The 57,671-nt window shown below is 33.3% G+C and carries 49 protein-coding genes and 1 tRNA gene (1 of these 50 running past the window's edge); 29 read left to right on the forward strand and 21 right to left on the reverse strand.

Annotated features, from left to right (window positions below; all coding sequences use genetic code 11):
- Nucleotides 1–76 precede the first annotated feature (76 nt).
- From B0A75_RS12720 to B0A75_RS12735, 4 genes are all read left to right on the forward strand, one after another.
- Nucleotides 77–3,232, forward strand: a complete 3,156-nt coding sequence (locus B0A75_RS12720) for a UvrD-helicase domain-containing protein (RefSeq protein WP_089054653.1) — start codon at nt 77–79, stop codon at nt 3,230–3,232.
- Nucleotides 3,233–3,312: 80 nt separating this feature from the next.
- Complete coding sequence (kbl, locus tag B0A75_RS12725) at nt 3,313–4,506, forward strand: glycine C-acetyltransferase (RefSeq protein WP_089054654.1); 1,194 nt, start codon at nt 3,313–3,315, stop codon at nt 4,504–4,506.
- A gap of 113 nt (nt 4,507–4,619) precedes the next feature.
- The gene (locus tag B0A75_RS12730; protein ID WP_089054655.1) at nt 4,620–6,083 is read left to right on the forward strand and encodes an OmpA family protein; all 1,464 of its coding nucleotides are present in this window, start codon (nt 4,620–4,622) and stop codon (nt 6,081–6,083) included.
- A gap of 63 nt (nt 6,084–6,146) precedes the next feature.
- The gene (locus tag B0A75_RS12735) at nt 6,147–8,912 is read left to right on the forward strand and encodes a PD-(D/E)XK nuclease family protein (RefSeq protein WP_089054656.1); all 2,766 of its coding nucleotides are present in this window, start codon (nt 6,147–6,149) and stop codon (nt 8,910–8,912) included.
- 57 nt (nt 8,913–8,969) lie between these two features.
- Here the strand turns inward: B0A75_RS12735 and B0A75_RS12740 are convergent, their stop codons facing one another.
- On the reverse strand, nt 8,970–9,746 hold the full coding sequence (locus B0A75_RS12740) for an alpha/beta fold hydrolase (protein ID WP_089054657.1): 777 nt from the start codon (nt 9,744–9,746) through the stop codon (nt 8,970–8,972).
- 28 nt (nt 9,747–9,774) lie between these two features.
- On the reverse strand, nt 9,775–10,317 hold the full coding sequence (locus B0A75_RS12745) for a sigma-70 family RNA polymerase sigma factor (protein WP_089054658.1): 543 nt from the start codon (nt 10,315–10,317) through the stop codon (nt 9,775–9,777).
- Between the two features lie 166 nt (nt 10,318–10,483).
- On the opposite strand from B0A75_RS12745, the gene B0A75_RS12750 reads away from it, so the two are divergent.
- The 3 genes from B0A75_RS12750 (at nt 10,484) to B0A75_RS12760 (ending at nt 17,029) form a co-directional block, all read left to right on the forward strand.
- Nucleotides 10,484–11,623: a FecR family protein gene (locus B0A75_RS12750; RefSeq protein WP_089054659.1), complete on the forward strand. Its 1,140-nt coding sequence runs from the start codon at nt 10,484–10,486 to the stop codon at nt 11,621–11,623.
- A 215-nt stretch (nt 11,624–11,838) separates the two neighbouring features.
- Nucleotides 11,839–15,165: a TonB-dependent receptor gene (locus tag B0A75_RS12755; protein ID WP_165765125.1), complete on the forward strand. Its 3,327-nt coding sequence runs from the start codon at nt 11,839–11,841 to the stop codon at nt 15,163–15,165.
- 4 nt (nt 15,166–15,169) lie between these two features.
- Nucleotides 15,170–17,029, forward strand: a complete 1,860-nt coding sequence (locus B0A75_RS12760; RefSeq protein WP_089054661.1) for a RagB/SusD family nutrient uptake outer membrane protein — start codon at nt 15,170–15,172, stop codon at nt 17,027–17,029.
- Nucleotides 17,030–17,125: 96 nt separating this feature from the next.
- On the opposite strand, the gene B0A75_RS12765 is transcribed toward B0A75_RS12760, so the two are convergent.
- Nucleotides 17,126–17,929 carry a TIGR00266 family protein gene (locus tag B0A75_RS12765; protein ID WP_089054662.1) on the reverse strand — a complete coding sequence of 268 codons (804 nt, stop codon included), beginning with the start codon at nt 17,927–17,929 and terminating at the stop codon, nt 17,126–17,128.
- A 180-nt stretch (nt 17,930–18,109) separates the two neighbouring features.
- On the opposite strand from B0A75_RS12765, the gene B0A75_RS12770 reads away from it, so the two are divergent.
- Together B0A75_RS12770 and B0A75_RS12775 are read left to right on the forward strand one after the other, a co-directional pair.
- A complete protein-coding gene (locus B0A75_RS12770; RefSeq protein WP_089054663.1) occupies nt 18,110–18,466 on the forward strand; it encodes a hypothetical protein in 357 nt (118 codons plus the stop codon).
- A gap of 89 nt (nt 18,467–18,555) precedes the next feature.
- On the forward strand, nt 18,556–19,074 hold the full coding sequence (locus B0A75_RS12775; RefSeq protein WP_089054664.1) for a ferritin: 519 nt from the start codon (nt 18,556–18,558) through the stop codon (nt 19,072–19,074).
- A 65-nt stretch (nt 19,075–19,139) separates the two neighbouring features.
- On the opposite strand, the gene B0A75_RS12780 is transcribed toward B0A75_RS12775, so the two are convergent.
- Nucleotides 19,140–20,432, reverse strand: coding sequence for an aminopeptidase P family protein (locus tag B0A75_RS12780; RefSeq protein ID WP_089054665.1), 1,293 nt, complete (start codon nt 20,430–20,432; stop codon nt 19,140–19,142).
- A 397-nt stretch (nt 20,433–20,829) separates the two neighbouring features.
- Here B0A75_RS12780 and B0A75_RS12785 point away from each other — a divergent pair, with 397 nt between their 5' ends.
- The 10 genes from B0A75_RS12785 to B0A75_RS12830 all read left to right on the forward strand — a co-directional run bounded on the left by B0A75_RS12785 (nt 20,830) and on the right by B0A75_RS12830 (nt 27,068).
- Complete coding sequence (locus tag B0A75_RS12785; RefSeq protein WP_244284393.1) at nt 20,830–21,468, forward strand: DUF2306 domain-containing protein; 639 nt, start codon at nt 20,830–20,832, stop codon at nt 21,466–21,468.
- A 36-nt stretch (nt 21,469–21,504) separates the two neighbouring features.
- Nucleotides 21,505–22,851: a bactofilin family protein gene (locus tag B0A75_RS12790; RefSeq protein ID WP_089054667.1), complete on the forward strand. Its 1,347-nt coding sequence runs from the start codon at nt 21,505–21,507 to the stop codon at nt 22,849–22,851.
- A 19-nt stretch (nt 22,852–22,870) separates the two neighbouring features.
- The gene (locus tag B0A75_RS12795) at nt 22,871–23,305 is read left to right on the forward strand and encodes a GNAT family N-acetyltransferase (RefSeq protein WP_244284394.1); all 435 of its coding nucleotides are present in this window, start codon (nt 22,871–22,873) and stop codon (nt 23,303–23,305) included.
- 13 nt (nt 23,306–23,318) lie between these two features.
- The gene (locus B0A75_RS12800; RefSeq protein ID WP_089054669.1) at nt 23,319–23,624 is read left to right on the forward strand and encodes a hypothetical protein; all 306 of its coding nucleotides are present in this window, start codon (nt 23,319–23,321) and stop codon (nt 23,622–23,624) included.
- A 36-nt stretch (nt 23,625–23,660) separates the two neighbouring features.
- Complete coding sequence (locus B0A75_RS12805; protein WP_089054670.1) at nt 23,661–24,110, forward strand: GNAT family N-acetyltransferase; 450 nt, start codon at nt 23,661–23,663, stop codon at nt 24,108–24,110.
- 11 nt (nt 24,111–24,121) lie between these two features.
- On the forward strand, nt 24,122–24,862 hold the full coding sequence (locus B0A75_RS12810) for a LytTR family DNA-binding domain-containing protein (protein ID WP_089054671.1): 741 nt from the start codon (nt 24,122–24,124) through the stop codon (nt 24,860–24,862).
- Between the two features lie 102 nt (nt 24,863–24,964).
- Nucleotides 24,965–25,534, forward strand: a complete 570-nt coding sequence (locus tag B0A75_RS12815; protein WP_089054672.1) for a hypothetical protein — start codon at nt 24,965–24,967, stop codon at nt 25,532–25,534.
- A gap of 36 nt (nt 25,535–25,570) precedes the next feature.
- Nucleotides 25,571–26,416: a tetratricopeptide repeat protein gene (locus B0A75_RS12820; protein WP_089054673.1), complete on the forward strand. Its 846-nt coding sequence runs from the start codon at nt 25,571–25,573 to the stop codon at nt 26,414–26,416.
- 15 nt (nt 26,417–26,431) lie between these two features.
- Complete coding sequence (locus B0A75_RS12825) at nt 26,432–26,803, forward strand: hypothetical protein (protein ID WP_123872369.1); 372 nt, start codon at nt 26,432–26,434, stop codon at nt 26,801–26,803.
- Between the two features lie 79 nt (nt 26,804–26,882).
- Nucleotides 26,883–27,068 (forward strand): hypothetical protein, encoded by a 186-nt coding sequence (locus tag B0A75_RS12830; protein WP_089054675.1) that lies wholly within the window; start codon nt 26,883–26,885, stop codon nt 27,066–27,068.
- 289 nt (nt 27,069–27,357) lie between these two features.
- On the opposite strand, the gene B0A75_RS12835 is transcribed toward B0A75_RS12830, so the two are convergent.
- Entirely contained in the window at nt 27,358–28,719 is a 1,362-nt protein-coding gene (locus B0A75_RS12835; protein ID WP_089054702.1) for a hydroxymethylglutaryl-CoA synthase family protein, read from the reverse strand.
- Nucleotides 28,720–29,078: 359 nt separating this feature from the next.
- Between B0A75_RS12835 and B0A75_RS12840 the strand changes: the two genes are divergently transcribed.
- From B0A75_RS12840 to B0A75_RS12855, 4 genes are read left to right on the forward strand one after another with little or no spacing between them, the layout of a single operon-like run.
- The gene (locus tag B0A75_RS12840; RefSeq protein WP_089054676.1) at nt 29,079–29,744 is read left to right on the forward strand and encodes a succinate dehydrogenase cytochrome b subunit; all 666 of its coding nucleotides are present in this window, start codon (nt 29,079–29,081) and stop codon (nt 29,742–29,744) included.
- An 11-nt stretch (nt 29,745–29,755) separates the two neighbouring features.
- Nucleotides 29,756–31,756: a fumarate reductase/succinate dehydrogenase flavoprotein subunit gene (locus B0A75_RS12845; RefSeq protein ID WP_089054677.1), complete on the forward strand. Its 2,001-nt coding sequence runs from the start codon at nt 29,756–29,758 to the stop codon at nt 31,754–31,756.
- A 23-nt stretch (nt 31,757–31,779) separates the two neighbouring features.
- A complete protein-coding gene (locus B0A75_RS12850; RefSeq protein ID WP_035653142.1) occupies nt 31,780–32,154 on the forward strand; it encodes a four helix bundle protein in 375 nt (124 codons plus the stop codon).
- Between the two features lie 46 nt (nt 32,155–32,200).
- Entirely contained in the window at nt 32,201–32,947 is a 747-nt protein-coding gene (locus B0A75_RS12855) for a succinate dehydrogenase/fumarate reductase iron-sulfur subunit (protein ID WP_089054678.1), read from the forward strand.
- A gap of 65 nt (nt 32,948–33,012) precedes the next feature.
- Here the strand turns inward: B0A75_RS12855 and B0A75_RS12860 are convergent, their stop codons facing one another.
- A complete protein-coding gene (locus tag B0A75_RS12860) occupies nt 33,013–35,316 on the reverse strand; it encodes a family 20 glycosylhydrolase (protein WP_089054679.1) in 2,304 nt (767 codons plus the stop codon).
- A gap of 191 nt (nt 35,317–35,507) precedes the next feature.
- Between B0A75_RS12860 and B0A75_RS12865 the strand changes: the two genes are divergently transcribed.
- Nucleotides 35,508–36,284 carry a DeoR/GlpR family DNA-binding transcription regulator gene (locus B0A75_RS12865; RefSeq protein WP_089054680.1) on the forward strand — a complete coding sequence of 259 codons (777 nt, stop codon included), beginning with the start codon at nt 35,508–35,510 and terminating at the stop codon, nt 36,282–36,284.
- Here the strand turns inward: B0A75_RS12865 and B0A75_RS12870 are convergent.
- The 8 genes from B0A75_RS12870 to B0A75_RS12905 form a co-directional block, all read right to left on the reverse strand.
- Nucleotides 36,281–37,351, reverse strand: a complete 1,071-nt coding sequence (locus B0A75_RS12870) for a dipeptidase (RefSeq protein WP_089054681.1) — start codon at nt 37,349–37,351, stop codon at nt 36,281–36,283. The genes B0A75_RS12865 and B0A75_RS12870 overlap by 4 nt on opposite strands.
- 18 nt (nt 37,352–37,369) lie before the next feature.
- Nucleotides 37,370–38,485, reverse strand: a complete 1,116-nt coding sequence (locus B0A75_RS12875) for a D-TA family PLP-dependent enzyme (RefSeq protein WP_089054682.1) — start codon at nt 38,483–38,485, stop codon at nt 37,370–37,372.
- Nucleotides 38,486–38,488: 3 nt separating this feature from the next.
- A complete protein-coding gene (locus B0A75_RS12880; RefSeq protein WP_089054683.1) occupies nt 38,489–39,136 on the reverse strand; it encodes a bifunctional 4-hydroxy-2-oxoglutarate aldolase/2-dehydro-3-deoxy-phosphogluconate aldolase in 648 nt (215 codons plus the stop codon).
- 9 nt (nt 39,137–39,145) lie between these two features.
- Nucleotides 39,146–40,177 carry a sugar kinase gene (locus B0A75_RS12885; protein WP_089054684.1) on the reverse strand — a complete coding sequence of 344 codons (1,032 nt, stop codon included), beginning with the start codon at nt 40,175–40,177 and terminating at the stop codon, nt 39,146–39,148.
- Nucleotides 40,178–40,342: 165 nt separating this feature from the next.
- Nucleotides 40,343–40,810 (reverse strand): RidA family protein, encoded by a 468-nt coding sequence (locus B0A75_RS12890; protein WP_089054685.1) that lies wholly within the window; start codon nt 40,808–40,810, stop codon nt 40,343–40,345.
- A gap of 4 nt (nt 40,811–40,814) precedes the next feature.
- On the reverse strand, nt 40,815–42,134 hold the full coding sequence (locus tag B0A75_RS12895) for a GntP family permease (protein ID WP_089054686.1): 1,320 nt from the start codon (nt 42,132–42,134) through the stop codon (nt 40,815–40,817).
- Between the two features lie 15 nt (nt 42,135–42,149).
- On the reverse strand, nt 42,150–43,679 hold the full coding sequence (locus B0A75_RS12900; protein WP_089054687.1) for a SusD/RagB family nutrient-binding outer membrane lipoprotein: 1,530 nt from the start codon (nt 43,677–43,679) through the stop codon (nt 42,150–42,152).
- Nucleotides 43,680–43,713: 34 nt separating this feature from the next.
- On the reverse strand, nt 43,714–46,869 hold the full coding sequence (locus B0A75_RS12905; RefSeq protein WP_089054688.1) for a SusC/RagA family TonB-linked outer membrane protein: 3,156 nt from the start codon (nt 46,867–46,869) through the stop codon (nt 43,714–43,716).
- A 234-nt stretch (nt 46,870–47,103) separates the two neighbouring features.
- Here B0A75_RS12905 and B0A75_RS12910 point away from each other — a divergent pair, with 234 nt between their 5' ends.
- Nucleotides 47,104–47,874, forward strand: coding sequence for a nitrilase family protein (locus B0A75_RS12910; RefSeq protein ID WP_089054689.1), 771 nt, complete (start codon nt 47,104–47,106; stop codon nt 47,872–47,874).
- A gap of 14 nt (nt 47,875–47,888) precedes the next feature.
- On the opposite strand, the gene B0A75_RS12915 is transcribed toward B0A75_RS12910, so the two are convergent.
- Together B0A75_RS12915 and B0A75_RS12920 are read right to left on the reverse strand one after the other, a co-directional pair.
- Nucleotides 47,889–48,323, reverse strand: coding sequence for a cytochrome c oxidase assembly factor Coa1 family protein (locus B0A75_RS12915; protein ID WP_089054690.1), 435 nt, complete (start codon nt 48,321–48,323; stop codon nt 47,889–47,891).
- Nucleotides 48,324–48,346: 23 nt separating this feature from the next.
- A complete protein-coding gene (locus B0A75_RS12920; RefSeq protein ID WP_089054691.1) occupies nt 48,347–50,035 on the reverse strand; it encodes an Ig-like domain-containing protein in 1,689 nt (562 codons plus the stop codon).
- 196 nt (nt 50,036–50,231) lie between these two features.
- On the opposite strand from B0A75_RS12920, the gene B0A75_RS12925 reads away from it, so the two are divergent.
- The 4 genes from B0A75_RS12925 (at nt 50,232) to B0A75_RS12940 (ending at nt 54,162) form a co-directional block, all read left to right on the forward strand.
- Nucleotides 50,232–51,212, forward strand: a complete 981-nt coding sequence (locus B0A75_RS12925; RefSeq protein WP_244284395.1) for a hypothetical protein — start codon at nt 50,232–50,234, stop codon at nt 51,210–51,212.
- Nucleotides 51,172–53,535, forward strand: a complete 2,364-nt coding sequence (locus B0A75_RS12930) for a hypothetical protein (RefSeq protein ID WP_089054693.1) — start codon at nt 51,172–51,174, stop codon at nt 53,533–53,535. The genes B0A75_RS12925 and B0A75_RS12930 overlap by 41 nt, the downstream gene beginning before the upstream one ends.
- Nucleotide 53,536: 1 nt before the next feature.
- The gene (mce, locus tag B0A75_RS12935; protein ID WP_089054694.1) at nt 53,537–53,941 is read left to right on the forward strand and encodes a methylmalonyl-CoA epimerase; all 405 of its coding nucleotides are present in this window, start codon (nt 53,537–53,539) and stop codon (nt 53,939–53,941) included.
- 147 nt (nt 53,942–54,088) lie between these two features.
- Nucleotides 54,089–54,162, forward strand: a tRNA-Ile gene (locus B0A75_RS12940).
- Nucleotides 54,163–54,299: 137 nt separating this feature from the next.
- Here the strand turns inward: B0A75_RS12940 and B0A75_RS12945 are convergent.
- The 5 genes from B0A75_RS12945 to B0A75_RS12965 all read right to left on the reverse strand — a co-directional run.
- Nucleotides 54,300–55,340: a reverse transcriptase domain-containing protein gene (locus B0A75_RS12945; RefSeq protein ID WP_089054695.1), complete on the reverse strand. Its 1,041-nt coding sequence runs from the start codon at nt 55,338–55,340 to the stop codon at nt 54,300–54,302.
- Nucleotides 55,341–55,532: 192 nt separating this feature from the next.
- Nucleotides 55,533–55,847, reverse strand: a complete 315-nt coding sequence (locus B0A75_RS12950) for a hypothetical protein (protein ID WP_089054696.1) — start codon at nt 55,845–55,847, stop codon at nt 55,533–55,535.
- Nucleotides 55,848–55,850: 3 nt separating this feature from the next.
- Nucleotides 55,851–56,684, reverse strand: coding sequence for a phosphoribosyltransferase-like protein (locus B0A75_RS12955; RefSeq protein WP_089054697.1), 834 nt, complete (start codon nt 56,682–56,684; stop codon nt 55,851–55,853).
- Nucleotides 56,685–56,776: 92 nt separating this feature from the next.
- On the reverse strand, nt 56,777–57,085 hold the full coding sequence (locus tag B0A75_RS12960; RefSeq protein WP_089054698.1) for a hypothetical protein: 309 nt from the start codon (nt 57,083–57,085) through the stop codon (nt 56,777–56,779).
- A gap of 11 nt (nt 57,086–57,096) precedes the next feature.
- Nucleotides 57,097–57,671, reverse strand: the 3' portion of a protein-coding gene (locus tag B0A75_RS12965) for a rolling circle replication-associated protein (RefSeq protein ID WP_089054699.1). Its footprint extends 280 nt past the window's final position; the window shows 575 of its 855 coding nt (coding positions 281–855); the start codon falls outside the window, past its right edge — the gene reads right to left on this strand; the stop codon is at nt 57,097–57,099.

The raw sequence follows: 57,671 nt of genomic DNA on the forward strand, positions 1-57,671 counted from the left end.
ATATTGGAATTTGGAATTTTTCATTATTGGGATTTAATAATATTGTGCTATTTTTACCATACAAAAGCTTAAACTTATGCAAAGTCCGTCTTTCTCTATTTATGATGCCTCTGCAGGATCAGGGAAAACGTATACTTTAGTTAAAGAATATCTTAAAATTATTCTTTCATCTCCAAAAAATGATGCTTACCGAAATATTCTCGCAATAACATTTACCAACAAAGCGGTTCATGAAATGAAAAGCCGTATTGTAGGGAGTTTGTCTGAATTTGCGAAAGAAGAGCCTTCTGCAAAAGCAGTTGATTTAATGGAAGATTTGTCTCGCGAAACGGGGCTTTCGATTATTCAAATCAAAATAAAATCTCAAAGTATCATAAAGCACTTAATTCATAATTATGCGGCTTTTGATATTTCTACCATAGATAAATTTACTCATAAAGTGATTAGAGCTTTCGCTCATGATCTAAACCTGCCAATGACTTTTGAAGTTACGCTCGATACAGAAAACTTATTGGTTGAAGCGGTTGATGCAATTATTGCTCAAGCGGGCCAAGATGAAACGCTGACTAAATTACTGATCGACTTCACAATGGAGAAGACAGATGATGATAAAAGCTGGGATGTTTCTCGCGAAATTCTAGAAACAGGACGCTTGGTTCTGAATGAGAATAATCGAAATGAGATTTTACATTTTAATGACAAAACCATAGAGGAATTTGTTGTTATAAAAAAGAAGATGCTTGCTTTGTGCAAGGATTTGGAGTCAGAGAATGAACAATTTGCGGTAGAGGCGCTTTCGTTACTGGACGGAAATGGTGTTGATTTGAAATCTTTTTCAAGAGGAACATTTCCGAATCATCTTGAAAGTATTCGCGATGGAAAGTTTAATCCAAGAAATAAAACTTTTCATGAGTTTGATGATATTGCAATTAATAAAACAGCAAAAGATAAAGGATTAATAGAAAGCTTGATTCCGGAATTGCTGAATATTTTAAAGAAGATTTACAAGAATTTTGAAAAAAGAGATTTCTATAAAGCGTTCTTGAAAAATATTACGCCTTTATCATTGCTTAATACAGTTAGCAATGAATTGGCGAAAATTCAGGCAGAACAAAATATTTTGTCCATTTCTGAATTTAATGCTATTATTCATCGAGAAATTCAGAATCAGCCTGCGCCTTTTATATATGAACGCTTAGGAGAGCGTTATCGTCATTTTTTTATTGATGAGTTTCAGGATACCTCAGAAATGCAGTGGCAAAATTTAATTCCGTTAATTGACAATGCGCTTTCTGGTCAAGATGATTTAGGGAACAAAGGAACTTTGATGATTGTCGGCGATCCAAAACAGTCCATTTATCGATGGAGAGGCGGGAAGGCGGAACAGTTTATTGAATTAAGCAAAGATTCAAATCCTTTTAATAATCCAGATAAAGAAATTAAACATTTAAATACAAACTATAGAAGTTATAGTGAGGTTATTGAGTTTAATAATGCTTTTTTTAAACTCATTTCGAGTGAGTTTTCAAACTTAGATTATAAAGATTTGTATGAGAATCATAGTTTTCAGAATACAAATTCAAAAAAAGGCGGATATGTAAATATTTCTTTTCTGCCAATAATTGAAAAGAATGAAGCGGAGGAAGAAGATGCTGTTGAAAAATCTGATTTGTATGTTTTAGCAACACTAAATACAATTCAAAAAGTTGTTCAAGAAGGATTTGAGTATAAAGATATTGTTATTTTAACTCGAAAAAGAGGGCAGGGGGTAGCAATTGCAAATTATCTAACAGAACAGCGAATTCCGCTTTTGTCATCAGAGACCTTGATGATTCAAAATGCAACAGAAGTGCGGTTGATTATTCATTTGCTAAAATATTTGAACAACAGCAGGGATTTAGAATCAAAAGCGCATTTTCTTCATTTCTTAGGGAATACTTTAAGTATTGGAATGCCAATACATGATTTTATTGCTCAAGGAATGGCTTATAAAAGTGAATCAGATTTTGAGAAATGGCTTTTGACTTTTGATGTTTCTCTTTCTTTTGAAAATATTCGTAAAAAATCACTTTATGAGGCTGTCGAGATTATTATCTCGAAATTTATTCTTCCATCAGAAGGAAATGCTTATGTGCAGTTTTTTCTTGATATCGTTCTAGAAAGAGACATTAGAAATCAAGCAGGAATTGCTGATTTTTTAAATTACTGGGAGAAGAATTCTGAGAAATTCAGTATTCCTTCTCCAGAAGGAAATAATGCAGTTCGTATTATGACGATTCATAAATCTAAAGGTTTGGAGTTTCCAGTTGTCATTATGCCTTTTGCAGAAGAAGATTATAATCGTAAGCCAAAGGATAAGTTATGGCTCGATACTGAAGCAGAAGATTTGGGAGTTCCAAGAGCTTTGGTTGATAATAGCAGTGCGGTTGAAGGTTTTGGTGAAAGTGCTTCGGCTGTTTTTAATGAAAAGAAGCAAGAAGAATTATTGGATAACATAAATGTTTTGTATGTTGCGTTAACACGTGCGGAAGAGCAATTGTATGTTATTACGCAATCTTTAAAAGAAAGAAAAGACGGAGAGTGGCCTAATAATATGGCTTCCTATTTTATAAAATATCTAATTCATGAAGGAGTTTATGAATCTGAGAAGTTAGAATATGAATTTGGAAACAAAACAAAACTTTCAACATTGTCAGAAGCAGCCGATTTGGTAAAAATAATTCCGGTTGTAAAAGAGGTTTTGAATCCTAAAAATATTAAGATTGCTCAGAGAGAAGCGCTCATGTGGGGAACTCATCAGCAGGAAGCGATATCATATGGAAATATTGTGCACGAAATTTTGGCTTTTGTAAAAGATAAATCAGATATTGATTTGGCAGTCACTAAAGCAATTGAAAATGGATTAATTACAATTGAGCAACGAGAAGCTGTTTTGAAAACGCTTTTAGAAATCGTTAATCATCCGGAATTGAGTATTTGTTTTGATGGTGAAAATCATATTTTAAATGAACAGACGATTGTCCAGAAGGAAGGAAAAATATTGAAGCCAGATCGAATCGTTTTGACAAAAGATAAAAAAGCTTTTTTGCTGGATTATAAAACAGGAGCAGTTAATTCAAAGTATAAGCTTCAAATTCAGGAATATCAGGACGCAGTAGAAGATTTGGGATATAAAGTGTTAAAAAAGGCTTTGGTGTATATAGGAACCGAAATCGATGTAGTAAATTTGTGAAAATATTAATCAGATGTTAAAGAATTATGCGGTCAAAAACGGCTTATAGTGTTAATTTTTAACGTTTTAAATAAATAGAAATGTACGGTAAAATTAAAGAACACCTGCAAAAAGAATTGCAGGTTATTGAAGAAAACGGAATTTTTAAAAAAGAACGTATTATAACTTCTGCACAAGATGCAGAAATAACTATTTCTACAGGAGAGAAAGTTTTGAACTTCTGTGCAAATAATTATTTAGGACTTTCTTCGCATCCAGAGGTTGTTCAAGCGGCAAAAGATGCTATGGATACTCATGGTTTCGGAATGTCATCAGTTCGTTTTATTTGTGGAACACAGGATATTCATAAAACTTTAGAAAAAAAGATTGCGGATTTTTATGGTACAGAAGATACTATATTATATGCGGCGGCTTTTGATGCAAATGGTGGTGTTTTTGAACCTTTATTAGGAGAAAATGATGCGATTATTTCTGATAGTTTAAATCACGCTTCTATTATTGATGGGGTTCGTTTGTGTAAAGCAGCGCGCTACCGTTATGAAAATAATAATATGGACGACTTAGAGCAGCAGTTAATTAAAGCAAACGAAGCAGGTGCTCGTTTTAAATTAATTGTTACAGATGGAGTCTTTTCTATGGATGGTTTAGTGGCGCCTCTAGATAAAATCTGTGATCTAGCTGATAAATATGATGCAATGGTTATGGTGGATGAATGTCATGCTGCTGGTTTTATTGGAGCAACAGGAAAAGGAACTCTTGAAGCAAAAGGAGTAATGGGGCGTGTAGATATTATTACAGGAACTCTCGGTAAGGCTCTTGGCGGTGCTATGGGAGGATATACTACAGCTAAAAAAGAAATTATTGAATTGCTGCGTCAGCGTTCAAGACCTTATTTGTTTTCAAATTCTCTTGCACCTGCAATTGTAGGAGCGTCTATTAAGGTTTTTGAACTGTTAGAAAAAGATACTTCTTTAAGAGATAAATTAGAATGGAATACAAATTACTTTAAGGAAGGTATGAAAAATGCCGGTTTTGATATAATTGATGGTGATTCGGCAATTGTACCTGTAATGTTGTATGATGCAAAATTGTCGCAGACTATGGCAGACGAGCTTTTAAAAGAAGGTATATATGTAATAGGTTTCTTTTTTCCTGTCGTGCCAAAAGAAAAAGCGCGAATCAGAGTGCAGCTTTCTGCTGCTCATACAAAAGAACATTTAGACAAGGCTGTAAGTGCCTTTGTATCAGTTGGAAAAATGTTAAAAGTTATATAATTACCACTTTCGGGAAATTTTTGTAGGTTTTTTTTAACATTTGATTTTGTATTTAAAAAATTTGGTGTTACTTTTGCTTGTAATTAACTAAATTGTAATTAAAAAAATTAAGTATGAAACATCTTAACAAACTTTTAGTTGCTGTGATGATGGCGATGGGTTTAAGTTCTCACGCACAAGACAGTAACAATCCATGGGCGATCTCATTTGGAGTTAATGCAGTTGACACAAGAACTAGTTCTGGTGCCGGAAGCGGTTTCTTTGATCAACACTTTTCTCAGCCATTCGCTGTAAAAGACAACTGGAACATCCTTCCTTCATTATCTTACATTGGTGTAAATAGATATGTAGGTAAAGGTTTCTCTGTTGGTTTACAAGGATCTGTAAACAAAATTGATAAATATGTAACTTTCAATCCTTCTGCTCCTGGGCATGACGGAAGAGGAAATGTTGTTACTAATCCTGGTGACTTAATGTACTACGGAATTGATGCTACTATCAAATACAGCTTCCAAGAATTAATCAAATCTAAAGTGATTGATCCTTCGTTATCTGTAGGTGGTGGTTACACTTTCTTCGGAGATAGCAGCTACGGAACTGTTAACCCAGGTGCTGGTGTTACTTTCTGGTTTACAGATGCTATTGGTCTTGAGCTTGCTACAAGATACAAATGGGCAGTTAGTGGTGATAGAGAAGATGCAACTGGTACTCCAGATGCTCCATCTCATTTTCAACACACTGCAGGTCTAGTTTTCAAATTCGGAGGTAAAGATACTGACGGAGACGGAATCTATGATAAAGATGATGCTTGTCCAGATGTTGCTGGTTTAAAACAATTCAACGGATGTCCTGATACTGATGGAGACGGAATCGTTGATGCTTCTGACGCTTGTCCAGATGTATTTGGTTTAGCTGCATTAAACGGATGTCCTGATACTGACGGAGACGGAATTGCTGATAAAGATGATGCTTGTCCAGATGTTGCTGGTTTAGCTGCTTTAAAAGGTTGTCCTGATACAGATGGAGACGGTATTGCTGATAAAGATGACAAATGTCCTACAGTTGCTGGTCCAAAAGAAAACGGTGGTTGTCCTTTCTTAGACGCTGACAAAGATGGTGTTGCTGATAAAGATGACGATTGTCCTACAGTATACGGTCCTGCTTCAAACAGAGGATGTCCTGAAGTTACAACTGAAGCTTTAGAAGATCTTAAAGTTCAAGCAAGAGCAGTTTACTTCAATTCAGGTAAAGCTACTTTCAAAACAGGAGACAAAGAAACTCCAGCTAGATTAGATGCAATTAAAGAAATCCTTAAAAACTATCCAAACGCGAAATTCTCTATTGAAGGACACACAGATAGCACAGGTTCTGCTAAATTGAATCAAAAACTTTCTGAAGACAGAGCAAAAGCTGTATTAGATGCTTTAGTTCAAAGAGGTGTTAATCCAGAAAACTTAGAGTCTAAAGGATTTGGAGCTTCTCAACCAGTTGCAAGTAACAAAACTGCTGCAGGTAAAGCACAAAACAGAAGAACAGAAATTAGACACATTGGTTCTAAATACCAAGGTAAAATCTAATTTACTTTCTAAATAAATATGAAAAGCCATTCTTAATTGAATGGCTTTTTTTATTTTTATCAAATGATAAATACTTCTTTTCTAGAAAAAATAGCGGCGGTTGTAATTCAAGATTATTCTGATAAACTTGCGGAAACTACTATTATTTTGCCCAATAAGAGAGCTAAGGTTTTTTTAATCGAAGCGCTTAAAAAAGAAACTCAAAAAACAATTCTTTCGCCCAATATTATTAGTATTGAAGATTTTGTTCAAGACGTTGCATCAGTCCGTTCTATAGATGCAATAGAGCTTTTGTTTGAGTTTTATGAAGTCTATTTGTCTATTACAGAAAAGCAAAATCAGCAATCTTTTGAGCTTTTTGCAAATTGGGCTAAAACGCTTCTACAGGATTTTAATGAAATTGATCGCTATTTGTTAGATCCTTCATATGTTTTATCTTATTTAAAAGACATTGAGGATATTAAGAGATGGGGAATTGAAGTCGAAAATAAAACAAAACTGTTAGAAAATTATATCGATTTCTGGAAACTTCTTCCATTGTATTATGAATCGCTTTATAACCATTTGTTAAATAAGGCGATTGGTTATCAGGGCTTAATTTATCGAGAAGCAGTAAATAATCTGAATCATTTTTCTAATACAATTTCGAATCATAATTTTATTTTTGCGGGGTTCAATGCTTTGAATGCGGCAGAAGAAAAAATTGTACAACATCTTTTGGCTTTAGATCAAGCGAGAATTTACTGGGATGTTGATCAGACATTTCTAAATGATCCATTTCATGATGCAGGACTTTTTGTTCGTCGTTTTAAACAGAATTGGAAGCATTATAAATCACATCCTTTTGAATGGATTGTAGATGATTTTTCTCAAACTAAAAATATTCAAGTTATTGGTACTCCAAAAACAATTGGACAGGCTAAATTGGCTGGTAGTATAATTGAGGATTTAATTACTGCTGATCCTGCAGCAAGTCTTGATAAAGTTGCAGTTGTGCTGGGTGAAGAAAATTTGTTAATTCCAATTTTGTATGCGCTTCCTTCGTCTGTCGGGGCATTAAATATTACGATGGGGTATTCTGGAAAGAATAATCCGTCGCAGATATTGGTAGCAAAATTTTTCAAAATGCACACTAATGCACTTTCTCGTGCGGGCGGCAGTTATGTTTTTTATTATAAAGATGTTCTAGATATTTTAACTCATCCGTTAGTTGAGCCATATGCTGATAGTAATCATTTGGTAAAAATCATTAAAGAGAATAATTATACTTTTATTACTTTAAATAAGATTTTAGAGCTAAACCCAAATCCGAGTAGGTTGTTTTCTTTACTGTTTCAGAAGTGGGAGAATGGGTCTATTGCAGTTTTGGAAAATATCTCGGCAATTTTGCTGCTGATTAAGGAAAATTTCAGCAGCGATAATGAAGAGGAAAAGATTGCTAAGACTTTTGTGTATGCTGTTTTTAAAGTGATTAATAAACTGATTAATTATTATTCGCAGCATAAACATATTGATAATATTGATACACTTCATGCAATTTATAAGCAGATTATTGATGTAGCGGAGGTTTCTTTTGAAGGCGAACCTTTACGTGGTTTGCAGCTTATGGGGGTTCTTGAAAGTCGTGTTTTAGATTTTGAGACTGTAATTGTTACTTCGATGAACGAAGGGAAATTTCTTGCCGGAAAATCTCAAAATTCCTTTATTCCTTATGATGTTAAAAAAGAACTTGGATTGCCGACTTTTAAAGAGAAAGACGCAATTTATACCTATCACTTTTATCATTTGTTACAAAGAGCAAAAAATATTTATCTAATTTATAATACAGAAAATGATGGTTTAGATGCGGGGGAACGAAGTCGTTTTATTACACAATTAGAAGTAGAGAAACAGTCTAAGCACAATTTGACTTTTGACATATATAATCCTATTTTACCAGATACGGCGTATCAACCAATGGTTGTTCCGAAATCAGAAGCGGTATTGGAACGTTTGAAAGAAATCGCTGCTGCTGGTTTTTCACCTTCGGCTTTGACAAGTTATATTAGAAATCCAATTGATTTTTATTTTCAAAAGATACTTCGCATTAGAGAAGTTGAAGAGGTGGAAGAGAATATTGCTTTAAATACACTTGGAACGATTATTCACGAAACTTTAAAAGCGTTGTACGATCCTTTTATAGATAAGTTTATTTCGGAGACGGATATTAAAAATTGTTTCAATTTGCTGGATGATGAAGTTTTAAAGCAGTTTAAATTAGTTTATAAAGAGGGCGAAATTAAAAAAGGTCGCAATCTTTTGGCTTTTGAAGTGGCTAAACGAAATGTTTCTAATTTTTTAAAAATGGAATTGGATGCTGTAAAAAATGGAGATGCAGTTAAGATTATTGCTTTAGAAAAAACATTTGAACGTGAATTAAATCATCCAAATCTTCCATTCCCAGTTTTAATTAAAGGAAATGTGGATCGTATTGAACTGCGAAACGGAAGAATAAGAATTATTGATTATAAGACAGGAAAAGTTGAAAAGGCTAATGTTGTGCTTAAATCATGGAATGGCTTGACACAAGAGCTTAAAAACGATAAAATAATTCAGGTTTTGGCTTATGCTTTCATGTTTGAGAATGAAGCTGGCGATATTCCTATGGAAGTTGGAATTATATCATTTAAAAATCTAAAATCAGGTTTTCTGCCATTTGGTTTCAAAGAAGATAAAGAATTGAATTTGACAGTGACTAACGAAATTTTAAAAAATTACCTAGAGGAAATCGTTTTGCTTCTAAAGGAAATCTTAGACGTAACTATTCCTTTTGAAGAAAAGATAAGTTAAACAATCACAAAATTGTTTGAAAATTTTATTCGGTAATAATAAGTGAATTCGTTTTTTTTAATTGAAAAAATTAAGCAGGATTGTTTTTAATTCTTCTTTGTTTTCGATGTGACTCATGTGTCCGTCTTCAAACGAAACTAATTCAACGGTCGTGTCATTAATTTGAGAAAGACTTTCTTCATAATTTAAAACAGGATCTTTTTTGCCTAAAACTAATAAAACAGGAAAACGATTTTCATGTAAAAGCGCTTCTCTGTCTTTTCGTATTTTCATTCCTTCCAAAGAAGCTATAATTCCTTGTAATGGCGTTTTTAGAGCTTGTTCTTTTGCGTTTTCAATTTCCTTTACTAATCGAGCGCGATTGGTTTCGCTGAATAAATTAGCGATAGCTAAACTTACAAAACCAACATAGTTTTGTTTTACCGCTTTTATGGCGCGAGTTCTATTTATTTTTTTTTCAGCACTGTCTTCTTTAGAAGTTGAATTTAATAAAACCAGTTTTTTTATGTTATTCGGAAACAATTCGGCAAAAGCCAAGGCAACGTAACCGCCCATAGAATGTCCGAGAATAGTTGCTTTTTCAATTTTTAAATGTTGTAAAACTTCATGAACAGCATTCGCATTATCTTCCATTTCGTGAACATAGCCTAGAGAATCGGATTCGCCGTGACCTAACAAGTCGATTGTTATTACTCGGTATTTTTCGGAGAAAAGAGCAGTATAATCTTTCCACATTTTTTTGTTTTCTAGAAAACCGTGAAGTAAAACAATTGTATTTCCTTTTCCAGTATCGGAGTAAGATATTTTTGTGTTTTTGTATAAAGTGTAATTCAAAATGCAAATTTTATATAGCAAAAATAAGTTATTTTATAAGCCATATGAAATATAGGATGAATTTTAAGTGCAAAGTGTTTTTAGAGTCTCTTAAAGAGGCATAAGCTCTTTTCATTTGTGTTTTTACCGTATTTATTGAGATGTTCTGGTCTTCGGCAATTTCTGCGTAACTCAGTCCTTCGACTACATGCGATATAAAAATTTCTCTTCTCGACTGCGGAATCTTGTCGAGTAATGTTTGAATTTTAGGCTTTTTATTTTCTTCTGTATTTTCAAATGCAAGTTCTTCTTCAGATTTTGGAAGGGTAATTTTTGCATTTTTTAAACTGATAGTTTTGTTTTTTTCTAAATGCTGCAGACTTAAGTTTTTGATTGCTTTTGTACCATATGCCTTAAATGAAATGGTGAAATTTAATGATTCTTCTTTTTCCCATAAGTACATAAAAAAATCTTGTACCAGATCTTTTGCTGCATCTTTATCCTTAACTATGTTAAAAGAGACTAAGGAAAAAAAAGCAAAATGCTCTTTGTACAAGGCTTCAAATACTTTTAAATCCTTAAAATTAGACATCTGAGAATTGCATTTATTCGTTCTGTAATGGATTACACGGTGTCAAATGTAAAATAAAAAGTTATTTATTTTCAACAAAGTGTAAAAAAAATCAAAATTTTTTGATTAGTTGTCACCCTAAAAAACTTTTTTTCTAACCTATATAAATAACCACTTATATAAAACAATGAACCAAAACTCACAATTGCTTGATATCCTTAGGGAAATAGTGACGAAAAAGAATTTTGATGCGTCTAAAATTGAATTACTGCCTTTTGAAGATCAGGAATTGATAAAAAATCTTCAGAGTAATGGTTTGCTTGAAGAAGCGCTGTTGTATTTGGAATCTATCGACACTGATAAAAATTGGGAAGAATTACAAGAGAAACTAAATCTGGAGAAAAAATCAGTTGTAATCAATTGGAGGAATATTTTTCAATATGCGGCAATGCTTTTTTGCTTATTAGGTTTGGTATATGTTTTTCAATACAAGACGGGTAAACAAAATAAAGCAGCAGTTTCTCCTAATGCCATTCAATTGGTTTTAGAAAATGGAGATGTTCAGGTTTTAAATCCGAATGGAGAACAACAGATTATCAAGAAAAATGGAGAAGTAGTGGCTTCTCAAAAGGAAAATGAAATTAATTATCATTCGGCTAAGTCAATTAACAAATTGGTTTACAACGAAATTAAAATTCCGTACGGTAAGACTTTTAAAATAACATTATCGGATGGAACATTGGTCAATATGAACGCTGGTTCTTCTTTGAAATATCCAGTTCAATTTATTAAGGGACATAATAGGGAAGTTGCTTTAGACGGGGAAGCTTTTTTTGATGTTGCAAAAGATAAAGCGCATCCATTTATTGTTAAAACAAGAGGTGTAAATGTGAAAGTTTTAGGTACAAAGTTTAATGTGAGTTCTTATAAGGAAGATACAGATATCAATACAGTTTTAGTCGAAGGTTCGGTGAGTTTGTCTGATGCTGCTAATGCAAATACAAAAACAACGCTGGTTCCAGGTGAAAAAGGATCTTGGAATAGTCGAAATACGGAAATAGCTAAAGAGAAAGTAGATACCCGTTTTTATACCGAATGGATAAATGGTGAAATTGTTTTCAGAAAAACGGCTTTTAAAGATATTATAATAAAACTAGAAAGGACTTACAATGTTACTATTGAAAATAATAGGAAAGATATTTTAGATAAAAAATTCAATGCTAGTTTCAACAAGAATATTGAAAGTATAGAAAAGGTATTAGAAACAATGAGCAAAATTCAAGGCTTTACTTATAAAATAGAAGGAAAGCTTATAAAAATAAACTAACTATTTACTAACCAACCAAAAAAAAGAAATTATGAAGAGGATGTAATTTTTTGAGAAACATAAGAAGTAAAATCGGAAAATAGTACCAGTATTTCCCGATTTAAGTGTTTCAAACGACGTATCGAAATTAAATCATTTAAAATCAATCCAAAATTATGAAAAAAATAATTAAGAGGAATTGGCTTAGTCCTTATTTGCCTAAAATTAGTCTAAGAATGAAACTAACCACATTATTACTGATACTTTCTTTGATGAAAATTCAAGCAAGTGTCTATTCGCAAAATACAAAGCTTACATTTAACATAAAGAATGCGCCAGTCGAAAAGCTGTTTAACAAAGTAGAATCTGTTTCAGAATACAGATTTCTTTTTGAAAGCAGTATAATTGACCTGAACAGAAAGGTGACAGTTAATGTAAAGAAAAAGGGGATAACCGAAATATTAGAAGAGGTTTTTAAAGGAACCGATATTTCTTATACGATAAATGATCGCCAGATTATTTTGGTAAAGAAAAAACAGCAAGTACATCTTCAGGAAAAAAATACAGTTCAGAAGGTTATAATCGAACAAGGTATTGAAGTTACTGGAGTTGTAACCGACTCGAAGAATATGCCGATACCAGGAGCGAATGTTATTGAAAAAGGAACTAAAAATGGAGTACAAACCGACTTAGATGGAAAGTTTATAATTCGTGTAAATGGAGCCAATAGTGTTTTAGTTTTTTCTTTTATAGGATTTGAGAACAAAGAAGTAACGGTTGGTCAAAGTAAGTCTTTGAGTGTGATTTTAAACGAGCAAAATGCAGCTTTAAATGAAGTTGTAATTGTTGGTTATGGCGCGGTAAAGAAAAAAGATTTGACAGGAGCTGTAGCAACCGTGAAATCAACGGATATTGCTTTAAGTCCAGTTTTAAGTCCGATGGAAGCACTTCAAGGGAGAGTTTCGGGGCTGGATATTCAACGTGGATCTGGAAAAGCTGGAACATCTCCAAAAGTCTTACTAAGAGGAAATAGATCTTTGACAGCGAGTCAGGATCCGCTGTATATTGTTGACGGACTTCCTTCAAGCATCGATAATTTGAATCCGAATGATATCGAAAGTATTGATGTTTTAAAAGATGCTTCTTCGACTGCAATTTATGGTTCTTCGGGTGCGAATGGAGTTATTATTGTTACCACTAAAAAAGCAAAAGCAGGAAAAACGCAAATTGACTTTAACAGCTATTTTGGACTAAATGGTTTCTCTTCTTTTCCTGCTCCGCTCACAGGAGAGAAATGGTTAAATTATAAAAAAGACCGATTTTACTTAGACAATGGCTACCAAGCAACAAATTTAACAGATTTAGGTTTAAACGCATCTGCAGTTGCCGCGATTGAAAAAGGACAATATGTAAATTGGATCGATAAAACTTTACAAGTAGGAACGCAGCAAAACCATAATCTTTTTATGAGAGGCGGATCTGAAAAAGTACAAGGGTATTTTTCTTTAGGATATATAGGTGAAGAAGGGATTTATGAAAATGATAAAGTAAACAGCTTTAATTCCAGAGGAGGAGTTGATATTAAATTTAGCGATAAATTTAAAACAGGTTTCCAATTGATTTTAAACTATCGTAAAAACAGCACAACCAACAGTAGAATTAATAAAGCATACAGCGTTTATCCTTTAGGAGTTCCGTTTGATGAAAATGGTGTTGTGAATCTTTATCCAATCGAAGGAGATCAAAACAACATTAGCATTTTGGCAAATAATTATCCAGGGGCTTTTGCTAATGAATCATTAAGTTATAATGTCCAATTCAATCCTTATTTGGAGTTTGAATTTGCTAAAAATTTTAAGTTAAGATCTAATTTAGGAACTCGATTTTCAGGAAGCAGAGCGGGGACTTTTCAAAATAAAAATTCATACAATCTGTTAACGGAAGGTAGAACTGCAAGCGAAGCCACTTATAATAATGAACTGGCTTATAGCTACATCTGGGAAAATATTTTGAGTTATAACTTTAAATTGGGTAAAGATCATGATTTTGGTTTAACAGGAATTACTTCTTGGGCAGACAGCAGATCAGAAGGAGCTTATTTAGGCGGTAATGGTATAGATTACGACGACTTTAAGTTTTATAACATGGGGGCGGTAAAAAATCTAACTACCAGAATGAATGCTTACAGCCAGTTTAACAGAATGTCATTTGCGGGTCGTTTTAATTACAGCTTTAAAGGAAGGTACTTATTTCAATTAACCAATCGCTGGGATGGAGTTTCTCCTTTGGCGGAAGGCAATAAATGGGCATCTTTTCCATCTGCATCATTGGCTTGGCGTATCAGCGATGAAAGTTTTATGGAAGGAACGAGTTCATGGCTGAATAATTTAAAACTGAGACTTGGTTATGGTGTTTCAGGATCGGCAAATATTGATCCTTATTCTAGTTTGACTCGTACCTCTACTAAAACAAGCAGTCTTTCTCTTGGCGGTGGTACAGCTTTACCAATGTATGTTCCTACCGAGCATATTTCAAATTCAGATTTAACTTGGGAACGTTCTACAAATACTAATTTAGGTTTAGATGTCTCTGTTTTGAAAAATAGAATTGATCTTGTAGCCGAATATTATTGGACGAATACAGATGGCATTTTATGGGATCGTCGTCTGCCTACAAGTTCAGGAGGTTACGATGCTAAAACACCTTATAAAAAGACTTCTAATATTGCAACTTCTCAAAACAGAGGTTTTGAACTTTCTATAAATACTAAAAATATTGATACTGAAAATTTTAAATGGAATACTTCATTCACCTTTACACATGCCACAGAAAAGCTGACTAATATTGATTTAGGGAACTTAACCGTTAATGAATTAATCTCTGAAGGTCTCTTCATTGGGCAGACTCCAGCGTCAGGCGGTGTGTTTTATGATTATAAAAAAATAGGAATCTGGCAATTGGGTCAAGAAACCGAAGCCGCTTTGTATGGTGCAAAACCTGGAGACATAAAATTGCAGACAGTGCCGCAAGTTGATGCCAATGGAGTTTCTGATAATGGAGTACACGTTTATTCTACAAAAGACAGAATGATTGTAGGAAATAATGTTCCAGATTATTTCTTTGGTTTCCAAAATACATTCAAGTACAAGAATTTTGATCTTACAATATTTGTAAACGGAAGACAAGGCGGTATGATGCGTGCTCAGGTTTTGGGTTATTGGAACAAAGAAGCACAGCCGGAAACTTATAGTTACTGGACACAAGATAATCCAACAAATGATTTTCCTAGACCGGGAGGTAGTTTTAATACACAATTTCAATCGTCATTAGAGCTTGTAGATGCATCATATATAAAAATCAAGAATATTACTCTTGGTTATTCTATGCCCGAAGATTTTCTTAAAAAAACGGGTCTAAGTAATTTGAGACTTTATATAACATCTTATAATCCTTTTGTTTTTAGTCGTAGTCATTTGTTGAAAAATGTAGATCCAGAAAGCGGAGGGTCAGATTCATTCCCGTTATTTAAACAAGTTGTTTTCGGTATTAATTTATCATTGTAGTATCATGAAAAAATATATAAAATTAAAATCAGTAATTGTCTTAATGTTTTTTATGGCTGGATTAACTCAGTCATGCAGTTTAGATGAAAAAAACCTTACTACTGTTTCTTTGGATAAATCTTATAGCGAAAGGCCGGGATTCGAAGGATTAATCAACAGTTGCTACGAGAATTTATATTTCCTGCACGGAAAGGTCGATTATATAGCACCTACAGAAGCAGGAACCGATTCTTGGGAAAACGTGAGTAATAGCGGAATTGGTTTTACACAATATGCCAGTCAGTTAAATCCAGATGACGGAAATATTAAAGTAATTTGGGGTACAGCTTACACAACTATTAATCTTTGCAATACAGCAATTTATTATTCAAAAGATGTTAAAGGTTATGCTTCTACAGAAGAGTTGAATGCAAAATTGGCAGAAGCTTATTTCCTAAGAGCCTTTAGTAATTTTACATTGGTAGAACAATTTGGAGGTGTAGTTCTAAGAACAAAATCATCTATTATTGAAGGAGCAGATAACGCTCCAGTGCGTAGTTCCGAGAAAGAGTTTTACGATTTAATTATTGAAGATTTGAAATTTGCCTGTGCAAATCTTCCAGTGCAGCAGACTTTACAAGGACGAGTGGCTAAGAAAGCGGCTTATGGTTTATTGTCAAAAGTATATCTGCAGAGAACAAGATTAGGAGACGCTTCGGAGTATGCAAAATTGGCCTTAGAAACCGCTGAAGAATTAATTAATAATGCAACAAAATACCAGACTGCTTTATATTTAAGCGACAATGCTAAATCGGGATTTAAGAAGCTATGGGAAGGCAGCAATAATAAGAAAAACACAGAATTTTTGTTTACTCAGGGAATTGATCCTGGAGGTCTTAATCCAGAAGGTTTCAACAGAGGAAGAACAAGACAGTATTATTTGCCAGATTTAGCAACCAGAGGAGCAGAATGGGGAGCTGGAGCAACTAGTATTTTGTATGGACGAGCCAATAGCCGTTTGCTAAAACCAAGTAAATATTTGTTGACAGAAGTGTTTACACCTGTACAATCGCCAGCAGATACACGTTTTGCAGAAACATTTACGTACAAGTTTTATGCTGCAGCAAATAAAACGATTACGCAAACCATGGCGACGGCTTATAAAAAAGATCCTTCAGTAGTTGGTTATACCATTAAAAATACATTAGCACAGGCACTTCCGGCGGTTAATTTTTATTCGCAAAGAATAGAGGAACAAATTAATATGAATAATGATGAAGGTTTAGCCGTGTTCACTCCAAATTGGAATATCGATCCAGTTGTGAAAAGCAAAATGCCAATGCTTGTAGCTGATCCAAGTGATATTTTCGAACCAGGAACCAATAAGTATAAGGATCCTGCAATGTATCCAAATGATCCAAATCTTATTAATATTTTTCCAGCCATGCGAAAATTTTCTGCAGCATTGTATTGTCAAAGCAATCAGTATTGGTTAGGAGATATTCCTATTATTCGTTTGGGAGAAGTGTATTTGATAGCGGCAGAAGCAGCTATTTTAACAGATAATCAGGCTAAGGCATTGATTTATGTAAATACTCTTAGAAAAAGAGCCGCGTTAACATCAAGAGAAAGTGAAATGTTGGTTTCAGGTGCTCAAATGAATATCGATTTTATTCTAAAAGAAAGAGCAAGAGAGTTATCTGGCGAACATACAAGATGGATTGATCTAAAACGTACAGGAAAGTTAACTAAAACCTATTTGGATCAGACAAACCCAATCGCAGGAACAAATTTTGTTGAAGGCAAACATACTGTTAGACCAATTCCGAGATCATTTTTGGATGCAATTTCAAATGCCAAAGAATTTGGTACTAATGGGTATTAAGTGCACTTTTGGTTAGGTGCTTTGGGCAGTTCGAAAGAGCTGCCCTTCTTTTTATAAATTAAAATGACTTCCATTTCTGAAAGTCATTCTATAAAATTAAAAACGATTATCGCCATCCAAAAGATTTCCTAATCCGCCAAGTAAACTTCCTTCATCACGACTGTTTCCTCCAGATTTTGGTGCCGATGCAATAATGCGGTCAGCCAGTCTTGAGAATGGCAGTGACTGTATGTAAACTGTTCCCGGACCTTTTAAAGTAGCATAAAATAATCCTTCGCCGCCAAAAATAGAATTTTTGATTCCGCCAATAAATTCAATATCATAATCTACATCTTTGGTAAAACCAATAATGCATCCTGTATCTACTTTTAAAACTTCGCCGTGACCCAATACTTTTTTAGCCATTGTTCCACCAGAATGTACAAATGCCATTCCGTCTCCTTCAATTTTCTGCATGATAAAACCTTCGCCTCCAAATAAACCGCGTCCTAATTTCTGAGAAAATTCTATTCCAACAGAAACACCTTTGGCAGCGCATAAAAAGGAACTTTTTTGACAGATAAATTTACCTTGAAATTCTGTTAAATCAATTGGAAGGATTTTTCCTGGATATGGCGATGCAAATGATACTTTGCTTTTAGTATTTCCTTGGTTTAAAAATGCTGTCATAAACAAGCTTTCGCCAGTAAGAACCCTTTTACCTGCATTTAAAAGTTTGCCAAACAAACCTGAACCTTGTTGTTGAGAACCGTCTCCAAATATCGTTTCCATCTGGATGTTGTTTTCCATCATCATAAAACTTCCAGCTTCGGCAATTACAATTTCCTGTGGGTCTAGTTCTATTTCAACATACTGCATTTCTTCCCCAAAAATCTGATAATCTATTTCGTGTGCCTGCATAATTTCTAAATTTTTTGTTTTTTAAAATTAGACAAAAAATTCAGTAGAATGTTACAGCATTTTGTGTACTTCGGCTGTTTTTAAGAATATTATATGATTTTGTTATTTTAAATTAGTCTTAATTATGTTTTTTATTGCTTTAAATTCTATATTTTTGCACCGTTATTATATTTTATCAGAATGGCATTAGTTAGTGATTTGACCACCAAAGTATTATTTGAAACCGAAAAAGGATATAGTTATCAATGTGATTTGACCAATAGTATAATTATCAATTTTGTTGATACAGTGTCAAGTTATAGAATTCAGGATTTTTTGATTTTTCAAAGAAAGGTTAATAGCGTTGACATTCTTAACATGCTTTATGACTTATCTGATCAGTCAGACGCTCAGTTGATTGAAACTACTAAAAGAAATTTTTCTAGAAATCTTACTATCTGCGAAATAGTGCAGTTGAGAGATTTATTAAACGGAACAAAATTTACCCTTACATTACATTCTATGCTTTGCAGTATTGTTAATGTAGAGCTTATTTAGATTCTTACTTAGATTAAATCCAAATTTTCAGGTGTTTAGAGCTGCCGTCTTTAATTTTTGTAATTTTACACGTATAAAAATTAAAGGTTATGAAAGATTTACTAAGAACAAGTACTTCATTAGTTGAAGGAATCGAAAATATATTGAACTTACAAGCAAAATTAGAAAGCGACGCTTCTAATAAATATTTAGCTATGGCTGCATGGCTGGATAGAAATGGTTATGCAAATACAGCATCTTATATGTATAAGCAAGCCGAAGAAGAAAGAGAGCACTTTCTAAAAGTTTTCAAATATATTACAGACATGGGTGGGATTGCAGTTACGCCATCTGTTCCAGAAGTGCAGCAAGAATTTGCTTCTTTTAAAGAAGTATTTGAAATTGCTTTGCAAAACGAAATTGCAGTAACTCAGGCAGTCAATAAAGTAATCGCAAAATGCAGAGCTGAAAATGATTATGCTACAGAAGATTTTATGATGTGGTATGTGGCTGAGCAAAGAGAAGAAGAGAAAAATGCAAGAAGAGCTTTAGAGCTTTTTGAATTGATCAACGAAAACGCAGCTGACGGCAAATTTCAATTAGACGTACAAATAGCTAAAATTGGATAAGTAAACCCAATTTATAAAATTAAAAAAGCCCTTAATGATTTAAAATTATTAAGGGCTTTGTTTATTTATTCATTCATCAAGCTTTCAATCTCATTAGCTTCAATCGGAATGTTGCGCATTAAGTTAAAAGGTTCTCCTTTTTCTTGAACGACAACATTGTCTTCTAAACGAATTCCGAAACCTTCAGCAGGAATATAAATTCCTGGTTCAACCGTAAAAACCATATTAGCTTTCATAGGTTCGTGAAGCAAACCGTAATCGTGTGTGTCAAGTCCCATGTGGTGAGACGTTCCGTGCATGAAATATTTTTTGTATGCAGGCCATTCTGGATTTTCATTCTGAACATCTGCTTTATCAATTAAGCCTAAACCAAGTAATTCAGAAGTCATAATTTTACCAACTTCAATATGATATTGTTTCCAAAGTGTTCCTGGCGTAAGCATTTTTGTTGCTTCGTTTTTAACTCTTAAAACAGCATTGTAAACGGCTTTTTGACGATCAGAAAAACGTCCTGAAACTGGAATTGTTCTCGACATATCGCTTGAATAATTTGCATATTCAGCCGCAACATCCAACAAAATTAAATCACCAGCTTTACATTGCTGATTGTTTTCGATATAATGCAAAACATTTGCATTGTTTCCAGAAGCGATAATTGGTGTGTAAGCAAAACCTTTAGAGCGGTTACGGATAAATTCGTGAGCCAATTCAGCTTCGATTTCATATTCAGTCACATTTGGTTTTACAAACGACAATAATCTGCGGAAACCTTTTTCTGTAATATCACAAGCCTGCTGAATCAAATCGATTTCTTCGCTTTCTTTTACAGAACGAATTCGCTGTAAAATTGGGTTGCTTTTTGCAACATTATGTGCTGGATAACGTTCTTTCCACCATTTTACAAAACGTGCTTCGCGAGTTTCAGTTTCAACAGACGCGCGGTAATGTTCGTTTGTGTTGATGTACATCGTGTCAGCATACGTCATCATTTCGTTTAAGACTTTATGAAAATCCTGCAGCCAATAAACAGTTCTAATTCCCGAAACCTGAAAAGCACGTTCTTTAGTTAGTTTTTCACCTTCCCAAACAGCGATGTGATCGTTAGTTTCTTTCAGGAAAAGAATCTCTTTTTGATTTTCATAAGGTGCATCTGGAAATAAAAGTAAAATGCTTTCTTCCTGATCTACGCCGCTTAGATAAAAAATATCTCTGTGTTGTGCAAACGGAAGAGTACTGTCGGCACTAACTGGGTAAATGTCATTAGAATTGAAAACGGCAACAGAGTTTGGTTTCATTTCTGCCGTGAATTTTTTGCGGTTTTTTACAAAAAGAGCGCTGTTTATTTGATGATATTTCATAATAACTTAGTTTTTGAACTTCGAATTTCAAAATTACATTTTTTTACAAAGTAGTGTATGATAGATTTATTAAAGTTTTCTTATTTGTTTTGAGTTTGTCGCAAAGACATTAAGACACAAAGTTTTCTAACCGCAAAGGGCGCTAAGAATTACGCAAAGTTCGCAAAGATTTCCTCAGTATTGTCATTTCGACGAAAGGAGAAATTTACGCAAGTAACTCTGCAAAGATTGGCGATCTATCTCTCACGCTTCCGTCAGTTTTATAATACATTCTTAGTTTTAATTGTTTCTAATAATGAAAAAAAAGTTACTTTAGCTTAAGTACAAGATAGTTTTAAGGTGTTGATCATTTAGGGAAATAAGTATTAATAAAGTGGAAGAGGAGAAAATAATTCAAATGCTGATTTTTTGTCACGCACTATTTGGCGGCATTGCATTGCTTTCAGGTTTCGTTTCTTTAATTGTAGAAAAAGGAAAAATAATCCATAAAAAAACGGGGAAACTATTTTATTTTTCCATGCTTTTATCAGCGTTTACAGCATTAATAATTTCTGTTTTGCCTAGACATGAAAATCCTTTTTTATTTTCAATAGGAGTTTTCAGCTCTTATTTTATTTTAACGGGTTACAGAGCTTTGCGGTTTAAAACTAGAAATTATAATCTAAAAACAGATAAAATAATTTCGTGGATTATGGTTTTTACAGCTGTTTTGATGATCTTGTATAATCCTTTAGTAAATCACAAAATCAATATAGTTCTAACTGTTTTTGGAATTGTAGGTTTGAGTTTTTCAATGAGAGATTTACGGCTTTTTAATAAAATTGATAAATTAAAAAAGGATTGGTTAAAACTGCATTTAGGTAAAATGATTGGCGGATATATTTGCGCTGTAACAGCTTTTGTAGTGGTAAACGAATTTTTTTCAAGTTTTTATGGCTGGTTTATTCCTGGAATTATTGGAGGATTTTATATCGCGTATTGGATTCGTAAATTGAATAAAAAACAGAAAGTTAGTATTGTCGTAGAAAAGGAATAAAAACTGAAGAAAGAAAACTTCTATTAATAAAATAAAATGCAGACTTCTAATTTTAAATTAATTACAATTGCAGAAATCAAAAACAAGTATCCTCTTTTAATTGAAGATGAAAAGTTTGATTATTTTGATGATTGGGAAAACGAGGATTTTTTTCTTATCGCAGAAGAAGATGTAAATTTTGAAGGGAATTTTTATTTAGATCTTTATGAAGATAAAGAGAAAAAATGGCTTGCCAACTTGTTAAATCTTCCAATTAAAAAGGTTGAAGAAATAAGAATTGAAGGTGTTTTGATAAATGGGAATTTCTCTGTAAACGGTTCAATTATTAATGCCGAAGGCGATTACGGGCCTTATGTTTTTATAAATGGAAATATTATTTGTCAAAGTCTGCTGTTAGGAGGTGCCAATGTTGAAATAAAAGGAAATATTGTAGCAAAAGAAGTGGTTATGACGTATTATAATCATGGTAGTTTTAATTGTACAGGATTAATTGATTCTCCAGTTTTTATTGTTAATGATCATAATACAAAATTTGCAGAAAGAAAAAATAATCTCTTTTATTATAACGACAGAGCCGATGATGTCGATCCAAAAAATGAATGTAAATATGATAATGAAACCGGCGATGAAATTATCTCGAATGAACTTCGAAAGTTATTGGATAATCCGTTAATTGAAACTTTTGAAGAGTTGGAACGAGATTTGGCAAGAGGCGAATTGGTTTTAAAACAAAATAATCCGCCTGCGAAAACTTATGAATATTGGCGCGATCGTGTTTTGGCAAATTATAGAGACCTTAAACTCGTTCCAAAACAAATTAAAACTGAAGAACTTTGTAATTTGGCATTGAATATTACATTTCACGCTCTGCCATTTATCAAGCAGAATTTAATAACATACGAACTTTGCGAGAAATTAGTGAGTAAAGATGGTTTTGCAATTCAGGTAATTCCAGATCAGTTTATAACAAAAGAACTTTCTTTTAAAGCCGCTGAAAGTGGTACAATGCTGAGATTAGTTCCAGAAGAATACTACTCTAAAGAACTGATACTATTGGTTTTTAAAAACGGAAAACATGAACCTGATATCAACGATGTTCCTTCTCGATTTATTACAGAGAATCTTCTTGCAGAATATGTAAAAATTGGAAAAGGATTGTGGCTGGATAAAGCAAGCAAACAAAACGGAATTGATAAATTGCATATTTTAAAACAAGTAATCGATTCAGGAATTGAATATTTGGACACCATTTTCGGAAATCATTTTAGTAAAGAAACGGTTGATTATGCTTTTTCGGTTTATAAAAATCAAGAAGATTGGAACAAATATGTTCAAAAATACAAACCGAAGTTTGAGCGCATTGGTTTGAATGAATACTTGTAAAACGGTAAAATAGATTATAGTGTTACATATTAATATCAGAAAAGTAGAAAAGCAGGATCTAGATTTTGTTTACAAAGCAATCTGCGAACTCGAAAATGAAGTTTTAGATTTCGAAGTTTTCGAAAGGATATTCAATGAGAATATTTCTAATTCAAAAAATCTTTATCTCATTGCCGAAAACGAAAGTGAAGGTTTAGGATTTATTAGTTTTCATACCCAAAATCTTTTACATCATTGCGTATTGGTTGGTGAGATTCAGGAATTTTTTATTCATCAAAAACATAGAGGTAAAGGCGTTGGACGCTTATTGATAAATGAAATCAAGAATTTTGCAGAACAGCATAATTTAAAAAGTATCGAAGTTACAACCAATAAAAGACGAGTAGAGAATGTTGCAATTTATGAAAATCTCGGATTTAATCTGAGTCATAATAAGTTTACGATTTACAAATAAATGCTATAATTTAATGTCAGAAAATCATAGAAAAGTAGAATGCAGCAATCATGGAATAAGAAATAACGCCTTTGTGTGTCAGCATTTAGTAAACTCAGAGTTTTCTGGTTTTTGGGAACCGTTTGATTCAGATTCAACAAAAGAGTATGATGATGGCGAATTAAATGCTTGGTGTGATGAATGTGATAAGATACTGGTTGAGCAAGGAGAATGGAATGATGTATCTGAAGAATTTGCTCAAATTCAACTCATTTGTGAGGTGTGTTTTTTTGAACTGAAAGAATTAAATCGAGGTTCCAGTAATTATTATTCGAAATGAAAATTTTTAAAGCTTCGTTCATATATTTTCAAACCAATGACAATAGAAAAAGCCAATATAATTGACGATGAAATCCTAACTTCAATAACCAAAAAATCAAAAGCATTTTGGGGTTATTCGGCAGAGCAAATTCAGGAATGGGATAAAAACTTGACCATTTCTCAGGATTATATTAAAGAACATAATGTTTATAAATTGACAGTTAATAATTTAATTATTGGCTATTATTCGTATTTTTTTAAAGATGAAAGAGAAATTGAGCTTGATAATTTATTTATCTTGCCAGAATATATTGGCAAAGGATTGGGTAAATATTTAGTACTTGATTTTTTAAACCGAATTAAAGACCAAAAAGCAGAAAGAATAATACTCGATTCAGAACCAAATGCTGAGGATTTTTATGCTAAAATGGGATTTGTAAAAATTGGAGAATTCGAAACTTCTATAAAAAATCGTTTCATGCCTATTATGGAAATGAAACTTTAAATTTAATTCAAGTGAAACAGCTAAACATTTCCATAAAACATAATCTTCTAGTTGGTTTGTTTATTGCGTTATGGCTTTTTGTTTTTGCTTTCATCATAAAACCTTTTGATGATGGCACTATAAATTTTAGAGCTTGGTTTTTAATTAGTTTTGGTTTTAGTATAATAGCATTTTCGTGTTACGGTCTTTTAATGATTATTCAAAAAAGCTTTTACGAAAGAATAACTAAGTGGAATGTCGGTTTAGAAATAGCAAGTATCATTTTCTTCTACTTGGTTTATTTATTTGGGGTTTATGCATATTATAAAAGCCCGATTTTAAATGGTGGATATAATTTTTACGAGTTCTTTTCGGTAATATTTATAAAAGTCGCTTTGATTTTGACTCCGGTAATTATTCTGGCAAGAAGATATTTAATCAAATTAATTCCTGTAAAAGAAGATTTTCTGGTAATTAAAGGCGAAAATAAACTAGATGTTCTAAAGATTAAAAAATCCGATTTGGTTTGCATTTCTAATGCTCAAAATTATGTCGAGATTTTTTATACAGAAAATGGAAAACTAACTTCAAAACTACTGCGAAGTTCACTCAAAAACATTCAAAAAGATTTTAGCTTTTTAAGGCAGATTCATCGTTCGCATTTAATAAATCCGTCTCATTTTAAATCTTGGAGAAATCCAAATACCATTATTTTGACCCAAATTGAACTGCCGGTTTCTAAAAATTATAAAGAAACTTTATTGACATTATAATTTCGTACCTAAAACAATATGTTTTGTACCTAAGTCTCTAAAATAGGGCTTTAAACCAGTTTTTTCATTTTAGTTTTGCTTCATCAATTTTAAAAATAAATTATGAAAACAAAACATCTTTGCCTTTTGGGATTATTATTTTTCCTGATCAGTTATTTATTCTTTTCTAAAATTTTGCCCAATTTTCAAAAACCAATTGATTTTGCTCATTGGTTTAATTTAATTGGAGCTTGTTTGTTGTTGTCGTTTAATGATGTGTTTCCTAAAAGCAGATTAAATTCAGCAGCTTCTGTGCTGACAAGTTTGGGTGTTATTGCGCATATCGGACTTTGCACCATCGATTTTATTATGTCGAGTTACGGAAATAATGAAATTGCAAAAGAGGCATTAAGCAATCAAATTAGTAATTCTCCAAGTATTTTGTATCCTTTTGTTGTCGTTGGACCATCTTTGCTTTTTATTGGTTTAGCAATACATGCTTTTGGTTTTGTTAAAACGGATACGATTAAATCTTTGATGGTTGTTTTTGCTTCGGCTGCTATTGGGTTTTCTTTTTTTGTGTTGAAAAACGGCGTTTGTATGTTCTTGAGCTGTTTGGTTTTTGTTTTAGGATTGGGTTTACTGCTTTGTAAGAATGATATTAAAAAAGTGAAAGGAAATCTATATATTTGAATGGATTTTATAATTTTGAGCCAATCAAATTTAAATATGAATAAGATTTTTACCTTACTAGTTTTACTTTTTGTATTCAATATTTCTGCACAGAGCACACTTCAATTTGATAAAAAGTTTGTTCAAAGTGAAGATAGATGGGTAGCATTTCCTTCGGATAGTACTGGTTCTTATAATTTTGGATTTATTTATATTGACGCTCAAGCTGGATTAACTTTTGACTACGAAGGAAGTTTTAAGGTTGATGAAAAAGGAATGTTTCTGCCAAATAAAAGAGAAAAGACAAGTTCTATGAAATATAGATTACGGCCAAATAATACATTAGTAGCATTTATTCCTGAATCTAAATATACAGAATTGCAAATCTCAAAAGAGCCAGATTGGCTTAAAAGCTACAAAACAGGCGAAGGCTCTATAGAAAGGTTTTATCAATGGGGTTTCATGTATAATGGTTGGAATGAATGCGAAAAGGCTTTGGGATACCTAGAAAAGGCTCAAAAAGTTGACCCTGAATACAAAGGTCTTCGAGTAGAGTTAGCGTTTTCTTATAATTGTCTTAAACAGTATCAAAAAGCTGTTGATATTTTGAAAATTGCTATAAAAAAAGAACCTCTTGACGCTTATACAAATAAGGAGTTGATTTACGCAGAGACAAAAAACGGCAATCTGCAAGATGCTGAAAACGTTTGTCGTAAAGTTTTTAAAGAATGTCCTGATAAGACTTATAATTCTGAGAATGCTTATAATATCTTGCAAGCTTATTACATTAAAAAAGACATTAAAAACTTCAACAGTTGGTTTGCAGAAGCGAATTCGTATTTAATGAGCGATCAAAAATTGAAGTCTTTAGCAGAACAAATGAAAAAGGAACTACAGCAATAATATTAAAATCGAAAATTGAAAAAACATATAAAATATCTAATCGCACTCTTTCTGGCTTTTGTCGTGATTGCGAGTGATGGTACTTTGTATTCTCAATCTAAATCGGCAGAATATTACGAATCTTCGTTTGTAGTTTTAAGAAGGGAATTAAATCTTAAAAGTTCTCATTTATATAAATTTGGACAAGTTGCTTCTTATGGTAAAACAAGATTTTTAATTGTTTTGAATTTTCTTAAAAACGAAAATGTTTTTACTTTTCAAATTAAGAAACTGTTGAAATTGCAAAATCTGCTTCATCAAAAACTAATGTCATTTATAAATCAGTCTGTTTTTATAAATGAAATAATCATTTCAAATCATTTCGGTAAAAGTTTATACAACGCTTAAGAAAATTTATTTCTCAGGCTTTATGCAATCTCAAAGCATAAGATGATATAATAATGTCTAATCATTTATCATTTTCAAAATGTATAAACAAAATAAAAAATCTCACTTGGAGCAATCTAAGCGACCAGTTCTTAATTGGATAAAAAGAAAATTACTTTTAATAATAACCGCTTTTATGCTCGGAATGTCAAACGGAATGAATGCCGAAGATCGTTCCATTAACGGAAGTTTTGTTCAGACAGAACAACAGGATAAAAAGGATTGATTTCTCTAATTAGAGAATGTGTCAATTTGATAATTAGAGAATTTTTATGAAATTGAGAAAAATAATCAGCTTCAATTTTATATTGTGACCTTTGTCAAAGTCCACACATAATCTTGTCATTTCGACGGAGGAGAAATCTCTACAAATGACTCCGCAACGAAAGTCAATCTTTGTAGAGCTTCTTGCGAAGATTTCTCCTCCGTCGAAATGACAAATTATACATGTATAAAAAAACCGAAGCGAAAGCTTCGGTTTTTTGTTTGAATTTTGGGATTTCAAATGTTGGAAATTAATCAACCCATTTATAATATCTCGCCCCAATCAAAACTGGAATCTCTTTTTCAATTCGATCTAAAATCCATTCGTTTTTTGGAGTTCTAACACTTTGTTTTTGTTCTTTTTTATGAAGGCTTTCATAAGTATTGAAGTCAATTTCTACACTTTCGGCTAAATTTTCAAAAAGTTTCACATTTTCTAGAGCAGATTTCCATTCTGGCTGAATTGTTCCTTCAAAAACTTTAGATTTCGATCCGCTTCCATAAGCTAAGAAACCGAATTTAGTTCCTGAAATTGCTGCATTAGTATCATAAAAATGAGCCAAAGTCGATAATAATCCCATGAAAATAGAACCTGTGTAAAGGTTTCCAATTAATGAAGAAGCCAATTCGGCAGGTTGTAATTTTTCAGTCACAAAACTTCTGTAATCTTCAGATTTTGCCACTTCTTTAATTTTTGTCTGATAATCTGCTGGTGCAATATCATCGGCAATAATTTTTTCAGCACTGTCTAAAGCATAAATTTCAGATAACATTCTTCTTCCCTGAAAAGAATACGGCAAATGCATTACGATGCTATGCCAAGTGTTATATAGTGTTTCGGTAGTGTTTTTTAATTTTTTGAATGAAAAGTAAGCATTTCGCGTACGATCCATATAACATTGATTTGAATATTGTCCGTCGAAAACAGGTTGATCTTTATGGATTTCGATTTCTGCTTCTAAATTATCAAACCAAGAATCGTTGTTTGTGTTTTTTGTGATTTCGTTTTTAGAGATAGTTCTGTACGGTTTGAAGAAATCAAAAACACCTTTTGTACTTGTTGCCCAATTGTTATCAAAAGCAATAATTTTTGGATCTGCACTAATTAACATTGCAACAGCTCCAGCGCCTTGTGTATATTCTCCGCCAGAATTTAAATCGTATTTTGCAAAATCAGCCGCTACTACAATTGCTTTTTTTGCTGGGTTTAATTTTACAAAGTCAAGACAGTTTTGCAAGGCATCAACAGCGCCGATACAAGCAAAAGTAAAATCGACTACATCACATTCGGCTAAGGTATCTTCTCCAAATTTTTGCTCCATTAAGTTAATTAAATAAGAAGCAATTGGTTTTGAACTGTCGATTCCGCTTTCGGTACCAACATAAATTCGGCCTATTTCGTTTAGGTTTATTTTATTATCAGTAATAAGTTTAGTTAAAGCATTTGCGCCAAACACAACCGCATCTTGATGAACGTCTGGGAAAGTCATTTTTAGTAATCCAAGACCTTTTTCTAATTTTTCTGGTTCAATATTTCTGGCGATTGCCAAAGTTTTTATGGGTAAGTGTATGTTTGCTACATCAAAAGAAATAGCGTCAATTCCTGTTTTCATTCTCATTTTTTTTGAAGCCGATAAAGGTAAAATTATGTTGTGGAATGGCAATTTTTTAGATTGATTAAATTTTGCTCCAGCTGCACTTTTGAAGAAAACAGATTAAAACTTTAAATAAAATATCAATATCATAAATTTTTGACAATATACGTAGAAGTGATTTTTGAGTTTAAGCCTTTGTGAGTAGGTTTTTGGAATCTTCTATAGGGAATTATTTTTTAGCAGCTTCTTTTTTGTACGTAAAAATACGTACTCGGAAGCTATTTTAAAATCATTATAAATAAGAACGAAATGGTTGTAGTTCTTTTGTATTTGAGTTATTTTTGTATAATTTTTTAAAACAAACTACTTAAACACTTATGGCACAATCTGCACTATTGAATGCTTCCATCTTAAAGAAAGTAGCTATGGCTCTTTCGGGAATATTCTTAATCACGTTTTTAGCGCTGCATGTTTCCTTAAATTTTATTTCTATTATTAGTGAAGACGTTTTCAACGAGGCTTCTCACTTTATGGGATACAATCCGCTGATTCAATATGTAATGCAGCCAGTTTTGGCGATCGGAGTAATTTTCCATTTTGTAATGGGATTTATTTTAACTGCACAAAATAAGGCAGCAAGACCAATTGCGTATGCAAAATACAACGGAGCGGCTAATGCTTCCTGGACTTCAAGAAATATGATTATTTCTGGAGCGGTTATTTTAGCTTTCTTAGTATTGCATTTTTATGATTTTTGGTTTCCAGAAGTAACCTACAAGTATATTGCAGGAACGGCTCCAGATGCTACAAGATATTATGGAGAATTGGTTCATAAATTTCATGACCCAATCCGTACAGGATTATACTGTATTGCATTTGTGCTGCTAGGATTTCACCTTTGGCACGGATTCAGTTCGTCTCTTCAATCAGTTGGGATGCACAATAAGTATTCAAGATTTTTAAGTAAAGTAGGTTATTGGTTTGCTGTAATAGTACCGGCACTTTTCGTAATTATCGCATTATTTCATCATTTCAATAATTAATATCAATTATAATGGCATTAGATTCAAAAATTCCAAATGGTCCTATAGCGGACAAATGGACAAATTATAAAGATCATATTAATTTAGTAAACCCCGCTAACAAACGTAATTTAGATATTATCGTTGTTGGTACAGGTTTGGCTGGAGGTTCTGCAGCAGCTACTTTGGCTGAGTTAGGATATAACGTAAAAGCATTTTGTTTTCAAGATTCTCCACGTCGTGCGCACTCTATCGCAGCGCAAGGGGGTATCAACGCAGCAAAAAACTATAAAGGTGACGGTGACTCAACTTACAGATTGTTTTATGATACTGTAAAAGGTGGTGACTACCGTGCACGTGAGGCAAACGTTTATCGTTTGGCTGAAGTTTCGGCAAATATTATTGACCAATGTGTGGCTCAAGGGGTGCCGTTGGCTCGTGAATATGGCGGACTTTTAGATAACCGTTCTTTTGGAGGAACTTTGGTTTCTCGTACATTTTACGCACAAGGACAAACTGGACAGCAATTATTGTTAGGAGCTTATTCTGCAATGAACCGTCAAATTGGTCGTGGTAAAGTAAAAATGTACAACCGTCACGAAATGTTAGACATTGTAATCGTGAACGGAAAAGCGAGAGGTATTATCGCTCGTAACTTAATTACTGGAGAAATAGAAAGACATTCTGCTCATGCGGTAGTAATTGGTTCTGGAGGATACGGAAACGTATTTTTCCTTTCAACAAATGCTATGGGAAGTAACGCAACAGCAGCTTGGAAAATTCATAAAAAAGGAGCGTTTTTCGCAAATCCTTGTTACACACAAATTCACCCTACATGTATTCCAGTTTCAGGAGATCACCAGTCAAAACTGACTTTGATGTCTGAATCTTTACGTAATGATGGTCGTATTTGGGTTCCTGCAAAATTAGAAGATGCTCAGGCAATTCGTGAAGGAAAGAAAAAAGCAACAGATTTATCTGAAGCGGAAAGAGATTATTTCTTAGAAAGAAGATATCCAGCTTTTGGTAACTTAGTTCCTCGTGACGTTGCGTCTCGTGCTGCTAAAGAAAGATGTGATGCTGGTTTTGGAGTTAACAAAACTGGAGAAGCTGTTTACTTAGATTTCGCAGCAGCAATTAAACGTTACGGAACTGAAGATGCTTATGTAAAAGGTTTAGATGATAAGGATGCTGCTTTAGTAACTAAATTAGGAGCTGCAATCGTGAAAAGTAAATACGGAAACTTATTCCAGATGTATTACAAAATCGTTGACGAAGATCCTTATACAACACCAATGATGATTTACCCAGCGGTTCACTACACAATGGGTGGAACTTGGGTTGATTATAACTTAATGACTACAATTCCTGGATGTTTCTCAATTGGAGAATCAAACTTCTCTGATCACGGAGCAAATAGACTTGGAGCTTCTGCTTTAATGCAAGGTTTAGCTGATGGATATTTCGTATTGCCATATACTATTGGAGATTATCTTGCTCCGGATATTAAAATGGGAGAAATTTCTACAGACTTACCAGAATTCGTTGAAGCTGAAAAAGCAGTTGTAGATCAAATTAACAAATTCATCAATAACAACGGTAAACATTCTGTAGATTATTTCCACAAGAAATTAGGAAAAATCATGTGGGATAAAGTAGGTATGGCTCGTAATGCTAAAGGTTTAAATGAAGCTATCGAAGAAATTGCTGCTTTACGTGAAGAGTTTTATAAAGATGTAAAAGTTCCAGGAAGCGCTAACGAATTTAATCAAGAATTAGAAAAAGCAACTCGTGTTGCCGATTTCTTAGAATTAGGAGAATTGTTCGCGAAAGATGCTTTACACCGTAACGAATCTTGTGGTGGTCACTTCCGTGAGGAATACCAAACAGAAGAAGGAGAAGCACTTCGTGACGATGAGAACTTTGCATATGTTGCAGCTTGGGAATACAAAGGAAAACCAAGTGATGCAGTATTACACAAAGAAGCTCTTAATTACGAAAACATTAAATTAGTTCAAAGAAGTTATAAATAACATAAGGTTAAGAGTTAAGGGTTATGAGTTTAAAGTCGTTCGAAGATTTAGAGTGCTGGAAAGCAGCACGTGAATTAAGAATCTTTGTTTCTCAAAATATTCTTTCGAAATTTCCAATTGACGAAAAATATGCCTTAACTAGTCAGCTTAAACGATCTTCTAGATCTGTTAGTGATAATATTGCCGAAGGGTTTGGGAGATATCATTATCAAGAAAATATTCAATTCTGTAGAATTGCGCGAGGTTCATTAACTGAATCTTTAAATCAGGTAATTACTGCTTTAGATGAGAATTATATTGAAGAAGATTTGTTGCAAAAATTTAGAGAAAGGTTCGAAAGAACCAAAGCAATATTAAATGGATATATAAATTATTTAGCTAGGACTAAAATGGAGTAGTAACCCTATGACGTTTAACTCTTAACTTATAACCCATAACAAAATTATGAAACTTACATTAAAAATATGGCGTCAAAAAAACGCCCAAGATAAAGGAGGGATTGTAGAATATCCTATTGATGGAATCGAACCAGATATGTCTTTCCTTGAAATGCTTGATGTTCTTAACGAACAATTAATCAACAAAGGAGAAGAGCCAGTTGCATTTGACCACGACTGTCGTGAGGGAATCTGCGGAATGTGTTCTTTATTCATCAACGGAGAAGCGCACGGACCAGACAGAGGTGTTACAACTTGTCAGTTACACATGCGTATGTTTAAAGATGGTGATACGATTTTTATTGAGCCATTTAGAGCAAAAGCTTTCCCAGTAATTAAAGATTTAGTGGTTGACAGAAGTTCTTTTGATAGAATTCAACACGCAGGAGGATTTATCTCTGTAAATACTTCAGGAAATACTATTGACGCAAATACAATTCCAATTAACAAACACGATGCAGATAAATCATTTGATGCGGCGGCTTGTATTGGTTGCGGGGCTTGTGTTGCAACTTGTAAAAACTCTTCAGCAATGTTGTTCGTTTCTGCAAAAGTATCTCAATATGCTTTATTGCCGCAAGGTAAAGTTGAGGCGGTTGACCGTGTATTAAACATGGTTCACCAAATGGATTTAGAAGGTTTTGGTAACTGTACAAATACAGGAGCTTGTGAAATCGAATGTCCAAAAGGAATTTCACTTGAGAATATTGCACGTATGAACCGTGAGTATTTAGCAGCAAGTTTGAAAGGATAATTTAGAACGCAATTTTAGTTTATATTGAAAACGCATCCGCTTAGGCGGATGCGTTTTTTTGTGGTCTATTCGTAAAACAATTGTGAAGCACTTATTTCTTGTTTTTCTTTTCCTTCCTGTTGTATAAAGCAGTTTAAAGTTGTCCCTCCAATTTGGTCAAAATAACTGATGTTTATTTTATGAAATCCTTTTTCAAGTTTTACAGCTCCATAAGCTTCATTGAGCCAATGGATGCCGTCATTATCGACAATTAGTTCATCATCTATAAAAAGCTTCGATCCGTCGTCTGAAAGCGTTGAAAAGGTATAATTTCCTGTTTCTGAAATATAGATGTATCCGTTAAATTTTAAGCCGATATAACGCTCCAATTTTGTTTTCCATCTCTCGCTGCTGATATTACCTTCAAGAATTCCAGAATTAATAGGTTTTGCCAATTCTAAATCTTGTACCTGCTGGAATAATTTTCCCGTATAATAATCAAACTTTAAACCTTGTTTTGTTGGTTTTATAGAGAGAGCAGTTTTTAAATCAGGATTCTTGACTATTATTTTATTAATAGAACTTTTTCTTCCGCTTGGACTTATTTGAACAGTTTTTATGGTTCTATATTCTCCTTTTGGAATGTTTATCGTTACAGGCTTTTTGTAAAGTGCTGCAGTTTCATCTGGATTATAACCGTCAATTGTATAAAAAATCTGCCCGTTTTTAATAGTCGGTTTTAAGTCTAAAACGTATTTTGATGTGATTAATGCCGTTTCTTCTGCTCCAAATGGTACTGGGACTTTATACAGTCGTTTTTGAGATTCTAGTTTTTCTAAATGATGCGGCATTCGGTTTAAAATGAAACTATTGTAGTTTTTATTTTGAGAGTTTGTCCAAGCAATTTCAGCCAAAGCAAATACTCGGGGATAAATTTGGTAGTTTAATTTGGCAGGACTCGTCAAATATTCAGACCAAAGATTAGATTGAACTCCTAAAATATATTTCTGTTCATCAATGGTTAAACTGTCAACAGGAGTTGGGTTGTAGTTGTAGATTTTTTCGACAGTTACTAGTCTTCCAACGGTAAGAGGTTCTTGTGGAGAGTAGCCTTGATTGTAATCCAGATATAAAAATTGTTCAGGATTCATGATAACAAAATGTTTTTGCTTGGCGGCGCTGATACCGCCAGATTCTCCACGCCAAGACATTACGGCTGCATTTGGAGCCAGTCCGCCTTCAAGCATTTCATCCCAGCCTAAAATTTGTCTGCCGTTAGCATTTAGGAATTTCTCGATTCTGGTTGTTAAATAAGTTTGTAATTCATGCTCATCTTTTATGCCCAATTCTTTGATTTTTTTCTGGCAGTTTGGGCATTCTTTCCATCTTGCTTTTGGACATTCGTCTCCGCCAATATGAATGTATTTACTCGGAAACAAAGCCATAACCTCGGTTAAAACATCTTCTAAAAATGTAAAAGTTTCTTCTTTTCCGGCACAGAATATATCTTCAAAAACACCCCAATATTCGACAACTTTATATGGGCGATCAGGAAAGCAGGATAAATTAGGATACGCACTTACGGCAGCGGTTGCGTGTCCCGGCATTTCGATTTCAGGAATGATGTTAACATAATGTTCTTCGGCAAATTTTACAACGTCTTTGATTTCTTCCTGTGTGTAAAAACCTCCGTATGGATTTCCATCAAAAAAATAGGGGAATCTTTCAAATTTATTTCCTACTAAAGTCTGCGCTCTTTTCGATCCTACTTCGGTTAGTTTTGGATATTTTTTTATTTCGATTCTCCAGCCTTGGTCGTCAGTTAGGTGCCAATGAAAATTATTTAATTTATAATAAGACATCTGTGCTATAAAATCTTTTATAACATCAACGGTGAAAAAGTGACGGCAGACATCTAAATGTAATCCGCGATACGTATATCTTGGTTCGTCCTCGATAGTTAAGCAAGGAAGTTTTATTTCCTGATTTTTTAGTTGATTTGGGAGCAGCTGCAGTAAACTTTGAACAGCATAGAACAATCCTTCTTCGTTTCCTGTAACTGTTATTTTTTTTGAAGTTATATTGATTTTGTAAGCTTCTTTTTTTTCAGACGTACTTGGAGTTTGAGCAATAAACAGAACTTCAATATTGCTTTTTTTATTGGGCATATTAGAGTTTACGGCCGATTCAAAAATAGAAGCTGTTCTTTTTTCTTTGGTGCTGAATTTGTTGTCTTTAAAAATGACTTTTATCAATCCGTTAATTCGAATACTGTCTCCTGTAGCTTTATAAAAGTTTGGTTCTGGGATTATTGTATTGTTGTTGGATGGGTTTTGAGCATTTCCGAAGAAACAGCAAAACATTAAAAATAAAAAGATACTTTTTTGCATGGTTGTTTTCTTGATTTACAAAACAAATTTAGAGTTTATGAAATGCTTTTTGCAAAAAAAATGCAAAACTAAAATTTGTTTAAATGTCTTTGTAATAGGCTAATTAACTTTTTGGTTACTTTCTGTTATAATTTGTTTCGCAATAATATTGCATTTATTGTTTACCTTTGTTTTTATAAAAATGAATTTGCATGAATAATGATAATGAGTTGGTAAATTACACGAAGGAAGAACGTAAAAATCTTATTTTAAAAGAGATAAATCTGCATACCCGTGTAAGTTTTGAAACACTATCGGTTAAATTGTTTGTTTCGGAAGATACCGTTAGACGCGATGTTAATGAACTTGAATCTGAATCGTTATTGATAAAAGTGAAAGGCGGTGCAATGACAAAAGCGTATCACCATTCTTCATCAAATCAAGTTTATGCGGGCGAGTCTAAACAAATTATTGCACAAAAAACAATAGGGCTGCTTCGCGATGGAATGGTTTTGTTATTAGGAGGCGGTACAACAATTAGAGAGTTTATCCGATTGATTCCTGACTACTTAAACTTGACCATTTTTACTGTTACTGTTTTGTCTGCAGTTGAACTTCTAGACAAACCTAATGTTAAAATTATAATGATTGGCGGCAGTATTTCGTCTTACAGCCAAATGTGTGTGAGCGGCGATGTCTATACTCAATTGGCTAATATTAAAGTTGATTTGTTAATATTAGGTACAAATGCTTTAGACGTCGAAGGTGGTTTCTCAGATTCTGACTGGGAAACAGTTCAGGTAAAAAAAGCAATGATTCAAGCGTCTGAAAAAACAGCTATTCTTACTATTTCTGAAAAATTAGATACGGTGCTAAAAATGAAAATTGCCAACTTATCTGAGGTAGATTACGTTGTTACAGAAGTTGATCCTAACGACGAAAAATTACAAGCGTATAAGAAGGCAGTTCCAAGTTTAGTTTTTGTTTAATCCCAATTCTTCATTAAAAAATTAATCCAGTTCTGATGAAAGATTTTGTCTAAATCTTCATCAGAATATCCGTTGTTTTTAAAGATCAAGACCAGTTTTTGTAAATCGGCTATTGTATTTAAATCATACGGAGATTGCTCTGTTCCAAAAGCACCGTCCAAATCGGAACCTACGCCAATGTGATTTGCATTTCCTGCCAATTGACAAATGTGATCCATGTGTTTAAAAACGGTTTCTAAATTGCAATTCATTTCTAAAGGCATCGAAACACCTCTCTGCCAATTCGGAACCAGCATCCATGCATCTAAAGCACCTCCAATAACGGCTCCTCTAGAAATTAAAGCTTTAACCATTTCATCGCTGTATTGACGATTGTGATCAACCAAACTTCGGCAGTTGTTATGACTTGCCCAAACGGGACCATTATAATGATCTAAAGCCTGCCAGAAAGCATCGTCGCACAAATGAGTTGCATCCAAAATAATGTTTAAACGCTCCATTTCTTTCAATAAATCAAGACCATTTTGATTCATTTTTCCCGTTGCGTCCGTTCCGTTTGCATATCTGCCTGGTCCGTAATGTGCTGGGCCAATAGCTCGTAATCCGTAATTATATGCTTTTTCTAAATAAGAAATGTCAATAATAGAATCGGCGCCTTCTAAACTCAAAATATATCCAATAGGTTTTTTGTCATTTGGAGTGCCGTCATTCCACAAATCAATTTGTTTTTGAAGCGATTTTTTATCTGTGATTTGTGTCATTTCTCCTGCTTCTTCCATGGTTTTGTACCAAGTAAGCTGTCCTTGCGTTTGTGCCCAAGCTTGTTCAGGAGAATTCCAACCCGGAATAATACTGTCAGGTTTTACAAATCTTGCAATTTGAGTAGCAACCACAATTCCGATGTTTCCTTTTCGTAAATCGGGAAATGAAACTGTTGCGCGTTCACGATCAGGTTTATCTGTCATTCCTTTTTCTAAATGACGCAAAGCGGCAACATCATTTCGTAAATCTCTATTCCATTCCATTGCATTCATGCTCAGGTCTAAATGGGCGTCTATTATAAACATATTTGTATGGACTTAGTTTTATATATTAATTGTTCTGCTTCTTGCGGCAACCTGCCATTGGTCGCAAATACGATTTTCTTTATTTATTACCTGAACAGTATCATACAAAGCACAGGTTGGGCAAACATGATAAGGAAGTGCGTAAATCGTATCGCCAATTTTATAATCATTTTGGCCTTTGTTTTCTATAATCAAATGTTCTTCTGAATGTGAAACAGGAATTAAATCTTCATCATTTAAGATCACTACTCTTTTATCAATTGGGTTTTCTGAAGAAACTGCTTTATATCCAATATCAATGCATAAGGTTGATTTTGTAGGTTTTGAAATAATTGTTCCAACTATAACCAGAGCAGGTTTAAATAATTGCTCGGGTAAATTGGTTTGATAATTAGCATCCCAAAAAACAAAAGTACCGGGACTGCATTCTACATTTTCCTGAAGGGCATAAAATGGGAATGTATTTGATCCGCCGGCAACAATTTTTAATTCGTAATCTAGATTTTGTTGTAGTTTTTCGATTTCATCAGTAATTTTTGTAAAGGCTTCTTGAGCTTCTTCTTTTCGATGCTCGATACTGCCTCTCAAATGACCATCATAAATATGAATACCGGCTAGATTGATATTTTTTAACTGAATAATTTTTTTAGCTAAAGCGCTCCAGTTTTCAGAAACGGCGATTCCTGTTCTGTTCATTCCTGTATTTAAATCTAGATAAATGGTGAGATTTAAATTGTGTTCTAAAGCGGTTTCATTTAATGTTTTTGCAGATTCTAAATTGTCGACAATGGTAGAAAAATGAACTTCGGGATATTTTTGAATAAGTGAAATCCATCGGTCAACTTTAAGTCCAACTGGCTGATAGGCAAGAAGTACATCTGGAATTTGATGTATGGCGGCAAGTTCTGCCTCTGCTATTGTAGCGCATTTTACTTTCTTGATATTGTAAATTTTAAACAACTCTAGAATTTCGCCTATTTTATGTGTTTTGATATGAGGACGCAGTTTTTGAGTGTCTCCTTTTACCAAACTGATCAGATATTCAATATTACAGCGGAGACGATCTTCGTACACTGCTAGATATGGAGTATCAAGTTGAGTTTCGGAATTAATTTTCCACCATTTTTTTTGCATAATCTAGTTTCTTATTTTTTCGATCACTTCAATTAAATTTTGAAATGCTTCGAGTGATTGATCGTAAGTTAAATGCTGCAGCATTTCTTTTGAGAATAAATTTGAACCAATTCCAACACACACAACACCAGATTTAAACCAAGATTTTAAATTACTCTCTTCTAAAGTTACACCTCCAGTGGGCATTATTTTTAAGTTTGGAAAAGGTGCTTTTATTGCTTTTACATATCCGGAGCCTCCAATTTTATCAGCAGGAAAAAGTTTTACAATTTCGGCTCCTTGTTTGTTGGCATAAAGGATTTCGTTTAATGTGGCCGCTCCTGGAATCCAGTAAATGTTGTTTTTAATGCAGTAATTGCCAATTTCTAAATCAGTGTGCGGACATACAATACAATCGGCGCCTAGTTTATGATAAGTTTCTGCATCTTCAATAGTCAAAATAGATCCAACCGCTATTTTAATGTTTAAATTGTTTGCCTTTTTAAAGTTTATCATTTGGCTGAAAACTTCTTTAGAGTCATTTGAACGCGCAGCAAACTCAATAATTTTAATGCCAGCATCAGCAGCTGATCGCAATATTATTTGGGCAGTTTCGATGTCGATTTGGGTTACTAACGGAAGTACACCTTGCGTTTTTAAAATGCTGTACATATTCTTATTTTATCTATTAATTCTGTTACTTGAGCCATTTTTAATAAAATGACTTATTTCGGTAATGTTGCTTATTGCGAAATCGCCGTGTATACTTTGTTTGATTACGCCGCAGGCTGTTGCCCATTCAATGCATTCTTGTCCAGATAATTTATTGGATAATCCGTATAATAATCCCGCATTGAAAGCGTCTCCAGAACCAATTTGGTCTGTTACAACATGTATTTTGTGTTCTTGAGTTTGGTAAAAATTGCCTTCATGAATCAATAATCCTTTGTACAGATGCGCCTGCCCTTCAGATTTTCTAAAACTCATTGCCAATGTTTTTAAGTAGGGCATTTTTTCTTTTAGCAGCTCAAATGTTTTTTGAAATCGGTTTTCATCAGATTCATTTTTATCCGTTTTGATTCCGAAATAAATTTCAATAGCATCTAAATCGGCTACTGTAATTGTGCTGTATTGAAGTAAATTGGGCATAACTTCAGAAGGATGTTTTCCGTATTGCCATAATTTCGAGCGATAATTAAAATCAGAAGAAATAGGAAGTCCTTTTTTATGTGCGGTTAGAACTGCTTCTTTACAGGCTAAACCAGCTTCATTAGAAACTCCTGGACTTATTCCAGACCAGTGAAAATGAGTAATATTTTCTAATGCTTTATTCCAGTCAATTTGATCTTTTTGAATGGTTGCAAAAGAGGAATTGCTTCGGTCGTAAATTACCTGAGATTGTCTGATTTGATTTCCAGATTCAACAAAATATAAGCCTAAACGTTCTCCACCGTAAACACATTTTGAAGTATTAACATTGTATTTTTGAAGTTCGTTTATGGCTAATTGTGCTAGATCATTCTGAGGCAGACGGCTGATATAATCGGTTTGAATTCCGAGTTGGGAAAGTAAAACACAAACATTTGCTTCGGCGCCGCCTACATGAATTTTTATTTCATTGGCCTGAGTAAATCGGTTTCCATCAGCAACATTCATTCGGAGTAATAGCTCTCCAAAAGTTGCAATTCTTGTTTGTGAGGTAATTGTATTCATGGTTTTTGTTTTTTTGCCACTGATTGCACTGATTAAAAGGATTTATAAACTGTGTGTTTAGATTTTTGTTAGCCACGAATTTCACGAATTACTTTTTACGCACCGAATTAGTGAAATTCGTGGCTAACAAAAAAATAATCCTTTTTAATCTGTGGAATATCTTTTTTAATATAATTCGAAAACAGCTTCAACTTCCACAGGAATATTGTCTGGTAAAGACCCCATTCCTACAGCACTTCTTACGCCAATTCCGTTTTCTTGTCCCCAAACTTCTGCAAACAATTCACTGCAGCCATTTATTACATAAGGATGTCTTAAAAAATCGCCGTTGCAATTCACCATTCCAAGTACTTTTATGACTCTTTTTACTTTGTTTAGACTTCCAAAATTGGTTACAATTGTAGAAAGCATGGTTAGCCCCACTTGTCTTGCAGCTAATTTTCCTTCTTCGATATCCATATCATCGCCAATTCGGCCAATGATTAAGGATTTGTCGTCTCTAACAGGGCCGTGACCTGAAAGGTATAAATATTTACCATCAACTAAATAGGGTTTGTAAATACCCAAAGGCTGAGGTGCTGGCGGTAAAGACAAACCAAGAGTGTCAAATTTTTCTTGAGGTAATAAATTCATGATATTAATGTATTATAGAGTTTAAAATAAAAACGAAAATGATTCCTAAAACAGATACTAATGATTCCATGACCGTCCATGATTTGAAAGTATCTTTCAGGCTGATATTAAAATATTCCTTGAACATCCAAAAACTTGGATCGTTTACATGTGAGCACATCAAGCTTCCTGCGCCTACTGACAAAACCAGTAAATTTGGGTCCAGTCCATTAAGTTGTAATAAAGGCAATAAAACGCTGGCAGTCATTAATCCGGCAGCGGTTGCAGAACCCACACAAACGCGAATGATTGCGGCCATTATCCAGGCCAATAAATACGGATGAATGTTTATTTGTGTTAAAGCAGCGACAATAGTGTCGTTTACACCGCTTACAATCATAACTTCTTTTAAACTTCCGGCACCGCCTACGATTAGAACAATTAACGCAACATCTTTAATGGCAATGGCATAATCATCCATTACAGAAACAAGACTTCGGTTCATTCTAATTCCTAACGTATAAGTGCAAAGAAGTAAAGAAATCAGCATAATCATGCTTGGCTCTCCTAATGTTTTGCAAATGTTTATTAAGTTTTCATTTGATGAAATTAATGGCAGTAAAGAAGTAACGGTTAATCCGAAAACAGGAAATAAAGCAGAAAATAAACTAAGAGAAAAGCTTGGAAGTTTGCCTTGATTGGCAACTTCTTCAACATTTATAATTTCGTGATCCGATTCGGTTTTGATGTTTTTAAGTAAATTAGAAAACAATAAACCCGCAATAAAAATAGTTGGAATAGCTATTATTATTCCGTAAATCAAAACCAGTCCAATGTCGGCATTTAAAATACTGCTTAACGCCATTGGAGAAGGATGTGGGGGCAAAAAACCGTGTGCTACCGAAAGCGACGCAAGCATAGGGATTCCCAGATATACTTTTGATAATTTAAATTGATGGGCTACTGAAAAGATTAGAGGTACTAACAAAACAAATCCAACACTATAAAATAGAGGTATCCCAACAATAAAACCTGTAATCATTAAGCCTAAACGTACGTATTTTTTGCCTGTCCATCCCATAACTGTTTTGGCAATAACATTGGCCGCTCCTGATGAAACGGTTAGTTTTCCAATACAGGTTCCAAACACAATAATCAATGTGATTGAACCCAGCATTTCGCCTAAACCTTTTTGTACTGTTTGTGACAATGTGTTTATTGGCAGGCCTAAAAATAGACCTGCTAATAAAGCTGTTATTATAAAAGCAATAAACGGATTGATTTTAAACCAAGCAATTTGAATGATTAAAAATGCAATGCATGCCGTAAGAATTAAAATGCTCATTTATGAATTGTGTTTTTATTTATCCCACCAGATTTTTGTTGTAAAAGTATCTGCTCCTTGTCGCTTAACCGCTTCTGCTAAGTTAGTCGAATTCACTGAATATTCGCCTGTTGGGTATTTTATACGTCTTGGAATTGTGCCATTTGTAACGTTTCCTGGATAATTTACAGGAACCAAAACAGGATATCCTGTTCTTCTCCAGTTGGCATAAATTTCCTGTTCGTCAACAAACAAAGCAACATAAATTTGAGTGTGAATCTGATTCATCTTTACGTCAAATGATCCTGAGGCATTATACGGATTTGCCGTTAAGTAAGGTGTTGCGTCTGCAATTGCATACGAGCTGCCATAAATTCCCATGTTAGCGAAAGATGCTTTTACACCTTTTTCATATAAATCCTTATCAGTTTCACTAGTATACCAGCCTCTTGCAGCAGCTTCTGCTAAATATAAGTTTGTTTCGGCATTGCTTATAAGCACAAGCGGTGCATCGTATTTTAAAATGGTATTTTGATTTGGTTCAGAATAAGTTTGCTGTTCTTCTGGTGATGGAGCCGTTTTTATTCCGTTAGGAAAACCTTTTTGTACCGCCGCACTTGTATTTTGTACAGTTCCCTGCCATACTCCAGAGTAAACACTAATTCTAGGATCGGCAGTGTTTTTTAGTAAATCAATAAATGTTTTAGCCAGCTTACCGCCTTCACGGTTTGTTTTCCCATACGATCCAGCTGAATAATCTTCACTTCTAGAGTCAAAACCAACTGGATTTCGGTTAAAGTTGTTTGGCCCATCTTTATATGTCATAATTGCGTTGTCGCCGCCATTTAAAATTACTCCGCCGGCAATCGCTTTGGTTACCCATGTTTTAGATAATGCAGGATCAACTTTAGACAATCTTAATCCTAAGCGAAGCATTAATGAATAAGAGAATTTTTTCCATTTTGCAACATCTCCAGCGTAAATAAAATCGGCTTTGCCAAAACTTGGTTTAGCAGGATCTAATGCAATAGCTGCTTCGTCAAGTTCTTTCAACAAATCTTTGTATATGAATTCTTGTGAATCGTATTTTGGAAGAAAAACGTTTGCACTATTTGCTTTTGCCGCTTCTGTATACGGAATGTCTCCGTACAAGTCGGTAATTTTATGATACAAGAAGGCTTTCCATATTCTAGCAATATTAAGTTTATTACTGTCGTTCGGATTGCTTTTTACAGTGTTAATTACAATCTCTGTTTCGTTTAATGCCGTAGGGTAGGCTTGATTGAAATACGCCGAGTAATACACTTCATTATTTAAGTATTTGTCTCCAACGCCGGAAGCTTCTTTATAAGTAGCATAATGCTGTAACATTCCGCCGCATTGCAGTATGTTGGTAAAAAAATAGTTGTTTGCCAAGCCGTCCAGCTGCGCTCTGCTGAAAATAAAATTCGGATTTGGTTTTTCAACGGCATTTGGGTTGGAATTGATTTCTTCAAAATCTTCCGTACAGGCTGTCATGCTTCCTAAAAGGATACCTGCTATATATAAAAGGGTTATCTTTTTCATGTCTTTTAATTTAAAAATTAGAGATAAAATGAGTTTAAAATTTGATATTTAAACTTAAACCGAAACTTCTGGTTTTTGGCACTCCAAATTGTTCTACACCTTGTGCATTTCCTGCGCTGAATACAGATTCAGGATCTACGTTTGGCGTTTTCTTGTAAAGAATAAACAGGTTTCTTGCAATAAATGAGATCGAAGCTCCTTGAAGTTTTGATAAACCTCTTATTTTATCAACTGGTAATGTATAGCCTAATATTATCTGACGTAATTTTATAAAGCTTGCATCATAGATAAATGTTGATGAAATGCTTTTTAAACCATCATAGTAATATCTCAAGTTTTCTGGAGCGATTACCATATCAACAGGATTTCCGTTTGTGTCAACACCTTTAATAGGCAATCCGTTTTCACGACCTTCAAGAGTCAATTTAGTTAATCCCATACGCGTTCCGTACAAATCAGTTCCAGAGTATAAGCTTCCGCCGAATTTACCATCAATTAAAAAGCTGAATGATACGTTTTTGTATTTGAATTCGTTCGTAATACCAGCTGTCCAAGGGTGTACACCTTCTCCTAATATTTCAAGTGGCCCTCTTGCAATTGCAGCTGAACCTCCGCTTAGAGTATATACAGTGTTTCCGTTTGCATCTTTAAGCGGTCTGTATCCTTTTATTGTGCTGTAAGGATGTCCAACATCACTTGTAATAGTTGCATAACCGTTTACAGAAGTTGCCATCGTTATAGAGTTTAATCCATCTGTAAGTGCTTCAACTTTGTTCTCATTATAAGATCCGTTGAAACTTGCATCCCATGAAAAATTACGAGAGTTAATGATTTTACCGCTTAGTAAAAATTCAATTCCTTTATTTCTCATTTTTCCAAGGTTTAATAAAGCACTGTTTGCTCCTGAACCCGTTGAAATTGTAGTTTCGACAATGTCATTTGTAGTTGAACGATTGTACCATGCAAAATCTAGATTTAAGCGATTGTTGAAAAACCCTAAATCAGTTCCAACCTCAATTGTTGTTGAAGTTAAAGGGCTTAAAGTTGAATTTGGAACTCTGTTGCTTGTAGGTGTTTGCAGCTGTTCGCCATTATGTCCGCCTTGAACCATTGAGTATGATTGGTTTAATGCATAAGGATCTGGTGTTGCACCTCCTACTTGAGCCCATGAACTTCTAAGTTTTGCAAATGAAATAAATTCAGGCATTTTTACAATATCAGAAACGATAATACTGGTTCCAACTGATGGATAAAATACAGAGTTATTGTCTTGCGAAAGTGTCGAGAACCAATCTTGACGACCTGTAAAGTTTAAAAACACAACATTTTTATAATCTAAATCTACAGCGCCATAAACTGAGTTTGTTTTTGTTTTTCCGTAAGGATAGCTGTATGTAATTGTACCTAAGTTGCTTAGTGCATAAAAATCATCCAATACAAAACCAGAACCCTCAATTCTTGTTTCATCTCTCAAAGTAGTACGAGAGTTTACACCCACTAATGCATTTAAAGAGAAGTTGTTGTAAATGTTTTTCTTAGTATAATTAAGAATAGCTTCAGAATTCAAATTAGACAATTTCATTTTTGAACCTTGCGCATATCCAACAGGATTGTTTAAAGTTGTTTTTGGGATGTATCCAAAGAAATCATAGTTTGTAAAATCTTGACCAATTCTACCTTGAAGAAATAATTCAGGAGTAAAGTTCAGTTTTACATTCAACATACCGATAAAACGGTTTTTAGTATCGCTGTTTTTTATTTTATTGACAACAAAATAAGGGTTCGTAGCAATTGCAACTGGGTTCCAAGCTTCTTCAATACCATTTTCATCATAACCTGGAGCAAGATTTCTAATGTCAACCGTATTGGCAATCATATAAGTTCCCCAGTTTGGGTTTGCCTCAGCATCTGAAACCGTAACTCTATTATTGTTTTTTTCTAAATTGTATTGCGCTACCACATCAAATTTTAACCAATCAGTTAAGTTTACATTGCTCGCAATATTTACGCTTTTACGGTTAAAACCAGAGTTTGGTACAACAGATTGATTGTCCATATTAGAAAATGAAAGACGTCCTGTTGCTTTTTCAGTTCCGCCGGATAAAGCGATCGAATTGATAAAAGTTGTTCCTGTTTCGTAGAAATTCTTAATGTTATTTTTTTGAGGGCTGTAAGGTCTTTTTACTCCGTCAAATTGAATAACGTCAGTTCCGTCCATTTTTGCTCCCCAAGACCAACGGCCATAATTTATTGCCTCTGCCTTAGTAGTTGGTTTTTTATTAGCGTCTCCAGACCCATATTCGTACTGCCAATCTGGTATGATCGAAGGCGTTTCGAAAGTAAAAGAAGTATTGTATTCAACTCCAATTCCTTTTTGAATTGAACCTCTTTTTGTCTGAATCAAGATTACACCATTTGCGGCATTTGCACCGTACAATGCCGCTGCCGTTCCACCTTTAAGAACCGTAATGGTTTTAATATCGTCTGGGTTTATAACAGCAGTTCCGTCACCTCGGTCAACATTAATTCTGGTTTGTCCCGCACCATTTCCAATTCCAGGTAAATTAAGCTGTGTATTGTCAATAGGTAAGTCGTTTACCACATACATCGGCTGGTTGTTTCCGTTTAAGGAACCATTTCCTCTAATAACGACCCTTGTTGAACCGTTTGGTCCCGTTGCAGTGCTGCTTACGTTTACACCGGCAATTTTTCCAACTAAAGCATTCGAGATATTAGTTTCTTTAGCCTTTGTAAATTCAGTTCCTTTTAATTCAGTTACCGCATAAGCAACGGCTTTACTGCTTTTTTTAACCCCTAATGCGGTTACTAAAACCTGATCTAAAACATTTTCTGCAGGTTTTAAACGTATAACTAAATCTTTAGCTGCATTTAATTCATATTCTAAAGTTGCGTAACCCATGTAAGAAACGATAATATGAGTTTCGTTTTCTGGAACATTTAATTTGAATTTTCCTGTTTCATCAGTAATAGATGCATTTTTTTTATTGCCTTTAGCATAAATTGTTGCACCTGCAATTGGCATTCCATCATCCTGACCAATTACTTGGCCTGAAATTTCAACCTGACTGCTTTGTTGCTCAAAAAGATGTTTTTTAATTGCAGTCTCTTTCGCGTTTGCTGAGAAGATTATCCCCCCAATAAACACTAATGAAATTAACTTTGTTTTCATAATTTTTTGGTTTTCACGTTTTTTTTTGGTTTTTATTGGCGATCAAATATATATATTTATTTTTCACATTTGCATTTTTTTTGCAAGAAATGCATTTTTTTTGCATATTTTTTTCCTGATGTATTTTTGTTTTCCAAAAAAAGTGCAGTTTTAAAAGGCTGTTTGAGAAAATTTTGCAACGAAGACTTTTTTAGAAGGAAATCTTTTTTAGCTGAAAATTCGTATTTTTGAGATATGAAAACAGCACTAATTCAATCCGATCTTTATTGGGAAAATGCTTCTGAAAATAGAAAACGCTTTGAAGCGAAAATAAATTCGCTCGATTCTGAAGTAAATCTTATTGTTCTTCCAGAAATGTTTTCGACTGGTTTTACAATGAATCCTTCTGCAGTTGCCGAAACGATGCAGGGAGAAACTGTATTGTGGATGAAAGCTGTGGCGAAAGCAAAAAGCAGTGCAGTTGTGGGAAGTTTGGTTATTGTTGAAAATGAAAAGTATTATAACCGAATGCTGTTTGTTTTTCCGTCAGGTGAAATTCAGTTTTACGACAAACGACATTTGTTTACGTTAGCTGGTGAAGATGAATTTTATACAGCAGGAACTCAAAAAGTAATTGTGGATTACCTTGGATGGAAAATTTGTCTGCAGGTTTGTTATGATTTGAGATTTCCAGTGTTTGTTCGAAATGTCGAGAATTATGATTTGCTTTTGTATGTTGCCAATTGGCCAAAAGTACGCACAAATGCGTGGGACACTTTGCTTAAAGCACGTGCCATCGAAAATTTAAGTTATGTGGTTGGAGTGAACAGAATTGGGCTTGATGCCAATAATTTTGAGCATATTGGGCATTCGCAAGTAATTGATTTTTTAGGGAATTATATTTTAGAACCGCAGGAATCAGAAGATGTTTTTATTCTTGAACTAGATAAAAATGCAATGCTGGAAGCTCGAAAAAAGTTTGCTTTTTTAAACGATAAAGACAGTTTTAAAATCAATCTTGATTAAGGAAAGGGCTGTTTTTAATTGGAATCTACAACCCTAATTTCTTCTTTTGGATTTTTACAGCGAACAAGAATCTTTTTATAATTCCATTCTGAACCCATTTTTTTAGCCGTAATATCTAATTTTCCCTTGCTTTTTGTGCCTTTAATTCTGATCGATAATACAACCGAAGTATTGTTGTCCGTATAAATCGTGTTACCTTCTAGAATTGCTAATTTGTCGATTGGCTGAATTTCTCCAACAGTTTCTAAAACTCTTTTGTTTGAATTGGCTTTTTCTATTGCCTTTTCATACAATGCAGTATCATTATACGCCTGAGCAAAATCCATTATGTTTTCGTCAGAGCTGGAGAGTAAATAGCCAGAGATTAGAACCAATGAAAGAACTAAAGGAATAATCCATTTCCAGTTTGATTGAAACCAGTTTTTACTTTCGATTAATTCATTATTCATTTTTTATCCGATTGAATTAAGAATTAAAAAGCTTTCCGTTTTTTCTCTTCCTTCTTTCTCTTTAAATCATCGTCTTTTTTCTCGACTTCAGGATTATAAGGAATATTTAAATCGATAGATTGATCAACATCCCAATTCGATCGAACATCTACACCTTTTTGATAATAAAACACTTCTTCAGCATACGTTTTGTTTAAGAAACTACCCGTGTCGTACATCTTGTTTTTATTATCATCGTAGATAACTCGAACCGTAAATTCTTCTGGAAGCAGTAAGTTGAATTCAATTTTTGTATTGCCTTCAGAATATTCAGAAGCATATACATTATCGCCTTTTTTATTGGTAATTTCAACAATTATAGGAAAGCGTTTTACGTTTTGCAAATTCAAAACCAGATTGCCGTAATCTTCAAATTCCTTTGTGGTTAACTTATACGATAACGTATCGTTTGTTTTGTCATAGAAATCAGTTAATGCGCCCGGGAAAAATGTAAAATTATATTTTTGCAAAGGCTCTTTCTTGAAATCAACGTATAGTTTCTGTTCAAACTCGTCGTATTCTGTAGTAAAATCAATTGCAGTCGAATCTTTATTGACTAGTCTAATTTTTGTTTTGTCAAATTTTACGAGTGGAGTTTCAGTTTCTAACGTAAATTTTTCTCTAAAATTAAGCACACCGTTTTGAACCGCTTTAATATTTAAAGTGTCTTTTTTCTGATCCTTAACCTTAAAAGTGAATTTTTTATTGTACTTGTCATTACTCACTTCCAACGACAAGGAATCAGCTTTTAAAGGTTTGTACCAAACTTGCAGCGAATCTTTTTTAGGAAATTGTGTTACTATAGTTTCCAGAATCTGTCCATTGTTTTTAAGTACAATTTTTGGCTTTGAATTTTTAAAATTCTGTGTTCCTTCATACGGAAGAAGCAGTCTGTTTCCTGAAGCTTGAATTGGTTTAAAAGCCTTTAATGGCAATGTTTCCTTAAATAATTCTAACTCAAAAATAGTATCATTTGGTACTGTAATAAAATGTTTTATAAATCCAATTTTATCATCTTTTGGATTAAATTTATTATTGCTTCCTTTATCTTTTAGAGCAACTAATAAGTATTTTCCAGCTTTTAAATTTTCAAATTTAAAAGTTCTCATACTGTCTAAAGTATTGGTAATGTATCGCGGAAATTCTTTGTAAATAACAGAATCTTTGTATTTGTCGTTTGCTTCATAAAGCATCACAGAAACAAAATTATCTACATTTTTTGCATAAGCATCTTTAATTTTTCCGCCAAGAGTAAGCGAATCAATATAAGCGCCGGTTGAAAAAATGTATTTAAACTGGTTCAGCGGATTTCCTTCGTTATTATCAGTAATACTTTGTCCAAAATTTAAGCTGTAAGTAGTATTGGGCTGTAAAGTATCTCTAAGTTTTATCTTTAAAAATTTACTCACACCAACAGGCGTAATCTGCGGCTCATATTTCATTGGAGGAGAAATAATAAGCTGTTTGTTGAGGTTTTTTAATTTAACATACTCGTCAAATACCAATGTAATCTCGTTTCCCTGAAAATCTGTAGTTAAGTTTTTAGGAGTGCTGGATATTAAAATAGGAGCTAGAGTATCCTTTAATCCGCCAGTAATATTGCCTCTTTTGGCGCAGCTCACCATTAATAATACCAGTAAAAATGAAATATATTTGAGTTTGCTTTTAAACATAGCGGTTTTTAAATTTGATTGCACAAAATAACAATTATATTTGCTTTAATTGAAATTTTTTGGCCATTTATTAGGATTTCGCATCGTAGATATTTTCGCATTTTTTAGAATTTAAAACCTCTGATACTAGATAATTTCTTACTTTTGATCTTAAATATAATATCACTTCGTTTTGGTTAAAAGATTTTTTTGGGTTTTGTTACTTCTTTTTCTGACTGCGTGCAGCAAAAATGAGCAGCCGATAATTTCTTTTTATTATTGGAAAACCAATCTAAAATTTTCTGAAACAGAAAGAACCGCTCTCAAAGACAATGAGGTTCATAAACTTTATGTTCGATATTTTGACATCGGACTTGATCCTCAAACTCAAAAGCCATTTCCCGTAAGTCCAGTTCATTTTTATGAAAATGTGCAGGAATTTGAAATTGTTCCAGTTGTTTTTATCCAAAATAAAGTAATGCTTGAGAAGTATTTAGATGTTGAAGATCTTGCAAAAAAGACCATCCATTTAATTACCGAAATCAACAGCAAGAATAAAATTAATTGTACCGAAATTCAAATTGACTGCGATTGGACATTAAACAGCAAAGACAATTATCTGAAGTTTATTGAGCAGGTAAAAAAGCTTTCAAAGAAAAAACTCTCGGCCACAATCAGACTTCATCAAGTGAAATACTTTAAGAAAACTAAAATTCCGAATGTTGATAACGGTGTTTTGATGTTTTATAATATGGGAAGTATAGCGCCAGATTCATTAAACTCTATTTACAGTCGAAAAATCTCTGAGAAATATCTTAAAAGTTTAAAGAAATATCCGCTGCATCTCGATTTTGCACTTCCTATTTATTCGTGGGCAATTCATATCAGGAATCAAAAAGTTTTAGGTTTGCGTTCGAAATTGAATATAAGCGAACTCAAAAAAGATAAAAACTTCGAACAGATTAGTTCTATACTTTTTAGAGTAAAACAATCTAATTACAAAAACGGTGTTTACTACGAAGAAAATGATCTGTTGAAAACAGAGACAATTTCTCCCGAAGATTTAAAAGAAATGGCTGAAGATTTAGACGATAATAAAGCGCAGTCTCCAAAAGAAATTATATTTTACGATTTAGACGAATTCAATTTAAACAATTATGAGAAGAATATTTTTAAGCAAGTTATTTCTTGGTTTTAGTGCGGTTTTCCTTTTTGCATATGGAATAATTTATGCTTGCGCAGATGGTGATTGGGATTATTTTGGTGCTTATAACTCCAATTTTACTCCAGAAACTTTTGCAGATAAATCCTATTCGCCGCTTTTTTTGTCGGGCGGTATTTTCTACGGAATTGGTTTTGATACCCAGCATAATTCCCGTTTCAATAAAGACATAAAATCAGATTGGGCAGCTTATCTTAAAGGAAAAATAGATACTACGACAGTAAATTATTTTTTAATTGGTGATAAGAAGCCAAATTATTATTCAGATAATAAAAATAAGATTAAGAATAAGGAAGAAATCACAGATCTTCATGTGTATTATAAAGCCAAAAAAGAAAATGCTTCGTCTTTAAAATGGGGAAAAAAGATGCCATTGAAAGATGAAAAAGTAAAAAACTTTGTTGAGTTTTTGTATTTGGCACAAAAAATAGAAACCGTTTCAATTAGTGAAGATCATTGGAGTTACGATCCCGTTGTGGCTAAAACGTTCAATGATGCTAAAATGATTCAGTCAATCGAGAATGTTTACAATACTTTGTCTGATCCGTTTTTAAAAAACAGATATTGGTTTCTTACCATGAAAGCTCGTTTTTACAGTAATAATAAACAAAAAGCGATTGAGTTTTTTAATAAAACAGAAAGCTCAGTTCCTAAAAACACGTTGTATTATCGCGCGCTTTCATACGTTGCCGGAATCAATCATAAACAAGGTAAATATGCGATTTCGAACTATTTGTATGCGCAGGTTTTTGATAAATGTCCTGAATTAAGAGTCGTAACAGCCTATAGTTTTGCTCCAAAAAATGAAACAGACTGGAATAAAGCGCTGACAATGGCAAAGACTAATAAAGAGAAAGCGGCACTTTGGGCTATTCACGGCTATTATAAAGATGAAAAACAGGCAATCGAGAAAATTTACGAATTAGATCCAAAAAGTGAACATTTAAATTATCTAGCGACTAGATTGGTAAACGGACTTGAACAGTCTATAAATAATTCGTTTCAGAAGGATGGCGGAGAAAACCAGCCTGTAAAAAAACTGACTGTTGCAGAAAATAAAACAGAGAATCAGATTAAGGTGGATAAAAAAGCGCTGGATTTAATTGCTAAAATTTCGGTGGCAGGAAATACAGACAGACCTTATTTATGGGATTTGTCGCTTGGGTATTTACAGACTTTAAAAGGAGATTATGCAAATGCGGATAAGAATTTTGATAAAGCAGTAAAAACGCTTCCTAAAACGGAATTGGCAGGAATGCAGCTTCGTTTATTGCGTTTTGTAAATAACTTAAGCAAAATTGATAAACTGACGGATAAAAACGAAAAAACAATTCTAGCCGATTTGAATTGGTTGTATTACGAACTCCCAAAAAACTATAAAGGACAAGAATTTCGTTATCAAAATGCTTCTTCATGGAGCAGAAGTTATTTGTCTACGCTTTATAGAGAAAAAGGAAATCTAGTTTTAGCTGAGATTTTTGGCGAATCTCGTTACAGTTATTGGAATGATGGAAATGCTTTTTATGATGACGAGAAGAATTTACAAGGAATAAAAACGTTTTTGTCTAAGTCTAATAAAACTGAAATTGAGAATATTGGTGCGGGAATTTATAGTTTGAAATTAAAAGATATTAATAACTTTCAGGCGGTTCAAGCAACTTTCAAAAACAAAATTCCAGAAGCAATTGAATTTTTAAAGCAGACAGATTCAGTTCAAAACTCTAAATTTTTAGGAAATCCGTTTAACGGAAGTATAAAAGACTGCCACGATTGCGATCACGCCGCTTATCAAAAAAGAAAGTATACACAATTGGATTTCTTGAATACAATAAAAGAAATGCAGGATAAACTGGCTAAAAACGAAGATGTTTACACGAATAGTTTATTGTTAGGAAATGCATTTTATAATATTTCGCATTTTGGAAACGGAAGAACTTTTTACGAAATTAGTATTGTAGGTTACGGTTCAAGTCCATATTCTTTTAGAGATTCTATGAAAAAGATGATTACAGATTGCAGTGTTTCTAAAATGTACTATCAAAAAGCATTACAGGCTGCATCTACAAAGGAGCAGAAAGCAAAATGTGTGTATTTAATCTCGAAATGCGAACGAAACGAATATTATAATACAAAATACAATAGTGTTAGATATTGGTGGGATGCTAATGATGATAAAGTGAATTTTATCGCTTGGAATGGATTTAAAACACTGCAAAAAGAATATTCGGATACTAAATATTATCAGGATGTAATTGCAGAATGTGGTTATTTTAATACTTATGTAACTCAATTAAAATAAGATGGTAAATAAAATAGAACATATTGGAATTGCCGTAAAAAATATGGACGATGCAAATGTATTGTTCGAGAAACTATTGGGCGTTCCGTCGTACAAAGAAGAAACGGTAGAAAGTGAAGGCGTTTTGACCTCTTTCTTTCAAACTGGAACAAACAAAATTGAACTTTTGATGGCGACAAATCCAGAAAGTCCGATTGCGAAATTTTTAGAAAAAAAAGGTGAAGGAATTCATCACATCGCTTTTGATGTTGAAGATATTCATGCCGAGATTTCACGTCTAAAAGAAGAAGGTTTCGTATTGATAAATGAAGTTCCGAAGAAAGGTGCCGATAATAAATTGGTGGTTTTTTTGCATCCAAAGAATACAAATGGTGTTTTGGTTGAGCTTTGTCAGGAAATTAGATAAAAAAAGATGCTTTTTTTATTCTCAATAATGTCTTGAAAATCAATCTTGTTTTTAAAACATGGGCTTTGAATTAAAATTAAATGCAAATCATGTCTTAAAATATTTGGAGTGAATGAAAAATAGTAGTAATATTGCATCCTCTAAACCGGTCCTATAGCTCAGCTGGTTAGAGCACCTGACTCATAATCAGGTGGTCCCTGGTTCGAGCCCAGGTGGGACCACAGAGAATACTTAAAAAGCCTTATAAACATTGCGTTTGTAAGGCTTTCTTTTTTCTAGGGGACGAATGAGGGGATGAATGAATTATATTGTATTCAGTATTTCTTAATCAAATATGTTTACAAACAAGGCTTTTATTTTAGGCGTTTGTTTTATTTACTTTATTTTTGAGATCATTCAAAAATGATTTATAATCAATAAATTCTTTATCATTAGGATTTATATGCAGAATGAAATTAATTTTACCAATTAAATGTTCTAGGTAATTATTTTTTTTAATTTTTAAATGTTCCATGTGGTTCACAAGCCCATATTTTTTTATATAAAACATGTCTTGACGTATTTTGTTTCTTTTATGGAAAACAACTTGCATTTTTTCATTTACAACTATACCAGTAACTATTTGTCTAGTGTTTTTTTTCATTAATTTAACTTTGTCAGGGTTAATAACTAATTTTGCTTTAGTTATTTTTTCCGTGACAAATTCTAATAGTATTTTCTCGTCAAAATCTCCTGAAAAACTTAAGTCGTCTGCATATCTAGTGTATCTAATTTTGTTTTCATTGCAATATTTTGTAATTTCAATATCTAAGGACTTAAAAAAAATATTAGATAAGTATGGACTAGTTGGAGCTCCTTGTGGCAAAGAGTCATCTCTAGTACACAATTTTGACAAAAGATTTGAAATCAGTCTAGAATAACCCATTTCGCCGAAGATTTTTTGAATGGAATCCTGTTTAATTGTTGTAAAGAAATTTTCTAAATCTATCGTGAAAACTTTTGGTTGATTTTTATGAAATTTTAAGTTTTCTATTAGTGTAACGTTTTGTCTGTAAGCTTTAGCATATGGGCTAATTTCTATCTGTGATAATATGTTGTCTAAAATCCATATTTGAATTTCTTTAAGACTAGGTAAGGGCTCGGAAATTTTCCTTTTACCACCGTTGTTTTTTGTGATTTCAAAGTCTCTGTAGTATGAAGATGTATACCTAACAGCTTTTTTTAAGTATTCTTTTTTATAACCTACTAAGTTTGATAGATTTGAAGTGTTGTAGATAACAGGTAGTTTTTTGTCTAAAAGTGGTTTGGCATACTTGAGACATTTTTGGATGTTTTGTTCTGTGTAGCCTACAGATGAAGCCAGTGTTGCGAACTCTGTTTTGTATTGGTCAAAATCCATTTCTTTTGTCTTTAATTGAGTGTTGGATGTAAAAATCCAACACTCAAATATGAATAAAAATTTTAAAGCTTAGGAGCTCTGCGGAGAAGCTTTAAAATTTTATGGCTTGAAAAAGCATTCAATTACAGAACAGTGACATCACGGCTCCGGTGTTAATTTACATTAACACAAACTATTTATCTTAGTGCTAACTCAGAAAGTTAATTCATCTTGTCTTGGAACAAATATAGTATTTTTTTCTAATTTGGCAATTTGACTTTTTTTGTCTTTTTCTATCCATTCATCCTTTTTGATTTTTTTGTAATTTTTTTCTAAAAGATTATGCAATTCAATTCCCTTTTCTGTAAGAGCTATTTTCTGGGCTAGGTTTTCTATAAGATTTTCTTCAATAGCTTTTTTTGTGAAATTTGCAATTTCAATATAGTCAACTCCTTTTCTTGCAAGTCTTTGTATTGAACCGTTTTTAAAAATAATATCTAGAAAAATATAAAAATTTTCGTTTTCCATAATTTAATATCTTGGGAATGGTGCTTTGAATTTTTGTTGTTTTTTTTCGTAATCATGCCAAAAAATTGGAAAAGTATTATTTGGAGTTCTATAGAGAGTAATTAATCCCTCCGATTTTCCGTACCCAAAGTTATATTTTTTTGTTGGAAGTAATTTTTCTATTTCATTCATAAGTAAAATCTTCTCCTCTAACTCGGGGGTTGTGTAATATTCAGTAATGCCTTTTGCAGTGATGATATCAGTGTAATATTGTATTCCAATTCCATCCATGTAATTAATAGCTTGCTTGTGAGAGGCAATAGTAATTACTTTTATTTTATCAATTGTAATGTTTGGGTTTGTTAATATTTTATCTATCGTTGATTTGATTGTGTCCCCCGAACCTAAAAAATCATCTAGAAGGTAAATTTGCTCATTTGTAGCTAAGTTGAAAGTAGGATGTTCTAGGTCTTCAAATGCTTCCATCTCTTTAAACTTGAGATGACTATATTTAGTTAGAAATCCTATTAAGCCTCTTAAAAGCAAAAGCATTCCGTGTCCACTTTTAGTTTTATCTTCGTCGTTAGGATTCATAATGGGAAATAAAATAATTTTTTTTAAAGTATCTATTTCTCCACTAGGAATGTTGTTAAAAATTTGAATAAGCTTTGATTGATATTCACTAAATGATAGCCAGGTATATCTTTCGATTAAATCAAGTAGGAAATTTTGCTGGTCATCATTTAGGTTGCCTAGTAAATGACATAAATTAGTGAATACTATTTCGTGAGTTTCCTTGTCATGCCATCTTTTGGTACTAAAGATGGAGTATAATCTCGCAAATGTATTACTGTTCATAATTTTTTTTGGTTATTGTCTGCTTTACAAAAATTACGATTTTGTAAAGCGTATCGGATTAATTTATAACAAACATAAGATTTTATTTTTTTCTACGGGTTTAAACCAATAGAATTTAAAAATTCACTTGCCCCATCATTGTCATTTATTAAATAAATATATTTAGGATTAAGATTAATAAAGTCCAAAACTATATTTATAATAATGTTTTTCACATCGTCTCTTTCTCTTTTATTCTCAATTTCATTGGCAGATTCTAAAAGCTGGTTGAATGAAGTTCCATTGTGAATTAAAGTCGCTATTAAATATTCTCCAAGAATTATATCTTCATTGTCTGAGTTAAGTGTTGCAAATTTTGTATCTCTTGGTAATTCTTTAAGTTTTATATTGTTTTGAGTCATGATTTTTGTATTTAGTTAGTTATTGCTTTGTTTTTATCGTCCAATCTTTTGTAGAGTGGCAATGTTTGTCTATTTAGGTTTATCATTTTTACATTTATAATAAGTCTATTGCTATGGTCTTTTACTTCAAATTCTTTCAATACAGCATCTAATTTTTTAAATTCATCTACATAACTCGAATCTGTATAAAAATCAGTGTAGAGTTCTGAAACTTGCCTTGAGCAATTCCAAACTTGGCATTTGAATTTATCATTGTTCTTGGTGACGTATTTTGTCACGTAAGAAGCAATAGATCTGATGTTATTTGAATTCAATTCTCGAACATCAAAAGCGGAAGACGGTTTGTAATTCTCATCTCTCGGAATTACTCCGTTTTTCTTTTGCAAGTCAAGCCAGTAATTCCACCATTTTTCGATTTTCCAATATTTGTTGGTAATCATGTGAAAGTGAATATTTCCTTTGAACATGTCGTTTTTTGTTTGTCGTTCTGCGACCCACAGATATTGAAAATTTACGCTTCGCTTTTTTACGTTGTCGATGAACTTGCGTAATATGTTTACTGCCTGTTCGTCTGTAACTTTGTTTA

The organism is Flavobacterium oncorhynchi (assembly GCF_002217355.1).
Lineage (GTDB): Bacteria > Bacteroidota > Bacteroidia > Flavobacteriales > Flavobacteriaceae > Flavobacterium > Flavobacterium oncorhynchi.

Coding starts and splice junctions, on each gene's coding strand:
- B0A75_RS12875 (WP_089054682.1), bottom strand. CDS start 38,485: ATGCAAAAAAAATGGTGGAAAATTAATTCCGAAACTCAACTTGATACT.
- B0A75_RS12770 (WP_089054663.1), top strand. CDS start 18,110: ATGGCATTAGTTAGTGATTTGACCACCAAAGTATTATTTGAAACCGAA.
- B0A75_RS12760 (WP_089054661.1), top strand. CDS start 15,170: ATGAAAAAATATATAAAATTAAAATCAGTAATTGTCTTAATGTTTTTT.
- B0A75_RS12850 (WP_035653142.1), top strand. CDS start 31,780: ATGAGTTTAAAGTCGTTCGAAGATTTAGAGTGCTGGAAAGCAGCACGT.
- B0A75_RS12835 (WP_089054702.1), bottom strand. CDS start 28,719: ATGAAAACAGGAATTGACGCTATTTCTTTTGATGTAGCAAACATACAC.
- B0A75_RS12735 (WP_089054656.1), top strand. CDS start 6,147: ATGATAAATACTTCTTTTCTAGAAAAAATAGCGGCGGTTGTAATTCAA.
- kbl (WP_089054654.1), top strand. CDS start 3,313: ATGTACGGTAAAATTAAAGAACACCTGCAAAAAGAATTGCAGGTTATT.
- B0A75_RS12785 (WP_244284393.1), top strand. CDS start 20,830: ATGCTGATTTTTTGTCACGCACTATTTGGCGGCATTGCATTGCTTTCA.
- B0A75_RS12790 (WP_089054667.1), top strand. CDS start 21,505: ATGCAGACTTCTAATTTTAAATTAATTACAATTGCAGAAATCAAAAAC.
- B0A75_RS12775 (WP_089054664.1), top strand. CDS start 18,556: ATGAAAGATTTACTAAGAACAAGTACTTCATTAGTTGAAGGAATCGAA.
- B0A75_RS12855 (WP_089054678.1), top strand. CDS start 32,201: ATGAAACTTACATTAAAAATATGGCGTCAAAAAAACGCCCAAGATAAA.
- B0A75_RS12950 (WP_089054696.1), bottom strand. CDS start 55,847: ATGGAAAACGAAAATTTTTATATTTTTCTAGATATTATTTTTAAAAAC.
- B0A75_RS12915 (WP_089054690.1), bottom strand. CDS start 48,323: ATGAATAATGAATTAATCGAAAGTAAAAACTGGTTTCAATCAAACTGG.
- B0A75_RS12920 (WP_089054691.1), bottom strand. CDS start 50,035: ATGTTTAAAAGCAAACTCAAATATATTTCATTTTTACTGGTATTATTA.
- B0A75_RS12840 (WP_089054676.1), top strand. CDS start 29,079: ATGGCACAATCTGCACTATTGAATGCTTCCATCTTAAAGAAAGTAGCT.
- B0A75_RS12865 (WP_089054680.1), top strand. CDS start 35,508: ATGAATAATGATAATGAGTTGGTAAATTACACGAAGGAAGAACGTAAA.
- B0A75_RS12930 (WP_089054693.1), top strand. CDS start 51,172: ATGAGAAGAATATTTTTAAGCAAGTTATTTCTTGGTTTTAGTGCGGTT.
- B0A75_RS12890 (WP_089054685.1), bottom strand. CDS start 40,810: ATGAATTTATTACCTCAAGAAAAATTTGACACTCTTGGTTTGTCTTTA.
- B0A75_RS12750 (WP_089054659.1), top strand. CDS start 10,484: ATGAACCAAAACTCACAATTGCTTGATATCCTTAGGGAAATAGTGACG.
- B0A75_RS12780 (WP_089054665.1), bottom strand. CDS start 20,432: ATGAAATATCATCAAATAAACAGCGCTCTTTTTGTAAAAAACCGCAAA.
- B0A75_RS12805 (WP_089054670.1), top strand. CDS start 23,661: ATGACAATAGAAAAAGCCAATATAATTGACGATGAAATCCTAACTTCA.
- B0A75_RS12745 (WP_089054658.1), bottom strand. CDS start 10,317: ATGTCTAATTTTAAGGATTTAAAAGTATTTGAAGCCTTGTACAAAGAG.
- B0A75_RS12880 (WP_089054683.1), bottom strand. CDS start 39,136: ATGTACAGCATTTTAAAAACGCAAGGTGTACTTCCGTTAGTAACCCAA.
- B0A75_RS12910 (WP_089054689.1), top strand. CDS start 47,104: ATGAAAACAGCACTAATTCAATCCGATCTTTATTGGGAAAATGCTTCT.
- B0A75_RS12895 (WP_089054686.1), bottom strand. CDS start 42,134: ATGAGCATTTTAATTCTTACGGCATGCATTGCATTTTTAATCATTCAA.
- B0A75_RS12755 (WP_165765125.1), top strand. CDS start 11,839: ATGAAACTAACCACATTATTACTGATACTTTCTTTGATGAAAATTCAA.
- B0A75_RS12845 (WP_089054677.1), top strand. CDS start 29,756: ATGGCATTAGATTCAAAAATTCCAAATGGTCCTATAGCGGACAAATGG.
- B0A75_RS12765 (WP_089054662.1), bottom strand. CDS start 17,929: ATGCAGGCACACGAAATAGATTATCAGATTTTTGGGGAAGAAATGCAG.
- mce (WP_089054694.1), top strand. CDS start 53,537: ATGGTAAATAAAATAGAACATATTGGAATTGCCGTAAAAAATATGGAC.
- B0A75_RS12900 (WP_089054687.1), bottom strand. CDS start 43,679: ATGAAAAAGATAACCCTTTTATATATAGCAGGTATCCTTTTAGGAAGC.
- B0A75_RS12960 (WP_089054698.1), bottom strand. CDS start 57,085: ATGACTCAAAACAATATAAAACTTAAAGAATTACCAAGAGATACAAAA.
- B0A75_RS12720 (WP_089054653.1), top strand. CDS start 77: ATGCAAAGTCCGTCTTTCTCTATTTATGATGCCTCTGCAGGATCAGGG.
- B0A75_RS12885 (WP_089054684.1), bottom strand. CDS start 40,177: ATGAATACAATTACCTCACAAACAAGAATTGCAACTTTTGGAGAGCTA.
- B0A75_RS12860 (WP_089054679.1), bottom strand. CDS start 35,316: ATGCAAAAAAGTATCTTTTTATTTTTAATGTTTTGCTGTTTCTTCGGA.
- B0A75_RS12830 (WP_089054675.1), top strand. CDS start 26,883: ATGTATAAACAAAATAAAAAATCTCACTTGGAGCAATCTAAGCGACCA.
- B0A75_RS12800 (WP_089054669.1), top strand. CDS start 23,319: ATGTCAGAAAATCATAGAAAAGTAGAATGCAGCAATCATGGAATAAGA.
- B0A75_RS12955 (WP_089054697.1), bottom strand. CDS start 56,684: ATGAACAGTAATACATTTGCGAGATTATACTCCATCTTTAGTACCAAA.
- B0A75_RS12905 (WP_089054688.1), bottom strand. CDS start 46,869: ATGAAAACAAAGTTAATTTCATTAGTGTTTATTGGGGGGATAATCTTC.
- B0A75_RS12730 (WP_089054655.1), top strand. CDS start 4,620: ATGAAACATCTTAACAAACTTTTAGTTGCTGTGATGATGGCGATGGGT.
- B0A75_RS12870 (WP_089054681.1), bottom strand. CDS start 37,351: ATGTTTATAATAGACGCCCATTTAGACCTGAGCATGAATGCAATGGAA.
- B0A75_RS12945 (WP_089054695.1), bottom strand. CDS start 55,340: ATGGATTTTGACCAATACAAAACAGAGTTCGCAACACTGGCTTCATCT.
- B0A75_RS12820 (WP_089054673.1), top strand. CDS start 25,571: ATGAATAAGATTTTTACCTTACTAGTTTTACTTTTTGTATTCAATATT.
- B0A75_RS12815 (WP_089054672.1), top strand. CDS start 24,965: ATGAAAACAAAACATCTTTGCCTTTTGGGATTATTATTTTTCCTGATC.